Origin of the sequence: Kineococcus sp. NBC_00420 (assembly GCF_036021035.1) — a bacterium.
In the GTDB taxonomy this organism is placed as follows: Bacteria; Actinomycetota; Actinomycetes; order Actinomycetales; family Kineococcaceae; genus Kineococcus.
This window is the reverse complement of sequence record NZ_CP107930.1, coordinates 1,265,146-1,322,816: the sequence shown is the minus strand read 5'-3', so window position 1 is coordinate 1,322,816 and position 57,671 is coordinate 1,265,146. Positions and strand designations below refer to the sequence as shown.

Here is a 57,671-nt window from a genome sequence, read left to right as displayed (position 1 = left end):
GACGCCGAGATCCGCCTCGTGCTGGCGACCCCCGACACCTCCGCCGCGCTCTGCCGCCCCCTGCGCACCGGCGGCACGCTCTCCTGCCGCAGCGGTGACGCGGCGATCCTCACGTGGTACCGCTGGGTGGAGGCGATCCCCGACTACGGCGAGGACCGCACCGGCTACCGGCAGTACGTCGTCAACCACGAGGTGGGCCACGCCCTCGGTCACGGCCACGCGCCGAACCCCGGGGCCGGGAAGCTCGCGCCGGTGATGATGCAGCAGACGAAGGGGCTGGACGGCGCGCTGCCGAACCCCTGGCCCAACCCCTGAGGCAGGGGCCCGGCACAGGGGGCCAGCGCGTGTCGCGGCACCCGGGTGGGAGGCTGCGCCCGTGCCGAGCGAGCTTCCCGACCGCGCCGAGGAGGTCCTCGAGGTCGTGCACGCCATCCCCGCCGGGCGGGTCCTGACCTACGGCGACGTGGGCGAGCTCGTCGGTGACCGCGGACCGCGGTTCGTCGGGAACGTGCTGCGCCGCTTCGGGTCCGACGCCCCCTGGTGGCGCGTCCTGCGGGCCGACGGGAGCGCCGCCCCGCCGCTCGCGGACCGGGCCCTGCAGCACTGGCGGGCGGAGGGTGTCCCGTTGCGGCGCCTCGCCCACGACGCCGCCGACGTCCGGGTCGACCTCGGGCAGGCCCGCTGGGACGCGAGCGACTGGGTCGCCCCGTGGGCCCCGCGGTGAGCCTCCCCGAGGACCTGGCCTGCGCGCAGCGGCGCTTCTCGGTGGAGTTCTCGCCCGCCCACGACGAGGCCTCGGCCACCCGGCAGTGGGCGAGCGTCGAACGGCTCGCCCGGCTCCGGCCGGTCTTCGCCTCGGTCACCTACGGCGCCGGCGGCGGCAGCCGGGAGGGGACGGTCGAGCTCGCCTCCCGCCTCGCCGCCGAGACGTCCCTGCGCCCGCTCGCCCACCTCACCGCCGTCGGGGAGTCCGCGGACCGGCTGCGCGGTGTCGTCGGCGCGCTGCTGGCGGGCGGGGTGCGCGACGTCCTCGCCCTGCGGGGGGACCCGGACGGCGACCCGCACGCACCCTGGAGCCCGCACCCGCAGGGTCTGCAGCACGCCGACGAGCTGGTGCGGCTGGCCCTGACCGAGGGCGCGTCCTCGGTGGGGGTGGCGGCCTTCCCGCTCGGCCACCCCGACTCTCCCGACCCCGACACCGACCTGCGGCACCTGCTGGGGAAGGTCCGCGCCGGAGCCGCGTTCGCGATCGCCCAGCTGACCTTCGACGTCGAGGACTTCCTCCGACTGCGGGACCGCCTCGCCGCCGCCGGCTGCCAGGTGCCGCTGGTCCCGGGTCTGCTGCCCGTGACCAGCCCGCGGGTCCTCGAGGTGACCCGACGGCTCACCGACGGCCACGAACCCTCCTGGCTGCACCGTCGCCTCGACCCCTTCCTCGACGACCGGGGCGCCTTCCGCGAGGAGGGTCTGCGGGTCGCGGTCGAGGACGGCCGCCGGCTGCTGGCCGAGGGCGTGCCCCTGCTGCACCTCTACTCCCTGAACCAGGCCGCCAACGTCGAGGCGCTGGTGGCCGAGCTGGGACTGGCCGGCTGACAGCGGTGGGGGTCGTGTCGGAGGTCTGTGGTGCCATGACGAGGTGCTCGGGGAGAACGTGGACGACGGTGGTGCGGGCCGTGCGCCCGGTGGGGGCGGCGACGGTGCCCGCCAACGGCCCCGACGGCCGCGACCGCCGCGGTTGCGGCGGGCCGCACCGGTCGAACCCCCTGCCGCACAGCCGGACCCGAGCCAGCAGCGGGTGCTCGACACCCGGCCCGGCAGCGGCCCGCTGGTCGTCCTGGGTGCCCCGGGGACCGGTCGTACCCGCACCCTGCGCGAACTCGTCGCGACCCGGGTGGAACGCGACGGCCTGGAACCGGACCGGGTCCTCGTCCTGGCCCCGACCCGTCGTTCCGCCGACCTGCTGCGCGACGACCTCTCGCAACGGTTGCGACGCACGACGGGCCAGCCCGCGGCCCGCACGCCCCAGTCCTACGCCTTCGGCGTGCTGCGCCTCGTCCACGTCCGCGAGGGGACCCCGCCGCCACGTCTGATCTCCGGCGCCGAGCAGGACTCGATCCTGGCCGACCTGCTCCGCGGTCACCTCGCCGTCACCGCCGAGGAGGGCCCGGCCGTGACCGAGCTCTTCGACCTCGACGCCACCGGCGCGCTCACCGCCACGGGTGCCCTGCGGGTCCCGAGCTGGCCCAGCGACGTCCCCCGCGCGTCCTGGGTGCTGCGCAGCTTCCGCAACGAACTGCGCGACCTGCTGATGCGCGTCGTCGAACGCGGGCTGCGCTCCGCCGACCTGCTCGACCTCGCCCGCACCCAGGCCCGGCCCGAGTGGCGGGCCGCGGCCGCCCTCCTCGAGGAGTACCTCGACGTCAACGCCCTCAGCCGCTCCGAGGCCTACGACCCGGCCGCCGTGGTCGACGAGGCCGTCGTCGCCCTGCAGGCCCAGCCCGACCTGCTCACCGCCGAACGCGCCCGCTGGGACCTCGTCGCCGTCGACGACGCCCACGACCTCTCCGACGCCGGTCTGCGCCTGCTCGAGGTCGTCGCCGGTGGGCGCGACCTCGTGCTGACCACCGACCCCGACAGCGTCACCCAGGGCTTCCGCGGTGCCGACGCGCGCACCGCCGCCGGGCTGGCCCAGCGGTTCGGGCCGCGACCGGGCGTCGACGCGCCGACGTTCGTGCTCGGCACCGGCTGGCGCCAGCGGCCCGTCCTGCACGACGTGACCCGGGCGGTCTCGACCCGCATCGGCGCTCTCGGCGGCGCCGGGCAACGCGCGGCCCGCGCGGGTCGCGGCGGCGGTGGGCACGTCGAGGTCGCCGTCCTCGGCTCACCCACCCAGGAGGCCGCCTGGATCGCCCAGCGGTTGCGCCGCCGCCACCTGCTGGACGGGATGCCCTGGTCGCGGATGGCCGTCGTCGTCCGCTCCGCCGGGCACACCGCCGCGCTGCGCCGGGGGCTCGCGCACGCCGGGGTCCCGCTCGCGGTGCCGCTCGCGGAGGTCCCCGTGCGCGACGAGCCGTCCGTCCGCCCGCTGCTGACGGCGCTCGCCGTCGTCCTCGACCCGGAGGCCCTCGACGACGCCACGGCCAGGGACCTCGTGACCTCGCCCGTCGGCGGAGCCGACGTGGTCGCCCTGCGGCGCCTGCGGCAGTCGTTGCGCCGCAGCGAGGTCGCCGCCGGTGGCGGTCGCAGCAGCGACGCCGTGCTCACCGGGGCGCTGGCCGGGGCGCTCGCCGCGCCGGAGGTCGGTGACCTCGCCGCGGCGGACGGTGACCTGGCGATGCTCGGCGTCGAGGACCCGGCGTTGCGCCCGGCCGTGCGGGTGGCGGTCGTCCTGCAGGCCGGTCGACGAGCGGCCGCGGCACCCGACGCGAGCGCCGAGACGGTCCTCTGGGGGATCTGGGAGGCCAGTGGTCTGGCGGAGCGCTGGCAGCGGGCCGCCCTGGCCGGGGCCGTCGTCGAGGGGGCCGACGCCGGGCGCGCCGACCGCGACCTGGACGCCGTGCTCGCGCTCTTCGAGGCCGCGGGTCGCTTCGTGGACCGCTTCCCCGGGTCCGGCAGCGCGCAACGCTTCCTCGACCAGCTGATGGCGGCCGAGGTGCCTTCCGACACCCTCGCCGACCGCGCCCCCGACGCGGGGGCCGTCACGCTGACCACCCCGCAGGGCGCGGTGGGACGCGAGTGGGACCTCGTCGTCGTCGCCGGGGTGCAGGAAGGGGTCTGGCCCGACCTGCGGTTGCGCGGTTCCCTCCTCGGCGCGCAGGCGCTCGTGGACGTCCTCGAGGGCCGCGACTCCGACGGCCCCGGCGCGCGCCGCGCCGTGCTGGAGGACGAGCTGCGGCTCTTCCACGTCGCGGTCTCCCGGGCGCGCGAGGAGCTGGCGGTGACCGCCGTGCGGGCCGAGGAGGAACGCCCGTCGGCCTTCGTCGACGTCGTCGCCGACGCGGCCGGGCTGCAGGAGGGCGCGCAGGACGAGGAGCGCGAACTGGCGACCGTGCCGCGGGCGGTGTCGTTGCCGGCGCTGGTGGCCCGGCTGCGCCAGGTCGTCTGCGCGCCGGACACGCTCGAGTCCCCGCAGCGCAAGGCTGCCGCGGCGTCCCGGCTGGCGGAGCTGGCCCGCGCCGGGGTCGGTGGCGCGGACCCGGCGCAGTGGTACGGCGTCGACGACCTCACCGACGACGGCCCGTTGCGGGCTCCGCACGAGGAGGTCGCCGTCTCGCCGTCGCGGGTCGAGAGCTTCGAGCGCTGCGGGCTGCGCTGGCTGCTGGAGAGCTCCGGCGCCCGCGCGGGCGACTCGACGAGCCAGTCGATCGGCAACCTCGTGCACCGCATCGCCTCCGAGGCTCCCGAGGCCGACGCGTTCGAGCTGCGTCGTCGCCTGGGAGTGCTCTGGCCGACCCTCGGACTGCCGGACGGGTGGGTCGCGGACACCGCGCGCGCCCGGGCCGAGCGGATGGTCGACAAGCTCGCGGAGTACTCCCGCGAGGCGCGCCGGGAGGGTCGCACGCTGGCGGGCGTCGAGCTCGACGTCGACGTCCTTGTCGGTCGCGCCCGCATCCGCGGCCGGGTGGACCGCCTCGAGGTCGACGGCGAGGGCCGGGCCGTGATCGTCGACCTCAAGACGGGCAGGACCCAGCCGTCGAAGGCCGACCTCGAGCGGCTGCCGCAGCTCGGCGTCTACCAGCTCGCCGCCCAGGAGGGCGCGTTCCCCACGGTGCCCGGCGGCACGGGGGGCGCCGCTCTCGTCCAGCTCGGCGGCAACCAGAAGAAGGCCCCGCAGCAGCGCCAACGCGCTTTGGACGAGGACCCCGAGCCCGGCTGGGCGTCCGACCTCGTCGCCCGCGCGGCCGAGGGGATGGCCGCCGACCGCTTCGAGGCGGTCGTCGGTCCGCACTGCGGGTACTGCCCGGTGTACAGCAGCTGCCCGGCCCAGGACGCCGGCCGCAGCGTCGTCGAGGAGGGTTCCCGGTGAGCGAGCTGCTGGGAGCCGTGGAGATCGCGCACCGGCTCGGACGGCCGACCCCGACCCCCGAACAGGTGGCCGTGATCGAGGCCCCCGTGGAGCCGATGCTCGTCGTCGCGGGGGCCGGCTCGGGCAAGACGGAGACGATGTCCTCGCGCGTCGTGTGGCTCGTCGCCAACGGCCTGGTGGCTCCCGAGGACGTCCTCGGCCTGACCTTCACCCGCAAGGCCGCCGGAGAGCTCGCCGAACGCGTCCGTCGCCGGCTGCGGGGGCTGCGGGCCGTCGGCCTGGGCGGGGACGCCGCCGACGACGCGTTGGGCGAGGGGGAACCGGTCGTCTCGACGTACCACGCCTACGCCGCCTCGCTCGTGATCGACCACGGGCTGCGGATGGGCATCGAACCGCAGTCCACCGTCCTGTCCGACGCGGGCGCGTGGCAGCTGGCCTCCGACGTCGTGGAGACCTGGCGCGGCGACCTGCCCGGCGTCGAGGCCGCACCGAGCACCCTGGCCGCGGCGCTGCTCCAGCTGGCGGGGGAGTGCGCCGAGCACCTCGTCGACCCCGCCGACGTGCTGTCCTTCGTCGACGGGATCGACGCCCACGTCAAGACGCTGCCCAAGGACGACAGGAGCATCGCGAAGCTCGGCGCGCACGTCCCGGGGGAGCCCTACGCCAAGGTCCGCGACCTCCTGGCCGTCCAGCAGGCCCGCAAGGTCGTCGTCCCGCTGCTCGCCGAGTACGAGCGCCGCAAGCGCGACGCGGAGCAGCTCGACTTCGGCGACCAGGTGCTGCTCGCCGCCCGCCTGGCCCGCGAGGTCCCGGCCGTCGCCGCGGCGGAGAGGGCGAAGCACCGGATCGTGCTGCTGGACGAGTACCAGGACACCTCCTACGCCCAGCTCGCCCTGCTGCGTTCGCTGTTCGGGGACGGGCACCCGGTGACGGCCGTGGGCGACCCGCACCAGTCCATCTACGGCTGGCGCGGCGCCAGCGCGGGGAACCTCGTGAGCTTCCCCGCCCACTTCCGCCGCCTCGACGACACCCCCGCCGCCCAGCTGCCGCTCGCGACGAGCTGGCGCAACGACGAGGGCGTCCTCGCCGCCGCCAACGTCGTCGCCGAGCCGTTGAACGCGGCGCTCACGGCGGGGACGGTCGCGGTGCTGCGCCCGCGTCCGGGCGCCGGGACCGGCCGGGTGCGGGCGACGTTCGCCGCGACGGTCGAGGAGGAGGCCGCCGAGGTCGCCGCCCGCCTCGCCGAGGTGTGGCGCGCCGACTCCGAGCGGCTCGCCGTCCAGCGCCGGGTGGAGGGGGCCGATCCCAGACCCCGTCGCACCGCGGCGGTGCTGTGCCGCAAGCGGAGCCAGTTCGTGGTGCTGCAGCGCGCGTTGCGCGACGCCGGGCTGCCCGTCGAGGTCGTCGGGCTCGGGGGACTGCTCTCGACCCCGGAGGTCGTCGACGTGGTCGCGACCCTGCACGTCCTGCACGACCCGGGTCGTGGCGACCACCTCGCGCGGTTGCTGACCGGTGCCCGCTGGCGCCTCGGCGCCCGCGACCTCGCGGCGCTGGGGGTGTGGGCCCGTCAGCTCCAGCGGCAGCGCAACGCGCTGCCGCTGGACCCGCACGAACCGGGCGAGGACGTCGTCGTCCTGCCCGACGAGGTCGAGTCGGTGAGTCTCGTGGAGGCCCTGGACGACCTCCCGGGCGCCGGCTGGACCGGCCCGGACGGTCGTGGGTTGTCCGCCCGGGCGCACGCTCGGCTGTCCCGGCTCGCCGCCGCCCTGCGCCGGTTGCGCAGCCGGACCCACCTGCCCGTCGCCGACCTGGTCGGCGAGGTCGAACGTGCCCTGCTGCTCGACGTCGAGGTGGCGGCCCGGCCGGGCAGTTCCCCGGCCTTCGCCCGCAGCAACCTCGACGCCCTCGCCGACGCGGCCGCGTCGTTCTCGGCGGGGTCGCAGCGGCCGGGGCTGGGGGGTTTCCTGTCCTGGCTGGACGCGGCCGAGGTCCGCGAGCGCGGACTGGAACCCGGAGCCTCCGACGTGGCGACCGACGCCGTCCAGCTGCTCACCGTGCACGCCAGCAAGGGGCTGGAGTGGGACGTCGTCGCCGTGCCCGGGCTCGTCGAGAAGTCGTTCCCCGCCACGGGGGAGACCGCACCGGGGTGGCTGGGCGGCATGGGTTCGCTGGGCGTCCTGCCCTACCCGCTGCGCGGGGACCGCTCCAGCCTGCCGCACTTCGACATCGAGGGTGCCGACACCCAGAAGGAGCTCGACACCGCCCGCGAGCAGTTCCTCGCCGCCTGCGGTGAGCACCAGCTCGCCGAGGAACGCCGTCTCGCCTACGTCGCGTTCACCCGGGCCAAGGAGGAACTCCTGCTGTCCGGGGCCTACTGGGACGATGCGACGAGGCCCCGGGAGCCCTCCCGGTTCCTGCGCGAGGTCCTCGAGGCCCCGCCCGGCGCCGTTCCCGGGCTCGTGGTGCTGCCGCCGGCGGCCCCGCCGGAGCCCGACGCGCCGAACCCGCGGACGGCGAACCCGCAGCGCGTCGTCTGGCCGGTCGATCCGCTCGCCTCCCGACGCGGCGACGTGGACGCGGGGGCCGCCCTCGTCCGCGCCGCGATGGCCGCGACGACCACCCTGGACGAGGTCGAGGAGGTGGACGAGGTCGACGAGGAGACGTTGTCCTGGGGCGAGCAGAGCCGGTTGCTGCTGGCCGAGCGCGCCCGGGCCCACGACGCCCCCGGGGTGCTCCTGCCCAAGCACCTCTCCGCGTCGCGGCTGGTGGCGCTGGCCCAGGACGCCGACGCGTTGGCCCTGCAACTGCGACGGCCCGTCCCGCTGGAACCCCGTCCGGCGACCCGTCGGGGGACGGCGTTCCACGCCTGGCTGGAGCAGCGCTTCACCGCGAGTTCGCTGCTCGACCTGGTCGACCTCCCCGGTGCGGCCGACGAGGACGCCGCCGACGACGCGGAGCTCGTGGCGCTGCAGCGTCGCTTCCTCGCCTCGGAGTGGGCCTCGCGGGACCCGGTCGCCGTCGAGGTGTCGGTGGAGACCCCCGTCGCCGACCTCGTGGTGCGGGGCCGGATCGACGCGGTCTTCTCGACGGTCTCGGCCGGGAGGACCCGGTGGGACGTCGTGGACTGGAAGACGGGCCGACCGCCGGAGGGGGACGGGGCGCGTGCCCGCGACGTCCAGCTCGCGGTCTACCGCCTGGCCTGGTCGCGGTGGCAGGGAGTTCCGCTGGAGGACGTCAGCGCGGCGTTCTTCTACGCCTCGACGGGTGCGACGGTCCGGCCCGTCGACCTGCTGGGCGCGGACGACCTGGAACGACTGGTCCGTTCCGTCCCGGTCGGGTAGTCGCCCAGGGTCGCGAGGAACTGCCGGAACGCGCGGTCGGTGCGGTCCCGGTCGCCGGTGGCGTGCAGGTCGGTGATCAGTCCGCGGATCACGGCCAGGACGAGGGTCGCGAGGTCCGGGCGCTCGAGGGTCCGCAGTCCGTCCTCGAGGGGTTCGAGCCAGTCGGTCGTCGCGGCCCGGCGTAGTTCCGGCCACAACGGCTCGACGGTGCTCTCGCGCAGTTCCCCGAACATCCGCAGGTAGGGCTGCCCGTCCGCTCCGGTGATCGCCGTCCACGCCCGGGTGAGGGTGTCGCGGTACGGCTCGTCGGGTCGTGGCCGGAGCAGGTCGCGGAACCCGTCGAGCTGTCGCTGTCGGGCCCGGCCGAGGACCGCGCGCAGCAGGGCGTCGCGGGTGCCGAAGTGGTAGATCAGCATCCGCGCCGAGGTCCCGGTGGCGGTGACGAACGGCCCGAGCCGGTCGGGGAGGCCGTGGGCGAGGGCGTGGTCGGCGCAGGCGTCGAGCAGTTCCTCCTTCCGTTGTGGCTGCGGTCGACGGCCCATCCCCGGATCTTTTCGCGTAACGATCGCTACGTCTAGCGTTGGTCGCCGGACGAGCGTGGAGGTCGGGATGAGGGTCGTGTTCGTGCACGGGGCGTGTGTGAAGGACGGGTCGTGGTGGTGGCACCGGACCGCGGACCTGTTGCAGGAGCGCGGTGTCCGCAGCGTCTCGCCGCTGCTGCCCAGTTGCGGCGAGGGTGGCTCGGGTGGTTTCGCCGAGGACGTCGCCGCGGTGCGGGGGGTGCTGCAGGACAGCGACGAACCGACGGTGGTCGTCGCCCACAGCTACGGCGGGATCGTCACCGCGCAGGCTGCTGCGGGGATCACCTCGGTGCGCCACCTGCTGCTGGTCTCCAGCTACCTGCCCGAGGTCGGCCAGGGCCTCGCCGACTTCGGTGAGGGGCCCTCGCCCTTCCTCGACGTGGACGTCGACGCCGGCACGTTCGGGGTGCGCCCGGAACTCCTCGTCGACACGTTCCTGCACGACTGCGACCCCGAGGTCCGGGCCGAGGGGGAGCGCCACCTCGCCCGGCAGAACGTCGAGGTGACCTCGGCAACCGTCACCACCGCCGCGTGGCAGGCCCTGCCCACCACCTACCTCGTCTGCACCCAGGACCGCGGGACCCCGCCGCGGCGGCAACGCGAGCACGCCGCCCGCGCGGATGCCGTCGTCGAGATCGACGCCGGCCACCACCCGTTCCTGTCCCGGCCGGCCGAGGTGCGTGACCTCGTCCTCCGCCTCGCGCCGCGGTCCTGATCCGTGCTCACGGGAGGAGGCGGAACCCGTCGCCGTCGGGGTCGGCCAGCTCCACACCCTCCCCGGTCCGCCCGAGGCGGCCCCCGGTGGGACACCCATCGGTGTCACCACGTGGAGTGAGGTGTGGGTGCGACGAACCGGGCGCCCTGGCGACGAGATCGTCACCTCCACGCCTCACTCGACGCCGTACCAGGTGCCGGGATCCCGCCCTCGTGTGACCCGTGTCTCACGGGAGGTGGTGACATCGGTGGGTGCGACGGGTCAGGCGGGAGCGGCCTCGCTGTCCTCGTCGTCGGGGACGCGGCACCAGCGGTGGACGAGGAGACCGGCACTCTGCTGCTCCGGACGAACCGGGGACCCGGCTGGGTGGCCGAGCCGGGGAGGAGGGCGTCCGGCGTGGCAGGCCGGTCCAGCAAGCCGCCCCAGGACGCGGCGAGGCACGTCGGGTCGTGCGTGTCCCGGGTGAGAGCGACGACTCGAGGTGGCTCCGCGCCCGGGACCGTGCGGCGGGACATCAGTCGAAGGTCAGGTCCACGATCACACCCCGGTGATCGCTCCCACCCACCTGCTCGATGCGCGCCGTGACCCGCACGGAGTCCGGCAGCCCGTCGGCGAGGGCGTGGTCGAGCTGCACCTTCGGTGCGGGGGCGGGGAACGTCGGGCCGGTGACGAGGGGCCGCCAGGGCAGGACCCGGTGGACGACGCCCGGCGGCAGGTTCAGGTCCCCGAGCAGGACGAGGGGGCGCGGCAGCGACTCGGCGAAGCGCCGGACGGCCCGCAACTGCGCGACCGAGCGGAGCGGCGAGAACGAGAGGTGGGTCCCGAGGACGCTCACCGGTCCGATCGCCGTCCCCACGACGGCCGCGACGACGGCTCGCGGCTCGTCCGGGATCCAGCGCAAGCCGGCGCCCGGGACGGGCAGCGGCAGCCTCGCGCGACCGGGAGCCATCCGTTCCTCGCGCCACTCCAGGACCGGCAACCGCGACAGCAGGGCGATGCCGTAGGACGGTTCCCCGGCCACGGTCGCGTCGGCCGGGTAGAAGCCCTGCGGCGTACCGGGAGTGCCGTGGACGGTGGCGACGAACCGCCCGGTGGACCCGGTGGCCTGCGCGAGCAGCGCCGTCTGGTCCGCCCGTGCGCTGCGGGGGAGCAGGTGGTCGACCTCCTGCACCGCGACGACGTCGGCGTCCAGCGCCGCGACCGCCGTGGTCAGGACGAAGGAGTCGACGGCGCCGGAGGCGAGGTCGCGACCGGAGGCCGCGTTGACCGAGGCGATGCGCAGGTGCACGGGGTCAGGAACCCAACGGGTTGGCGTCCGCGTGCGCGTCGAGGTCGTCCAGCATCCGCCGGGCGTCCTCGACGATCTCGGCGTCCTCGATCCGCAACCCCAGCAGCAACCAGCGGGCGAGGGCGAGCTCGCCGGCGAGGCGGGCCCGCAGCAGCAGGTCGGGGTCCGGCGGTTCGTGGCGCGCGTGGGCGTAGGCCTCCAGGACCGACTCGAGCGCGTCGGGGTCGGCCCCGACGGCCAGCCAGGCGAAGTCGTCGGCGGGGTCGGCGATCTTCGCGTCGACCCAGCCGGTGATGCCGGTGAGCCGGGAGCCGTCCGTGCGCACGTGCTCACCGACGAGGTCGCCGTGGATCGGGGTGGCCGCGAACCGCCAGTGCGAGACGTCCTCCATGAGGACCTCCCAGCGGGTCAGCAACCGCGGCGGGACGTGACCGGTCGAGGCGGCGCGGTCGAGTTCGGACAGCCGCCGCTTGCGGTACTCCTCGGCGTCGTACACGGGCACCCCGGCGTCGCTGAAGACCCCGGTGTCGATCTGGTGCAGCGCAGCGAGCCCGATGCCGATCGAGGCGGCGAGTCCCGGGCCCGGCCGCAGGTCCCCCGGGTCGAGCGGGGATCCCGGGAGCTCGCGGTGCACGACGCACCGCCCACCCTCGGGCAGGGCGAGGGTCCCGGCGGGTTCGGGGACGGCGAACGGCAACGGCTCGACGAGGCCGGCGAGCAGTTCCACCTCGGCGTCCAGCGCGGCGGCCGCCGCGGGCCGGCGCGGAGTGCGCACGACGAACCTGCGGCCCTCGCCGTCCACCACGACGGCGACGTCGAAGTCCGCGCCGTCGGCATCCGTGGGACCGGTCGCGACCACGTCCAGACCCCGCACGGCAGCGGTGGCGAGGGCGGCGAGGACACGGGGCGAGCGGACGGGCACACCCCCACGGTATTGCGCGAGGGCCTGCATAAGGTGCAGGTGTGACCCCCGTGCCCCTCCCGAGTCCCCCCCTGCGCAACCTGGCGCTGTCCCGACAGCACGTCGACCGGGCCGGAGTGAACCGGGTCCCGGCCTCGCACCTGCAGGAGCTCTGGGCCTCGCCGGACACCCGCGTCCTGCAGGTCCACGCCGGACGCGCCCCCGTCGTGAGCACTCCGGAGGGGTTGAAGCTGGTGCTCCGGGCCCCGGCCCAGGTCCCCACCCCCGGCCCCGACGACCTGCAGCTCTACCTCGGCGTCGACGAGGGCGTCCACCACGTCGCGGTCGTCTCGGCCGACGCCGAACCCGAGGCCACCGACGGCGCCGGCGGCGGCGAGGAGTGGCGGGGACTGCGCGAGGTCGGCGAGGAACTCTCCGCCCGCGACGCCGGATTGTTCACCGAGGCCCTCTCGATGGGCAACTGGCACGCCGTGACGCGGTTCTCCCCGCGCAGCGGTCAGCCGTTGACCGCCGCGTCGTCGGGATGGGTGAAGGTCGAACCCGACGGCAAGGAGCACTTCCCGCGCACCGACGCCGCGGTGATCATGGCCATCATCTCGCCCGAGGACGAACTCCTGCTGGGCCACCAGCCGGTCTGGCCGGAGAACCGCTACTCCGTCCTCGCCGGTTTCGTCGAACCGGGGGAGTGCTTCGAGGACACCGTGCGCCGCGAGGCGTTCGAGGAGGCCGGCATCGTCATCGGCCCCGGCCTCGAGGACGTCGTCTACCTCGGTAGCCAGCCGTGGCCGTTCCCGGCGAGCCTCATGGTGGGTTTCGCCGCCCGCGCCACGACCCGGGAGATCAAGGTCGACGGCGACGAGATCGCCCTCGCCCGCTGGTTCACCCGCGAGGAACTCGCCGAAGAACTCGCTGCCGGACGGGTCCTGCCGCCGCCGGGGGTCTCCATCGCCCGGCGTCTCATCGAGGCCTGGTACGGCGGGCCGATCCCCGTTCCCGACGACAAGCCCTGGGCCTGATCCGCTACTCCCGCACCAGTTCCGCCGGGTGCCGGGGGTCCTCGCACCGCAGCACCGCGGTCGCGAGGTCGACGGGCTCGCTGGAGTCCAGGTAGCGCTTCCACCCGCCGAGGACCCTGTCGGCGTCGTCGGCCGGGACCCGGCGACGGATCGCGTTGTCCGAGGTCGACAGGTGCAGCACGGCGTCGAAACCCCAGCGGGTGTCCTCGCGCAGCAGGAACGGGCCGGTGAACACCAGGACGGCGTCGTCGGGGACGTCGCGACGGGCCGCGCGGGAGGACCGGTCGGTGGCGGGGTCGTACAGCGACGGGACCCACCACCGGTCGTGCTCCGCGCCGAGGGGTTCCAGGACCTCCCGGTAGAGCCCCGGCACGTCCAGCCAGGTGTCGTGGAACGCGTCGGGGTCGTCGCGACCGAACTCGTAGCGCAGCGACCGGGGACGCCAGAAACCCGACCAGTCCGCCTGCAGGACCGGACGGGCACGGTCTCGCAGCGCTGCCACCAGGTGCTCCGCGAACCAGGCGCGGTCGGCGTCGACGGCGCCGTCGACGCCGACGCAGGCGCCCGCGGGCAGCGAAACGGCCCACCGGTCCGCGAACTCGCGGGGACCGGTGGGCCGGAAGCTCGGGGTCAGGAGAGCTTGGCCTTGACCTCGGCGAGGGAGGGGTTCGTCGCGGCGGTCCCGTCCGGGAAGAGCAGCGTCGGCACGGTCTGGTTGCCGCCGTTGACCTGCATCACGTACTCGGCCGCGTTCGGGACCTCCTCGATGTTGATCTCGGAGTAGCTGATGCCTTCACGGTCCATCTGCGACTTCAGGCGACGGCAGTAGCCGCACCACGTCGTCGTGAACATCGTGACGCTGCCGGCCGCGGGGGCCTCCATCGTGGACACGGTCCTGCTCCTCGCTCCAGGTCACCACCGGGCTGTGGATCGTCTGCACCCCGTGCAACCACGGGATCCACAGCCATCTTCCCGCAGGCGGCTCACGGCGTGTCGTCCACAACGCGCCGCCCCTCCTGCCACCGACCACCCGTCCGGTGGGAGAAGATGCCGGGGCCATGACGACGAGCACAGACCTCCGCCCCAGCGCCGACTCGGTCCTCGACGGGCTCGACCCCGAGCAGCGCGAGGTCGCGACCACGCTCGACGGCCCCGTCTGCGTCCTCGCCGGCGCCGGCACCGGCAAGACCCGCGCCATCACCCACCGCATCGCCTACGGCGTGCACTCCGGCGCCTACGTGCCCAACCGGGTGCTGGCCGTGACGTTCACGGCGCGCGCCGCGGGGGAGATGCGGACCCGTCTGCGCGACCTCGGGGTCGCCGGCGTCCAGGCCCGCACCTTCCACGCCGCCGCCCTGCGTCAGCTGCAGTTCTTCTGGCCGCAGTCGATCGGCGGGTCGCTGCCGAACCTGGTCGAGCACAAGGCTCCGCTCATCGCCGACGCCTGCAACCGGCTGCGCATCCAGGCCGACCGCACCCGGGTGCGCGACCTCTCCGCCGAGGTCGAGTGGACCAAGGTCATGCTCGTCGACCCCGACGACTACGTGCGCCTCGCCGCCGCCGCGGGCCGCGGCGAGCCGGGCGGGCTCGACCTCGCCACCGTCGCGCGCCTCGTGCGCACCTACGAGGACGTCAAGACCGACCGGGCCGTCATCGACTTCGAGGACGTCCTGCTGCTGACCGCCGGCATCCTCGACGAGCGCCCCGACGTGGCCGCGACCGTCCGTGAGCAGTACCGGCACTTCGTCGTCGACGAGTACCAGGACGTCTCCCCGCTGCAGCAGCGCCTCCTCGACCTCTGGCTCGGTGGCCGCCAGGACCTCTGCGTCGTCGGCGACGCCAGCCAGACGATCTACTCCTTCGCCGGGGCCACCCCCGAGCACCTGCTCGACTTCCCCCGGCGCCACCCCGACACCAAGGTCGTCCGGCTCGTGCGGGACTACCGCTCCACCCCCGAGGTCGTCGGCCTCGCCAACTCCGTCCTCTCGATGGCCAGCGGCACGCACGCCCAGGCCCGCCTCGAGCTCATCGCCCAACGGCCCTCCGGCCCGCCGCCCACGTTCACCGCCTACGACGACGACGTCGCCGAGGCCGCCGGCGTCGCCGCGCGCATCGCCGCCGAGGTCCGCGGTGGTCGCAGCGCCAAGGACATCGCGGTCCTCTTCCGCACCAACGGCCAGTCGCAGGCCCTGGAGTCGGCGCTCGCCGACGCCGGTGTCGGCTACGTCGTCCGCGGCGGGGAACGGTTCTTCTCCCGCAAGGAGGTCCGCGACGCGATCGTGCTGCTGCGCGGTGGCGCCCGGTCCGCGGTGCCCGGCCACGACCTCGGGGCCGAGACCCGTGCGGTGCTGTCCTCGGCCGGCTGGGGCGAGAAGGCCCCGACGGCCGGTGGTGCGACGCGCGAGAAGTGGGAGTCGTTGCAGGCGTTGGTGGTCCTCGCCGACGAGCTCGCCGAGAAGCGCCCCGGTGCGCAACTCAGCGACCTCGTCGAGGAACTCCTGGAACGCAGCCAGGCCCAGCACGCCCCGACGGTCGACGGCGTGACGCTGGCCTCCTTCCACGCGGCCAAGGGACTGGAGTGGGACGTGGTGTTCCTGGTGGGGGTGAGCGAGGGGTTGCTGCCGATCTCGTTCGCCGAGACCCCCGACGACATCGAGGAGGAACGCCGCCTCCTCTACGTCGGGATGACCCGGGCCCGCGAGGGGATCCACCTGTCCTGGGCCAACTCCCGCACCCCGGGAGGCCGGGCCTCCCGCAAACCCTCGCGCTTCCTCGACGCCGTCCGTCCCCAGGGCGCACCCACGGCCCGTCGCGGCGGTGCGGTCACGCCGGCGGGCGCGAAGACCAAGCGCACCAGCGGGCCCATGCTCTGCCGCGTCTGCGGCGCGTCGCTCACCGCCGGGGTGGACCGCAAGCTCGGGCGCTGCAGCGACTGCCCGTCCAGCTACGACGAGGCGGTCTTCGAGAGGCTGCGCGAGTGGCGCAGCGCGACGTGCAAGGCCGCCGAGGTGCCCGCCTACGTGGTGTTCACCGACGCCACGCTCGTCGCGATCTGCGAGGCGATGCCCACGGACACCGCCTCGTTGGCGAAGATCTCCGGGGTCGGGCCGTCGAAGCTGGAGAAGTACGCCGACGAGGTGCTGGCCGTCCTCGCCACCGACTGACCTCGATGGGATCCACTGATCCGTTGCACGGCAACGGATCGGGCGGTGGTTGAGGATTGCACCGGAACTCGTCCGGAACCCGGCGGAAAAAGACGTTGTCGTCCCGGTGCGGGTGCCCCTACAGTCAGATGCACGACAGCACGGGGCAACGGTCCCGCGCGAACGCACCGTAGAGGAGGGCAGGACGATGGAAAGCATCGTGAACGCGGTCACCGCGCAGAACGGCGTCATCGCCGATGCCTTCGCCGTGCGCCCGCGCCAGACCTCCCCGATCGCTGCCCAGTGCGGTTCGTGGGAGCGCAGCCACGCCTCCACCGGCGGCATGACCACGGGTGGAGTGCGTCTGCTCCCGGCCACGAAGTCCCCGGCCGGGCGTCTGGTCGCCCCCGCCTACGGCAGCACCTCCTTCCCGTTCTCGGGACCCTCGACTCTGAGTCCACCGGTCTAGCCACAGACCGGCGACCTCTCAGGCCGCGGATCCCGATCACCTCGGGTCCGCGGCCATTTTGCGTTCGTGGGCTCTTCGACGCCGAATCACTCGCCGGAGAACGCAGAGAGATGACCGTGCACCAGTCCCCGCAGACCCGACCGGGTCGAGGCAACCGACAGAACATCCGCACCACCGGTGACGCCGGATCCGTCACCGTGACCCAGGAGGAGGTGAGCGGCGTGACCCGCCGCCACACGCCGGACCCGCTGCCCTGCCGCCGCTTCGACTCCGAACTCTGGTTCGCCGAGAAGCCCGAGGACGTCGAACTCGCCAAGTCGCTCTGTGCGGACTGCCCGCTCGCGAACGCCTGCCTCGCAGGCGCTCTCGAGCGCTCGGAACCGTGGGGCGTCTGGGGCGGCCAGCTCGTCCTGTCCGGGGTCGTCGTCCCGCGGAAACGTCCGCGCGGCCGTCCCCGCAAGCACCCCGTCGCCGCGTGAACCGGCTCGTCCGGTCCGACGCAGCGACCCCCACCGTGAACGGAACTGGAGTCACCATGTCCTACGTCGAGGAGAACCTCGTCCGAGAACGTCTGCTCAGCCTGCACCGCGAAGCCGCCCGCACCCGGACGGTTCGCGCCCTGCGTGCCCGTCGCCAGGCCGAGGTCGCCGCCCGGCGTGCCCTCGTCCTCGCGGTGCGGGCCGACCGCGCCGAGGCCGCCGCCTCGACCGCCGGGGACCGCGACCTCGCCGCCGTCTGACCCTCCGAGCGCGACCCCGCCGGGAACCCCGGCGAGGTCGTGGTCAGAGGGGGTGGTCAGAGGGGGAGGTCGACGCAGCCGCAGCCGGGGTGCGGGGCCCAGCCGCGGGCCCGCACCCGTCCCTCCGGCAACAGCAGTTCCAGCCAGACCCCCACCGTCGTCGCGGGAACGCCGTCGAGGTGCGAGAGCACCTGCAGCGCAGCGAGTCCGGCGACGGCGTGGGCGGTCGCCGCGTCCACCGGGCGGCGGGGCCCGCGGCTCAGTCCGTCCCGCGTGGCCGGCCAGCACGGGTCGGCGTCGGTGCGCCAGCGGTCGACGCAGCGCAGGCACGCCGAACGGCCCGGCAGCACCAGCGGCCCGATGAGCGCATCGGTGTCGCGCACCACGACCGACAGGTGCACCACACCGTCGGCCAGCAACCCGTCGGCGGCGACGGGCCGTGCGGTGTGCTCTTCCAGCAGGACGACCACGTCGGCCGGCCCGGAGTCCGCGGGGTTCCCCGTCCTGCGCACCCGCGCGGGGACGGCCTCGGGGCGGTCGCACACCAGCCGGCCGACCCCGGCCGCGGCCAGCACCTCGAGCAGCGCGTCCGCCGTCCGGGCGGACCCCACGACGGCGACGCTCGTGCGGCCGCGCCCGGTCAGCCGGTCGGGGGAGCCGGTGCGGTCGTAGGCCGCCCAGGCGTCGGCCTCGTCGGAGGGGGGTCCCGCCTCGAGGGGCGGCGCCGGGGGCGAGGACTGCACGACCGCGCTGCGCGGTGTCGACCCCACGAGGAACCGACCGTCGGGCCGGGCGAGGACGGGCACCCCGCGGGGGAGGGCCCGCGTCGTGGTGGGGGAGAGCATGCGGTCACTGTGCCGCAGGTGTTCCGGAGGTGGACCGCGTCGTCCACAGGCGCACCCTGCCGGTGGTGACCCCGGCACGCGGGGTCACCGACCGGTGGTCGGGAGGCTCAGTCCCGGATCAGGACGCCTTGCCGAGGATGCGGTTGAGGTTGGTGTCGCAGACGGGGCACTTGCCCTTCGCCATCCGACGGCCGTTGGTCTCGACGACGTTGCCCGTCGCCTCGCGCTTCTCCTTGCACTTGACGCAGTAGAACTCGCCGCTCCAGGTCTCGTCGGCCATGGTGCCTCCTCGTGTCTCGTTCGCGGGCGGGTGCCCCGTCGCGGGACCCCCGGTGACCACCCTCACCCGTCGCTGGGCTCCGGTGGTCCTGTCCGGCATCGTGCCCTGCGCAGCCGTGCGAGGCGCGTCGGCACGCCAGAACGGCCAGGTTCGGCCAGGTTCGGCACTGCGCGTACCGTGTCGATCACCGCACGACGGACTTCCGGGCCCGGACGGGTAGCCTGCCGGAGGTGACGGCTCACCAGGAGGGTGCAGCGGCGCTCGATGCTGCCCACGGGGCGCTCGAGCCCCACGACGAATCGCCGGACCGCCCCGGCGACGCACGACCCCGCCCCGCCGTCGACGTGCGACGCAGCCGCCGCCGGACCCGGACGGTCTCGGCCTACCGCGACGGCGACCGCACCGTGGTGCTCATCCCCGCCCGCTTCAGCCCGGCCGAGGAACGCGAGTGGGTCGAGCGGATGGTCACCCGGCTCGAGGCCGCCGACCGGCGCCGCAACCCGCTCGAGGGCGACCTGCTGGAACGCGCCCGCGAACTCTCCCGTCGTCACCTCGACGGCCTCGCCCGGCCGACGTCGGTGGCCTGGGTCGAGAACCAGCACCACCGCTGGGGGTCCTGCACCCCCGCCGACGGGAGCATCCGCCTGTCCAGCCGTCTGCAGGGCATGCCGAGCTGGGTCCTGGACTACGTGCTGCTGCACGAGCTCGCCCACCTGCTCGTCCCGACCCACTCGCGGGCCTTCTGGGGACTGCTGAACTCCTACCCCAGGACCGAACGGGCGCGCGGTTTCCTCGCGGGCATCGACCACGCGACGGGCCACGAGGGTCCGAACCACCACGACAAGGACGACGAGGACGAGGACGTGGAGGACGACGACGACGTCGACGTCGCGACCCCTTCCGACGACCGTCCCGCCGTCGCCGCGGACGAGCAGCCGCCCGCCGTCGAGGTCATCGTCAGCACGAGCTGACCCCTTCCGCCGAAGGGGTGCTGCGGGTCACAACTCGGTCACGAACACCCACGTCCGCGCGGTCCCGGGTATATGTTGCGGCTCACAACTTACTCCCGGCGAGCTGACCGCCGGGAGAGCCAGATGCGAAGGAGCATCCATGCGCGTTCGATCCTCAGTCCTGCTCGCGACCACCGTCGCCGGCGTCCTCCTCGTGTCGGCCTGCGGCAGCAGCGACACGGGATCCTCGTCCCCCAGCGGCGGTTCCTCCGCCGCCGAGGTCGGCGTGATCCTCCCGGACACGAAGTCCTCCGCCCGCTGGGAGTCGTTCGACCGTCCGCTGCTCCAGAAGGCCTTCGACGCCGCCGGCGTCAAGGCCGACATCCAGAACGCCCAGGGCGACGCGTCCAACATGCAGACCATCGCGGACCAGATGCTCACCGAGGGGGTCAAGGTCCTGGCCATCGTCAACCTCGACTCCGACTCCGGGGCCGCGATCGAGGCCAAGGCCAAGAAGCAGGGCGTCCAGACCATCGACTACGACCGGCTGACCCTCGGCGGTTCGGCCGACTACTACGTCTCCTTCGACAACACCAAGGTCGGGCAGGAGCAGGGGCAGGGCCTGGCCCAGTGCCTGGGCGGCGGGGACAAGAACATCGTCTACCTCAACGGTTCCCCGACCGACAACAACGCCGGGATGTTCTCGGCCGGCGCGCACAGCGTGCTGGACCCGATGACGAACTACAAGGCCGTCGCCGAGCAGTCCGTCCCCGACTGGGACAACCAGCAGGCCGCGACGATCTTCGAGCAGATGCTGACCCAGCAGGGCGGCAAGATCGACGGTGTCCTGGCCGCCAACGACGGCCTCGGCAACGCCGCGATCTCGATCCTGGCCAAGAACGGGCTCGCCGGGAAGGTTCCGGTGACGGGGCAGGACGCCACCACCCAGGGTCTGCAGAACATCCTCGCCAAGACCCAGTGCATGACGGTCTACAAGCCCGTCGACCAGGAGGCGAAGTCGTTGTCCGACATCGCCATCGCCCTCATCAAGGGTGAAACCCCCAAGACCACGGGGACGACCAAGGACACCACCGGCAAGCGCGACGTGAAGTCCATCCTGCTCGACCCGCAGCTGATCACCCGCGACAAGGTGAAGTCCGTCGTGGACGCGGGTTTCGTCAAGGCCTCCGAGCTGTGCACCGGTGACTTCGCCGCGGACTGCACCGAACTCGGCATCTCCTGACCGACCGACACCCGACCGGCCGGAACCCCGCTGCGGCGGGGTTCCGGCCGGCCGTCACCACGTCCCCCCGAGGAGGGGTGCATGAGTTCCACCACCACTGACGCGACGACCGACGCGACGACGCTGCTCTCGCTGCGCGGCATCGACAAGAGCTTCGGTGCCGTCCAGGTCCTGCACGGCGTCGACCTCGACGTCCGCCCCGGAGAGGTCACCGCACTCGTCGGGGACAACGGCGCCGGCAAGTCGACCCTCGTGAAGTGCATCGCGGGGATCTACACGATCGACGCCGGGGACTACCTCTTCGAGGGCCGCCCCGTCTCGATCAGCACGCCCCGCGACACCGCCGACCTCGGCATCGAGGTCGTCTACCAGGACCTCGCGCTCTGCGACAACCTCGACATCGTCCAGAACATGTTCCTCGGCCGGGAGAAGCGCCGCGGGATCCTGCTGGACGAGCCGACGATGGAGGAGCTGGCCCGCCAGACGCTGGCCAGCCTCTCGGTGCGCACCGTCCGCTCGGTGCGCCAGCTCGTCTCCAGCCTCTCCGGCGGTCAGCGCCAGACCGTGGCCATCGCCAAGGCGGTGCTCTGGAACTCCCGCGTCGTGCTGCTCGACGAACCGACCGCGGCCCTCGGTGTCGCCCAGACGCGGCAGGTCCTGGACCTGGTGCGTCGCCTCGCCGACAACGGCCTCGGCGTCGTGCTCATCTCCCACAACCTCAGCGACGTGTTCGAGGTCGCGGACCACATCACCGCCCTCTACCTCGGCCGGGTGGCCGCGACGGTGCGGACCCGCGACGTCACGAGCAGCCAGGTCGTCGAACTCATCACGACGGGGCGATCCGGTGACCTCGGTCTCGCTCCCGCCACCGCTTCCGCCCCGGTCTGAGGAGATCGCCATGTCGACCACCGGACAGGAGTCCGAACCCGCGGCCGCCAAGGCCGCGGACACCGCCCCGCTCACCGAGCAGGAGCGCATCGTCCAGCTGGCCCGCGCCACGGCCGGCGGCGGGAGCACCCTGGCCCAGCCCGCTCCCGAACCGACCTTCCGCGAGGGGGTCAGCGCCTACGTCGCGCGGCTGCGCGGCGGTGACATCGGGTCGCTGCCGGCCATCGCGGGACTCGTCGTCCTCTTCGTGCTGTTCTCCGCGCTGCGTCCCGACACCTTCCCCACGCCCGGCAACATCGCCAACCTGCTGGTGCAGGCCTCCTCGATCATCGTGCTCGCGATGGGGCTGACGTTCGTCCTGCTGCTGGGCGACATCGACCTCTCCGCCGGTGTCGCCGGGGGCGCCTCCGCCGCCGTGATGGCCCTCGTGCTGCGCGAGACCGGCGTGAACTGGGTCGTCGGCCTGCTGGCGGCCCTGGTCACCGGCCTGGTGCTGGGCACCCTCATCGGTCTGCTCGTCTCCCGGGTCGGGATACCCTCCTTCGTCGTGACCCTCGCGTTCTTCCTGGGCGTGCAGGGCATCACCCTGCGCCTCATCGGTGAGGGCGGCACGATCGCGGTGCGCGACGACGTCATCGTCGCCATCGCCAACTCCAACGTCCCGGTGTGGCTCGGGTGGGTCCTGGCCGTCGCGGCCGCCGCCGGCTACGCGGCCGTCAGCCTGCTCCGGTGGAGCGGGCAGCGCCGTCGTGGGCTCTCCCGCGACAACCTCGGCGTCGTGGTCCTCCGCGTCGTCGTCGTCGCGGCCGTCCTGCTCCTCGTGACCGCGGTGCTCAGCCAGAACCGGGCCCGGGTCGCCAGCATCCACCTCGCCGGCATCCCGTACTCCGTCCCGCTCATCGCCGTGCTGCTCGTCGTCCTCACCCTGGTGCTGGGGCGCACCCGCTACGGCCGTCACGTCTACGCCGTCGGCGGCAACCCCGAGGCGGCCCGCCGGGCGGGCATCTCGGTGCGCGGGATCCGCATGTCCGTCTTCATGATCGGCTCGACGCTGGCCGCGCTGGCCGGGGTCATCGACGCCTCCCGCCTGAACTCCGTGGCCCCCGGATCGGGCGGTGCGAACACGCTGCTCCTCGGGGTGGGCGCGGCGGTCATCGGCGGGACCAGCCTCTTCGGCGGCAAGGGCCGCGTCTCCAACGCGGTCATCGGTGGTCTGGTCATCGCGGCGATCGCCAACGGCCTCGGGCTGCTGGGCCAGGCCCAGTACGTCAACTACCTCGTGACCGGCGTGGTCCTGCTGCTCGCCGCGACGGTCGACGCCGTGTCGCGTCGACGCCGAGCGTCCTCCGCGGTCTGAGCACGTCGTGGACGCGTCGGGGGCCGGAGGACCGCGGGGACAGGGCACCGAGGACGTCCGCCGGCACAACCTCTCGACGCTGCTGGGCCTCGTGCACAGCCGGGGCGGGGTGACGCGGGCCGAGGTCACCCGCGACCTGGGCCTGAACCGCTCGACGGTCGGCGCCCTCGTCGGGGCGCTGGTCGAGGCGGGGTTGCTCGTGGAGGAACCCCCCGCCGACCAGAGCCCCGGCCGCGTGGGCCGCCCCTCCTTGCAGGTGCGACCGCGCGCCGGGGGTGCCGAGGTGCTCGCGGGCTACGTCGACGTGCACGCCGTGCAGGTCGTGCGGGTCGGCCTGGGCGGCACCGTCCACGGCCGGCGCACCATCCCGACCTCCACCCCACCCACCCCGGAGGCGGCTGCGGACCTCGTGGCCGGGGCTGCGGTGGAACTGCTCGAGGACTCCCCGCACGTCCCCGTCGTGGGGGTGGGGCTGGCCGTCCCGGGAACGGTGCGCACCGGCGACGGCACGATCGGCCTGGCCCCGAACCTGGCCTGGCGCGACGTGCCCTTCGGCGCGTTGGCCGCGGCGGCGCTGGCCGAGCGGACAGGACGCGCGCTGCGGGTCGACGTCGCCAACGACGCCGACCTCGGACTCATCGCGGAGGTCCGTCGTGGCGCCGCGGTCGGGCTCTCCGACGTCGTCTACCTCTGCGGGACCTACGGACTCGGCGGGGGTGTGCTCACCGGGGGACACCCGCTGACCGGGCACCGGGGCTACGGCGGCGAGGTCGGGCACATGAGCGTCGACCCCGACGGCCGTGCGTGCCGCTGCGGCAGCCGGGGGTGCTGGGAGTCGGAGACCCTCGCCGAGGCGTGGGCGGAACCCTTCGACCTGGACCCGGCCGCACCCGACATCGCCGACCTGGTGCTGGCCCGGCTCGCCTCCGGCGGGGTCGTCAGCCGACGCACCCGGGACCGGCTGTCCCGGGCCTTCGCCCGCGGGCTGGCCAACGTGTGGCACCTCTTCGACCCGCAGACGGTGATCCTGGGCGACGGTCTGTGGCGCCGGTTGTGGCCGGAGGTCAGCGACGACGTCCTGCCCTGGGTCGACCGCCTGGTCATGCCGACCATGCGGGCCGACGTCACCGTGAGCCTCTCCGCCCTCGGGTCGCGCTCCACCGTGCTGGGCGCCGCGGAACTGGCCTGGAGCCCGCTGCTCGCCGACCCCGTGGGGTTGCTGGCCGCGCAGGACGGGCGGGAGGCGCCGGTGCGGGTCTGAGCGACCCGCACCACCGGCCTCACTGCGGGCGGGGACCCTCCTGGTCGGGACCCTCGGTCCCGTCCCCGGACCCGCCGTCGAGCAGGTCGCGCAGGGCGGCGTCCATCGCGTCCCCCTCGGGTGCGGTGGTGTCGTCGGCCCCCAGACGGCGCTCGACGAAGGCCGCCGCGTCGTCGAGGTCCTCCGCCGTGGGCAGCAGGTCCGGGTGGTCCCAGACCGCGTCGCGGGCGCTGCGCCCGCCGCGGGCCAGGAGGAGCTCCCACAGCGCCGCGGCCTCCCGGGCCCGGCGCGGTCGCAGTTCCAGCCCGACGAGCACCGCGAAGGCGTGCTCCGCGGGGCCACCCGTCGCCCGGCGGCGGCGCATCGTCTCGCGCAACGCCGCGGCGTGCGGGAGGACGTGGCCCGCGGCCTCGTCGGTGACGTGGTCGACCCAGCCCTCGACGAGCGCGAGCGCCGTCTCCAACCGCGCGAGCGCGGCCTGCTGGGCGGGGGTGGACTCGGGTTCGAAGATCCCCGAGGACAGTGCCTCCTGCAGCGACTCCGGGTTGGTCGGGTCGATCTGCTGGGCCGCCTCGGCGATGCGGTCGTCGTCGACGGAGATGCCGCGGGCGAAGGACTCGACAGAGCCGAGCAGGTGGCTGCGCAGCCACGGCACGTGCGCGAAGAGTCGCTGGTGGGCGGCCTCGCGCAGTGCGAGGTAGCGGCGGACCTCGTCGAGGGGGACCTCGAGGCCCTGCGCGAAGCTGCGGACGTTCTCCGGCAGCAGCGCGGACTTCCCGGAGGGCGCCAGCGGCAGCCCGACGTCGGTGGTGGAGAGGACCTCACCGGCGAGCTGGCCGATGGCCTGCCCGACCTGCATCCCGAACACCCCACCGCCGACCTGGCGTAGCATGGCACCGGCCGAGCCGAGCATGGCGGCCATCTCCGGCGGGGCCTGCGCGGCCATCGCGTCACCCATGGCCGCGGCCACGTTCGTCGCGACGGGTTCGACCAGCTGACGCCACACCGGCATGGTCTTCTCGACCCACTCGGCGCGGCTCCAGGCCTCCAGGGTGCCCGCGGCGGCCTCGAGGTCGGTCTGGCCGTCGAGCCAGAGGTCGGCCACGCGCAGCGCGTCCTCGACCTCGCGGCGGTCGACGGCGTTGGGCGTGGGGTCGCCGTCCTGCGCGGCGGCCTGGCGGGCGAGGTCGTGGGCGACGTCCCAGTTGACGGGGGCGTCGGAGCCGCTGGAGAGGAACTTCTGCAGCTGGCCGAGGACCTGGCCCATCACGGCCGGGTCGAAGCCGGCCTCGCCGAAGCCGGGGATGCCCTGCATGCCCGCGGGGAAGCCCGGGATCTGCCCACCGGGGAACTGCCCACCGGGGAACTGGCCGCCGAAGAGGGGACCGAGCAGGTCCTCGAGCGGGTTGCCGCTGGACGGCCCGGGTCCGGGATCCTTCTTGCCCGGTGCGCCGGAAGGCCGGAACCCGGGCTGGCCGCCGCGCTCCTCGGGGAGCTGCTCGCCGCGGGTCTCCTCGGCGTCGCCCTCGCCCTCGGGACGTTCCCGTCCCTCGTCGTCTCGCTGGTCCACCGTGTCCTCCGCATCGTCGACCGGCCCGCGTCGTGTCGGCGCGGTCCGGCTCGGTCCTCCTGCAGGTCGTCTCCCATGATGACGCCCCGCACCCGGAGCGACGACCGGCGGGCGGTGTGCGTTCCGCCTCCCGCGTCTTCTTCACCCTCGGCGAACGTAGGCTGAGGTGGTGTCGAGCGCGTCCCCCGGTGAGTCGATCGCTTCGCCCGAGCCCGGGGGGTCCTCCGCGGCGCTGCCCCGGGGGCGCTCCACCGCGCTGAGCCCGCGGGGCACGCTGCTGGCCGTCTCCGCCTTCACCGCGGTGCTGATCGCCGCGCTGCTGAGCGTCGTGCACGTCCCGTACGTGGCCTTGAGCCCCGGACCCGTCACGGACGTCATCGCCGGCGCGACGAAGGACACGAAGGGTCTGATCAGCATCTCGGGGCGCGAGACCTACCCCACGACGGGGCAGCTGGACCTGACGACGGTCTCGCTGCGCGGGGGTCCCGGTCTGGAGATGACGCTGGGGGAGCTGCTCGCCGACTGGGTCGACCCGGCCGTGAACGTCGTCCCGCGCGCGCTGTACTTCCCGCCGACCCAGACCCAGCAGGAGGCCGACGCGGCCAGCGCGGCCGAGATGACCGGTTCGCAGACCAACGCGAAGGTCGCGGCCCTCACCGAGCTCGGGATCGAGGTCCCCGCGACGACGACCACCCAGGTGGACTCGGTGGCCTCCGACGCCCCGGCCGGCGCGGTCCTCCGCGCCGGCGACGTCATCACGACCCTCGACGGGACCGCCATCGCGGACTTCCCGGCGCTGCAGAGCGCGATCCGCGCCCTCCCCGGTGACGCCGAGGTGAGCATCGGGCTGACCCGCGGCGGGAAGCCGCTGACCGTCGCGACGAGGACGGTCAGCGCGAACGGGACGACGCTGCTGGGGATCACCCCCTACGTCGACTACCGCTTCCCGTTCACCATCGACATCGCCATCGACGACGTGGGCGGCCCGAGCGCGGGCACGATGTTCGCGCTCGGCATCGTCGACGAGCTGACCCCGGGCGCGATGACCGGGGGGCAGCACATCGCCGGCACCGGAGCCATCGACGCCGACGGCACGGTCGAGCAGATCGGCGGCCTGCGCCAGAAGGTGCTGGGGGCGCAGGCCGACGGAGCCACGTGGTTCCTGGCCCCGCGCGCGGAGTGCGCCCAGGTCGCGGGCGCCACCCCCGACGGCATCACGGTCGTCCCGATCTCGACCCTGCACGAGGCCCGCACCGCCGTCGAGGCGATCGGCGCGGGCAAAGGCTCCACCCTCACCACCTGCGACGACGCCTCGTCGTGATCAGTCGGAGAGGGTGGCCTGCAGGGCGCTGACGAGGCCGGGGACGAGGTCGGCACCCGTCCGGACCTCGCCGTCGGAGTCCTTGGAGCGCGAGCGCACGGCGCACTCGTGGCGACTGTCGCGCAGCACGCCGACGGCGATCCGGACGTCCTCGGCCAGCGGGTGCGCGGCGAGGGCCTTCGCGCGACCCTCCTCGTCGTCGGCGGAGGTCGCGGCCCGGACCTCGGCCTCGGCGTCCGGCGGGACGAGGATCTTCTCCACGACCAGCGCGGCCCCGTCGACGCCGTCGGGCCAGGCGAGCTGCGCGAGCAGGTCGTCGAGGTCGGCGACGTCGGGAACGCCCTCCTGCTCGACGGAGGTGAGGTGGTCGGCGTCCGCACGGGCCTCGTCGACGACGTTGGACGGCAGGCGCCACTCCAGGCCGGGATCGCGCTGGAGCGCGTCCGCGGTGCGCACGAGGGCGAACAACCGCAGCGGCGCTCCCCAGCCGTCGGAGGCGACGTAGCGCTCGATCTCGGCGACGGTCCGCCACAGGCCCGAGGGGCCGGAGGAGGGGGGCGGGGAGGTCAACGCGTCGGAACTCACGGCCCGCATGGTGGCACGAACGACCGGCCGGCCGCCTCCACGTCGCCGCTCGCGGCCCGGGAAGGCCCCGTCAGGTCACCGGATCTGCACCGGGCGTGCACGTTCACCGCCCAGCGACCCGGTCGTGACAGGAGGGTGACAACGAAGTGGTCACGATGCGTGGAACCGGGACGACTCGGGGCACCCGGACGGGGGCTTGTAAGTTGCAGAACTGTGAGCTTCCCCCCGCGCCGCCCCTCTCGGCCTGTGCTCCGGCGTCGTCGCCGTGGCGCAGCCCTGCCGACCATCCTGATCCTGGTGGGGGTGGTCATCGCCGTGATGGTCGGCGCCCGCATCACGGCCGACGTGTGGTGGTTCGACGAGCTGGGCTTCCTGTCCACCTTCACGACGAAGCTGTGGCTGCAGATCGTCCTCTTCGTCGTCGGGGGCGGGCTGCTCGCGGCGGCCGTCGCGGTGTCGCTGACGATCGGGTACCGCTCCCGTCCCGTCTACGCGCCCGTCTCCACCGAGCAGGCCGGTCTCGACCGCTACCGCGAGTCGCTGGAACCGCTGCGCCGCGTCGTGGTGATCGTGCTGTCGGTGGCCGCGGGGCTCTTCGGCGGGTCGGTGGCGATGAGCCGCTGGCAGACCCTGCTGCTGTGGTGGAACCGCGTCGACTTCGGCACGAAGGACGAGCAGTTCCAGATGGACCAGGGCTTCTACGTCTTCTCGTTGCCGTGGTTCACGTTCCTCGTGAGCTTCCTCACCGCGGCCGTCGTGCTCGCCGGCATCGGCGGGCTGGCCGCCCACTACCTCTACGGCGGGCTGCGCCTCTCCGGCGGCGGTGACCGCACCACCCGCGCGGCCCGGATCCACCTGGCCTCCCTCGCGGCCGCCTTCCTGCTGCTGCGCGCCGTCGGGTACTGGCTGGACCGCTACGAGGTGATGACGAGCAGCTCCGGCTACGTCACCGGGGTCGTCGGTCCGACCTACACCGACGCCAACGCGGTGCTCCCGGCGAAGGCGATCCTGGCGCTCATCGCCATCGTCGTCGCCCTGCTCTTCGTCGCTGCCGCCGTCGGCTCGTCGTGGCGGCTGCCCGCGATCGGGACGGGCCTGCTCGTGGTGAGCGCCATCGCGATCGGCGGCATCTACCCGTGGGCCGTGCAGAAGTTCCAGGTGACCCCGAACCGGCAGAGCCTCGAGTCGGACTTCGTGAAGAAGAACATCGACGCGACCCGGGACGCCTACGACCTCTCCGACGTCGAGGTCTCCGACTACGCCGCGAACACCACGGCCACCCAGGGGCAGTTGTCGGCCGACGCGCAGACGATCCCCAGCGTCCGCCTGCTCGACCCCGCGGTCGTCGGCGAGGCGTTCCAGCAGACCCAGGGACAGCGCGGGTACTACAAGTTCGGCGACACCCTCGACGTCGACCGCTACGCCACCGAGAGCGGGACCCAGGACGCGGTCGTCGCCGCCCGCGAGCTGAACCTCGCGGGGCTGGCCCCCAACCAGCGGACCTGGGTCAACGAGCACACCATCTACACCCACGGCTACGGCGTCGTCGTCGCCCAGGGGAACTCCCGCGCCCCCGACGGCAGCCCCAGCTACCTCGAGGCCAACGTCCCGACCACGGGTGACCTCGGCCTGGACCAGCCCCGGATCTACTTCGGGGAGGGCACGACGGACTACTCCGTCGTCGGCGGCAAGGACAACGAGATCGACTACCCCGACGGTTCGGCGACGGGGTTCGCCACGACCCAGTACGACGGGTCCGGCGGCGTCGCCGTCGGGAACCTGCTCCAGAAGCTGGTGTACGGGCTGAAGTTCGGGGACCAGAACCTCCTGCTGTCCAGCTCGGTGACCGCGGACTCGAAGATCCTCTACGACCGCACCCCGCGCGAGCGGGTCGAGAAGGTTGCGCCCTGGCTGACCATGGACGGTGACGCCTACCCCTCGATCGTCGACGGCCGGGTCGTCTGGATCCTCGACGGGTACACGACCTCGAGTTCCTTCCCCTACGCAGCGGCGACCGAACTCGGCGACGCCACCACGGACGCGCTGACCCAGTCCCAGGGCAGCAGCGTGCAGGCGTTGCAGGACCGCACGGTCAACTACGTGCGGAACTCGGTGAAGGCCACCGTCGACGCCTACACGGGCAAGGTGTCCCTCTACGAGTGGGACGACACCGACCCGGTGCTCAAGGCCTGGATGAAGGCGTTCCCCGACGCGGTGAAACCCCTCGCCGACGTCGACGAGTCGCTCATGCAGCACCTGCGCTACCCGCAGGACATGTTCAAGGTCCAGCGCGAGGTCCTGGAGAAGTACCACGTGACCGACCCGTCCTCCTTCCTCACCGGTCAGGACTTCTGGAACGTCCCCGCAGACCCGACCGTGGAGGTGCCGACCGGTGCCACCCGGCCCAAGCAGCCGCCGTACTACCTGACGCTGGCGATGCCGGACCAGCAGGAGCCGACGTTCAGCCTGACCACGACGTACGTGCCGGCCTCGAACGCGAACACCTCGGGCACCCAGGTGCTGCGTGGTTTCGTCGCGGTCGACTCCAACGCCGGAGCCGAGACGGGGGTCAAGAACGCCGGGTACGGCAAGATCCGGCTGCTGGAACTCCCGCAGTCGACGACGATCAACGGCCCCGTGCAGATCCAGAACAACATCAACTCCGACACCGCGGTGGCCGACCAGGTCCGGCTGCTGACCCTCGGCGGCGGGTCGACGGTCAAGTACGGGAACCTGCTGACGCTGCCCGTGGGTGGCGGTCTGCTCTACGTCGAACCGATCTACGCGCAGAGCACCGGCGACAACTCCTTCCCGCGCCTCAGCCGCGTCGTGGCGGTGTTCGGCGACACCATCGCCATCGACACCACCCTGGACGGGGCGCTGAAGAAGGTGTTCGGTGGCAACGCCGGGGCGACCGCGGGTGACGCGGGGACGGCCCCCTCCACCGGGGCCACCCCGACGGGCACCCCGACGGCCGGCGCGACCGGGACACCCACCGGGAGTCCCACGGGGAGCCCCACGACCGGTGACCCCGCGACCGAGCTGCAGCAGGCGCTGAACACGGCCAAGCAGGCCATCCAGGACTCCTCGGCCGCCCTCGCCGCGGGCGACTTCACCAAGTACGGCGAGGCGCAGCAACGCCTCACCGCCGCCGTCAACGACGCGAGCGCGGCCCAGAACCGCCTCGAGGGCGGTGACGGCAGCAGCCCGTCGGCCAGTCCGTCCTCCTCGGCCGCGCCGCCGGACCCCACAGGCACCCCCACCCCCTGACCCCAGGGGGAGGATTTGGCCCCGCGGCCGTCGTGGCGTAACGTGGTGTTCACGACGCGGGGTGGAGCAGCTCGGTAGCTCGCTGGGCTCATAACCCAGAGGTCGCAGGTTCAAATCCTGTCCCCGCTACCAGTAGGACGAAGGCCCGGACCAGACGGTCCGGGCCTTCGTCGTTCCCCCGGCGATTTGGGCTCACCCCGTTCGTGGCGTACCGTGAGGACCACGACGCGGGGTGGAGCAGCTCGGTAGCTCGCTGGGCTCATAACCCAGAGGTCGCAGGTTCAAATCCTGTCCCCGCTACCAGTAGGACGAAGGCCCGGACCAGACGGTCCGGGCCTTCGTCGTTCGCGGTACTGCTCTCCCGCAACGGATTTTGCCGTGCGGCCGAGGTGGCGTACCGTTGTCATCACGACGCGGGGTGGAGCAGCTCGGTAGCTCGCTGGGCTCATAACCCAGAGGTCGCAGGTTCAAATCCTGTCCCCGCTACCAGTAGGACGAAGGCCCGGACCACACGGTCCGGGCCTTCGTCTTTTCCCGTGCGCCGGAGCCGCCATCCGTGATCAGCTGGACCGGTGATCCTGACCCTCACCGCACAGCGACCGGCGCCCGACGTGCCCGCGGGCGACCTCGGGTTCCTGCTGCACAAGCACCCCGACCGTGTCCTCACCACCGAGCAGGGCGCGGTGACCACGCACGTGTTCTACCCGGAGAACACCCCGGAGCAGACCACGCTCGCGGTGCTGCTGGAGGTCGACCCGGTCGGGCTGGTCCGCTCGGCCCGCGGGGACACGCAGAGCGTGCTGGGGCAGTACGTCAACGACCGCCCCTACGCGGCGTCCAGCATGCTCGCCGTCGCCCTCGGCCGGACCTTCTCCACCGCCCTCGCCGCGCGCTGCACCTCGCGTCCGGAGCTCGTGGACCTGCGCTGGCCGTTGCAGGTCCGCTTCCCCGCCGTCCCCGCCCGACACGGCGGCGCCGACCTGGTGCGCCGGCTCTTCGAGCCGCTGGGCTGGAGCGTCACCACCCGCGACCTGCCGCTGGACGAGACGGTGCCGACGTGGGGGACCTCGCGCTACGTCGACCTCGAACTCGTCGGCCGCGCGCGGATCGCCGACGTCCTGGCGCAGCTCTACGTCCTGCTGCCCGTCCTGGACGACGCCAAGCACTACTGGGTGGGAGAGGAGGAGATCGACAAGCTCGTGCGTCGCGGCGGCGACTGGCTCGCGGCCCACCCCGAGCGGGACCTCATCACCGCCCGCTACCTCGCCCACCGCCGCCACCTCGTGGTGGACGCCCTCGACCGGCTCGTCGACGTCGACGGCACCGCGGGCCCCGTCGAGGAACCCGAGGACGCCGAGGTGCGGGTTCCGCTCAAGGAGCACCGTCGCGCCGCGATCCTCGCCGTCCTGCGCGAGTCCGGCGCCGCCCGGGTCGCCGACCTCGGCTGCGGACAGGGGCAGCTCGTGGCCGCCCTGGCCGCCGACGCGCAGTACACCTCGATCCTCGGCACGGACGTGTCCGTGCGGGCGCTGCAGCAGGCCGCGCGCCGCCTCCACCTGGACCGGATGCCGGACCCCGACCGCGTGCGGCTGTTCCAGTCCGCCCTCACCTACCGCGACGAACGGCTGAACGGCCTCGACGCGGCCGTCCTCTCCGAGGTCGTCGAGCACGTCGACCCGCCCCGGCTGCCCGCCCTGGAACGGGTCGTCTTCGGTGAGGCCGCCCCCACGACGGTGATCGTCACGACCCCCAACGCGGAGTACAACGTGAACTACCCCGACCTGTTCGAGAACGGGTTCCGCCACGCCGACCACCGCTTCGAGTGGACCCGCGCCGAGTTCGCGCAGTGGGCCGGCGGCGTCTGCGCCCGGTTCGGCTACTCCGTCGCCACGCTCGGGGTCGGTGACGAGGACCCCGCCGTGGGGACCCCGACGCAGCTGGCCGTGTTCAGCAAGGGGGTCGCCGCGTGAGCCGCGAACTGACCGTCCCCGCGATGAGTCTCGTCGTCCTCATCGGGACCACCGGGTCGGGGAAGTCCACCTTCGCCCGCCGCCACTTCAAGGCCACCGAGGTCGTCTCCAGCGACTGGGCCCGCGGTGTCGTCGCCGACGACGAGAACGACCAGTCCGCCACCAAGGACGCGTTCGAGGTCCTCGACTTCATCGTCGGCAAGCGCCTCGCCGCGGGCCGCCTCACCGTGGTCGACGCGACGAACGTCCAGCAGTCCGCGCGGAAGTCGCTCGTCGCGCTGGCCCGCGCGCACGACGTGCTGCCCGTCGCGATCGTCCTCGACCTGCCCGAGGCGGTCAGCGCGGAACGCAACCGCCACCGCGCCGACCGCGACTTCGGTCCGCACGTCCTGCGCCGCCAGCAGGCCGACCTCAAGCGCAGCCTCAAGGGGTTGCCGCGCGAGGGGTTCCGCACCGTGCACGTGCTGCGCGACCCCGCCGAGGTCGACGACGTCACCGTCACCCGCACCCGCCTCTACACCGACCGCCGCGACGAGACCGGTCCCTTCGACGTCGTCGGCGACGTCCACGGCTGCCGCGAGGAACTCCTCGACCTGCTCGGGCGGCTGGGCTACGGTCTCGTCCACGACGAGGAGGGGCGGGCCGTCGACGCACTGCCCCCGGCGGGGCGGCGGGCGGTGTTCGTCGGCGACCTCGTCGACCGCGGGCCCGACACCCCCGGTGTCCTGCGCCTGGTGATGGGGATGGTCGCCCACGGCCACGCGCTCTGCGTCCCCGGCAACCACGAGCACAAGCTGCTGCGCGCCCTGCGAGGTCGTGACGTGCAGGTCACCCACGGGCTGGCGGAGTCCCTGGAGCAGCTCGCCGCGGAGACCGAGGAGTTCCGCGCGGGCGTGGTGGAGTTCCTGGACTCCCTGGTCTCGCACTACGTCCTCGACGAGGGCCGGCTGGCCGTCGCGCACGCCGGGGTCCTGGAGAGGTACCAGGGGCGCGCCTCGGGTCGCGTCCGCGACTTCTGCCTCTACGGCCAGACCACGGGGGAGACCGACGAGTTCGGGCTGCCCGTCCGCTACCCGTGGGCGAACGACTACCGCGGTCGCGCGACCGTCGTCTACGGCCACACCCCGGTCCCGGAACCGGAGTGGGTCAACGGGACGATCTGCGTCGACACCGGCTGCGTCTTCGGCGGCCACCTCACGGCGCTGCGCTGGCCGGAGAAGGAACTCGTCTCCGTCGCCGCCCGGGCGGTCCACCACGCACCGGCCCGCCCGTTCCCCGTGGCCGGGACGCTGTCACCGCAGAGCGCGGTGCTGCGCGACCCCGACGTCCTCGACATCGGCGACGTCCAGGGCCGCCGCGTCGTGGAGACCGCCGACCACGGTCGCATCAGCGTCCGGGAGGAGAACGCCGCCGCCGCGCTCGAGGTCGTGTCCCGCTTCGCTCTCGACCCGCGCTGGCTGATCCACCTGCCGCCCACCATGTCGCCCGTCGCGACGTCGAAGCGGGAAGGGTTCCTCGAGCACCCCGACGAGGCGTTCAGCGCGTTCGCCGCCGACGGCGTCGACACCGTGGTGTGCGAGGAGAAGCACATGGGATCGCGGGCGCTGGTCCTGCTCTGCCGGGACGAAGAAGCTGCCGTGCAACGCTTCGGCGCACCCGGTGGAGCGCTGGGGGCGATCTGGACCCGCACCGGGCGCAGCTTCTTCGACCCCGCGCTGACCGCGGCGCTCGTCGAGGAGCTGCGGACCGCCGCCGAGGCGGCCGGGTTGTTCGAGGAGTTCGACACCGGCTGGCTGCTGCTCGACGCCGAACTGCTGCCCTGGAGCGCGAAGGCGGGTCCGCTGCTGCGCGAGCAGTACGCCTCCGTCGGGGCGGCCGGTCGCTCGGCGCTGCCCTTCGCCGTGGGCGTCCTGGAGCAGGCCGCCGGGCGCGGGCTCGACCTCGGGGACCTGCTGTCGCGCACCGCGTCCCGCGCCACCAACGTCGCCGCCTTCACCGACGCCTACCGGCGCTACTGCTGGCCGACGGACGGGCTGGACGGGGTGCGGCTGGCCCCCTTCGCGCTGCTCGGCGCGGCCGGGCACACCTTCGCCGACCGCCCGCACGACTGGCACCTGGGGATCGCCGACCGCCTCGTCGCCGTGGCCCCGGACCGGATCGCGCCGACCCGGCGGATCGTGGTCGACACCGCCGACGCGGAGTCGAGCGCCTCCGGGGTCGCCTGGTGGAGCGAGCTCACCGACGCCGGGGGCGAGGGGATGGTCGTGAAACCCCTCGCCAACCGGGTCCGCACCCGGCGGGGACTCGTCCAGCCCGGCCTCAAGGTCCGGGGCCGGGAATACCTGCGCATCGTCTACGGCCCCGACTACACCGAACCCGCGAACCTCGAGCGGATCCGGCAGCGCAGTCTCGGCCGGAAGCGGTCGCTGGCCCTGCGCGAGTACGCCCTCGGCCTGGAGGGGCTGGAACGGGCCGCCCGGGCCGAGCCGCTGTGGCGCGTGCACGAGTGCACCTTCGCCGTCCTGGCGCTGGAGTCCGAACCCGTGGACCCCCGCCTCTGAGGACCACCCCCTACCTGGGTCGCACGTGCAGGCGGCTCCGGTGGGGGACGACGCCCGTGGGCCCGAACCGGTTGACTGGCGTCGTCGCTGCGGGAGTCGAGAGGTCGGGTGGTTCGGGTGGACGTGCTGGTGGGGACGCCGTACGCGGTGCTGGCGCCCGCGATGGTGCTGGAGGGGCCGGTGGCGACGTTCGCCGGCGGCACCCTGGTCGGGGCCGGTCACGCGGCGCTGCTCCTGGTGTGGTTGCTGGCCTTCGGGATCGACCTGCTCCTCGACAGCGGGCTCTACCTGCTCGGGCGGGCCGGTCGCCGGGCCGGGGGCCACCCGTGGGTCGCGCGCCTCAGCGCGAAGCTCGGCTTCACCCCGGACCGTCAGGACCTGCTGTGCCGCAAGGCTTCCGACCACCTCGGGACGGTCGTCGCCGGGGCGAAGCTCGTCGACGTGGGTGCCGTGCCGGCCTTCCTCGCCGCCGGCTACGCCGCCGTCGGCTACCGCCGGTTCCTCGGCTGGACGGCACTGCTGACCGCCGTGCGGGTCAGCGTCCTCGTCGGGCTCGGCATGCTGACGGGGGAGCACCTCGCGGCCCGCGTGGAGGGGATCCTCGACCGGCCCTGGCTCGCGGTGCTCGCCGGGCTGGCCGTCGCCGGTCTCCTGCTGGGGGTCAAGACCGTCGTCGGGGCCGCGCTGGCGAGGATCCGATCGGGAGGTGGGCTCCTTGCTGCGTCGTTCCAGCCGGCCTGAGCCGCCGGTCCGGGCGCCCCGGACCCGGCCGCGTCTGCCTCGTCCACCCCGGGTCCCCGAGGCGCTGCGGCCGCTCCTCTCCGGCCGGGTGGCCGTGGTGCTCCTGGCGGTGGCGCTGTACGCCGTCGGGGCTCCGGTGGACGCCGCGGTGCACGGGGTTCCGGCCGGGTGGGCGCTGGCCGCCGTCCTGATGCAGTGCGGCGGTCTCGTGCTCGTGCTCTTCCGGGCCGACCTCGGGGTCATCGCGGCGCTCACCGGGGTGCTGCTCGTCGCGGTGGGGGCCGACCCCCAGGCCGGGCCGTGGCCCTGGACGGTCCCCTCGCTGCTGACGTTCGCCGCGCTGCTGCTGGTCCTGGGGGTGCGGCGGTTGTGGCGGGTCGGGGTGACCGCGTGGGTGGGCAGCCTCGCGCTCACCGTCGCCGTGGCCGGGCTGTTCGGCGGGTTCTCCGACGACTCCGGCGCGAACCTCGTCGTCTACGGCTCGAACTCCCTGCTGGCGCTGGGGATCGGCAGCGCCGTCGGCGCACGTCGACGGGTGCGCGAGGAACTGGCCCGCTCGCGCCGCGACACCGAGCTCGAGCAGTCCCGGCGGGTCGTCGTCGAGGAGCGCAACCGCATCGCCCGCGAACTGCACGACGTCGTCGCGCACAGCATGTCCGTCATCGGCGTCCAGGCCACGACGGCGCAGTACCGCATCCCGGACCTCTCCCCGGCGGCCCGGGCCGAGTTCGACGACATCGCCGCCCAGTCGCGCACCGCGCTGGCCGAGATGCGGACGCTGCTCGGGGTGCTGCGCAGCCGCTCCGACGGGGTCGAACTCGCCCCGCGGTCCGGAATGGACGGGCTCGTGGAACTCGTCGAAGGCGCCCGCCGGGCGGGATCGGACGTCCGGGTGCGCGTCGACCCGTCGCTGCGGGACCCGTCGCTGCCGTCGGCCCTGGGGATCGCCGTGCACCGGATCGTGCAGGAGGGGCTCTCCAACGTCGTGCGGCACGCGACCGGGGCGGGCGTCGAGGTCAGCGTGCTGCGCACCGACCCCGGGGTCGTCGTCGAGGTCCGCAACGGCGTCGCTCCCGAAGGTTTCCCGCCCGCCCCCGATTCCGGCGGGCATGGGCTGGTCGGCGTGCGGGAACGGGCGTCGCTGCTGGGCGGCTCGGTGAGCGCGGAGCCCACCCCCGACGGTGGGTTCCTCCTGCGGGTGTCCCTGCCGTGGGAACCTGGGGTGTGAGCTCCTCGGGAACGGTACGGGCCGTGGTCGTCGACGACCAGGCGATGATCCGGGCGGGGTTCTCCGCCCTGCTGGACGCCCAGCCCGGGATCGAGGTCGTCGGGCAGGCCGCCGACGGTGAACAGGCCGTGGAGGTCGTGACCGCGGTGCACCCCGACGTGGTGCTGATGGACGTCCGGATGCCCGTCCTCGACGGGCTCGGCGCGACCCGCGCGATCCTCGCCGCGGGGCTCGACCCGGCGCCGAAGGTGCTGGTGCTGACGACCTTCGACATCGACGACTACGTGTTCTCGGCCCTGCAGGCCGGCGCCAGCGGGTTCCTGCTCAAGGACGCCACGCCCGAGGTCCTCGTCGACGCCGTGCGGGCCGTCGCGGTGGGCGACTCGCTGCTCTCACCGGGGATCACGAAACGCCTCATCGAGCACTTCGTCGCCACCCGCACCCGCGGCGTGAACGTCCCCGCGGCCGTCGCCGACCTCACCCCGCGCGAACGCGAGGTGCTCGTCTGCATCGCCCGCGGGTTGTCCAACCAGGAGATCGCCGCGGAACTGTTCATCGCCGAGCAGACGACCAAGACCCACGTCAGCCGCATCCTCACCAAGCTCGGGCTGCGTGACCGCGTCCAGGCCGTCGTGCTCGGCTACGAGATCGGGTTGGTCAGCCCCGGCCACCCCTGACCAACTCCTGGGAGACTTTCCACCCTTCCGGGGTCGGTGAAGGGTGGAACGTTCCCCAGAAGTTGCCGAGGCAGGGGTCATCCCGGTGTGCACAGGCTGAGTGCGGACGGCGCTCTGTGGACGAACCGGTGAGCGTCGCGTCGACCTCTCGCACCATCGACGGATGCCGCGTCGTCCCCGGGTACCCAGTGCCCTCGCCCGCCACCCGTTCACGGTGGCTCAGGCCCTCGACGCGGGTCTGTCCCGACGCCAGCTCGAGTCCGCGGTGTGGCGTCGGTTGCACACCGGGGTGTACGTGCACCGCGACGTCGCCGTCGACGACGCGGTGCGGGTGCACGCCCTGCGGTTGGCGGCCCCGGGCGGGGTGGTCTTCGCCGGTCTGACCGCGGCGTGGATCCACGGGGTGTGGACCCCGCCGCCGGGAGTCGACGTTCCGCTCGTCACCATCCGGGGGCCGGCCGGGGCCGGGATCGAGCGGGCGGTGCACCGGTCCCGTCGGCAGGTGCTGCGCGCGGAGGACGACGACACGGTGGTCGTCGGTGGAGTTCTCGTCACCAGCCGGATCCGGACGGTGTTCGACCTCCTCCGCGACGTCCCGCTGGTCGAGCGGGTGTCCGTCCTCGACACGTTCGCCGCCGCCGGGCTGGACCTGGCCCTGTTCGCCGAGTACCTGGAGAGGCACCGTCGATGGCCCGGCGTGGACTACGCCCGGACCGCGTTGTCCCTCTGCCACGGTGCGTCCCGCTCCGTGGGGGAGAGCCGGTTGCGGATGTGTGTCGTCCTGGCCGGGTTGCCCGAGCCCTGGGTGAACCCGTCCCTCCTCCTCACCACCCCGGACGGGTCGCTCCTGCGGTTCCCCGACCTCCTGGTCCGGGGGCGACGTCGCGTGTTCGCCCTCGAGTTCGACGGCGGGTACCACGACGACCTCCGGCAGCGCGACGCCGACGCCACCCGCGAGAGGCTGCTCGTGGTGCAGGCCGACCTTCCCGTGCTGCGGTACCGCTGGGCGAACCTGTGGCCGGCGCAGCGGGTCATGCTCGAGATCGCTCGCGCCATCGAGTGGCCGCCGATGAACGACCTGCGACCGGCCGACTTCGCCCGTCCCCGGCACCGGCTCCCGTGGTGAGCACTCCTGGGGAGTTTCCCACCCTTCCACCCTGTGGGAAGGGTGGAAAACTTCCCAGGAGTTGGTCAGGGGGAGGTGAGCAGGGGTTCGACCAGGGAACGCAGGACGTCCGGGCCGCCGAGGGTCAGGACGGACTCGGGGTGGAACTGGATCCCGGCGAAACCCTCCCCGCGCACGGCGACGACCTCGTCGGCGGGACCGGTCGCGACGTGGATGCCCTCACCCGCGAGGCGTGCGATGGACGCCTCGTCGACCCGTGCGGTGAAGCTGTTGTAGAACCCGACGGTCGCCGCCGTGCCGAACAGGTCGACGTCGAGCTGGGTGCCCTGGTGGGGAGCGTTCTTGCGGCGCAACGGGAGACCCAGAGTTCCGGACAGCAGCTGGTGCCCCAGGCACACCCCGAGCAACGGGTTCCCGCCGGAGCGCGCGGCGGCCGACAACCGCGCGGCGAGTTCCTGCAACCGCGCGATCCGCGGGTCGCCGGAGTCCTCCGGGTCACCCGGGCCGGGACCGAGCAGCACCAGACCGTCGTGCGCGGCGAGCTCCGCGTCCAGCGTCGGGTCGTCGTAGCGCAGCACCCGGGCCTGCAACCCGGCCGAGGCCAGCAGGTGCACGAGCATCGAGGTGAACGTGTCTTCGGCGTCGATGACCAGGGCCCGACCCAGGGGCGAACCGCTCGGCTGCTTCTGCGGTTCGAGCCAGAACGACGCGAGCCGGTCGCGGCGGGAGGCCAGCAACGTCGCGACCCGCGGGTCGGCGATGAGCGGGACCCGGCGGACGGGCGCCCCGTCGGCTCCGGTGCGGGGCGGCAGCGGGGGCAGCGCCCCGAGCGCGCGCAGCACCCCGGCGGACTTCGCGTGCGTCTCCGCGACCTCGCCCTCGGGGGTGGAACCCCGCACCAGGGTGGCGCCGACCGAGACCCGGACGGTGGCGGTGGAACCCTGCGCGCGGACGTCGGCCGTGCGGATGAGGATGGGGGAGTCGAGGGTCTGGGTGCCCTCGGCGTCGGTGCCCAGCAGCGCCAGCGCGCCGGCGTAGTACCCGCGTCCCGAGGGTTCGAACCGACGGATGACCCGGCACGCGCTCTGCAACGGGCTGCCCGTCACGGTGGCGGCGAACATGGTCTGGCGCAGCACCTCCCGGGCGTCGAGGGTGGTCTGACCGCGCAGTTCGAACTCGGTGTGGGCGAGGTTCGCCATCTCGCGCAGGTACGGACCGTGCACGACGCCGCCGAGGTCACCGACCGAGCACATCATCTTGAGTTCCTCGTCGACCACCATGAAGAGTTCCTCGACCTCCTTGGGGTCGGTGAGGAACTCCACGAGACCGTCGGCGTCGGGGCCGGTCGCGGGGTAGCGGTAGGTGCCGGAGATCGGGTTCATCACGACCTCGCCGCGGGCCATCCGGACGTGGACCTCGGGACTCGCCCCGACCAACGTCCGCGACGTGCTGCGATCTGCTCCGGTGTCCCCGGGGACGTGGACCACGAACGTCCAGTAGGCACCCTGCTCGGCGACGAGCAGGCGGCGGAAGAGGCTCAGCGCGGTCGTCGCGCTGAACCCGTCGATGACGCCGTCCACGTCGCGGCGGATGACGAAGTTCGCGCCCGAGCCCTGCGCGATCTCCTCGTCGATGATGCGGCGCACGACGGCGGCGTAGTCCTCGTCGGAGAGGTCGGGCGCGACGTCGCGCACCGCGACCTCGGCGTCGGGCAGCGCCCGCAGCGCGTCCTCGAGCGCGAGGTCCTCGGTGGAGTCGATGCGCAGGACCTGCAGGGGGGTGCCGTCGTCGTGGACGTCGAACCCGCGTTCGCGGATCTGGCGGAACGGCACGAGGGCCAGGGCGTCGCGGGAGGTGCGCTCACGCAACGGGATGTCGGCCAGGTGTTCGACGACCTCGACAGGTCCGCGCAGGACCTCGACGGGTCCGGGCCGGCCGCTGCGCGGGTCCAGGCGGCGCAGCAGTGCGAAGGGACCGGCGCCGGGCGCCAGCAGTTCCGCGATCAGTTCGTCAGCGGGTGTCATCAGGGGTTCTCTCCTCGAGGGGCTGGGGGAGCCGACCGTCGAGGGGACCGTCACGGGAAGGCCTCCTCGACGAGGCGGCCACCGGGACGGGCTAGCGTCAGGCGACCGCCGACACCCACCACCACGCACCGCTGCACAGCGCGTGGGCGCTGTCGGCGGAGGCTCCCCGGAGGGACGCAGTGGTGGTCATGGGACCACCTTAGCCCCCGGTGCGCGACCCGGGACAAGTACCGTTCGCACGTGACCACCGCACCGCAGACAGCGCAGTCCAGCACCGACCGGCCCACGATCTTCGTCATGTACGGGGCGTCGGGCGACCTCTCCCGCCGGCTCGTGTCCCCGGCGTTCTTCGAGCTGGCCCGCCTCGGCCGGCTCCCGCAGCAGTGGCGACTCGTCGGCAGCGGACGCCGCGACCTGTCCCACGACGAGTTCCGCGAGTTCATCCGCGAAGCGCTCGAGGAGTTCGGGCCGCAGCCCGCCGACGGCCCCTGGGACGACTTCGCGCAGCACCTGCTCTTCGCCGGTGGCGGGTTCAGCGAGGAGGACCCGGGCGCGCTGCTCGACGTGCTCGCCCAGGCCCGCGAGGACCTGGACGGCGACGCGCAGGTCGTGCACTACCTCGCCGTCCCGCCGGACGCGTTCCTGCCCACCACCAAGGCCTTCGCGGCGCACGGCCTCGTCGAAGGTGCCCGCGTCGTCTACGAGAAGCCCTACGGCACCTCGCTGGAGACCTTCGAGGAGCTCGACACCGAGGTGCAGCGCGTCTTCGATGAGTCGCAGGTGTTCCGGATCGACCACTTCCTCGCCTTCGAGGCCCAGCAGGACGTCATCCACGCGCGGTTCGCGAACCCGTGGCTGTCCTCGATCTGGAACAACACCCACGTCGCCCAGGTGCAGGTCGACATCGCCGAGACCCTCGACGTCGCGCAGCGCGCGAGCTTCTACGACGCGACCGGCGCGTTCCTCGACATGATCGTCACCCACCTGTTCCAGATGGCCGCGACCGTCGCGATGGAACCCCCGGCCGACCTCGGCCCGGGGGCGTTGCAGGCCGCGCGTGACGCTGCGCTGCAGGACTTCCGCGAACTCGACCCGGCCGAGGTCGTCCTCGGGCAGTTCGAGGGCTACACCGCGATCGATGGCGTCCCGGAGGACTCGCAGACCGACACCCTGGCCGCGTGCCGGGTGTGGATCGACAACGACCGCTGGCGCGGGGTGCCGTTCCTGCTGCGCTCGGGCAAGAAGATGACCGCCGACGAGCAGCGCGTCACCCTCGTGCTGAAGGCCCCGGCCGACGGCCCCTACGCGGGGGCCGACGTCCAGCCCGCCACGGTCAGCTTCTCGCTGCTCGACGGCGGCGCGATCGACGTCTCGATGACCGTGCGCACCCCCGGTGTGGCCGGCGGCACCGTCGACGGCACCGCGACGCTGCCGCTGCCGGGTCTCGACGGTCAGCAGCCCGCGCTGCCCTACGTCCACCTCATCGAGCACGTCCTCACCGGCGACCGATCGCTGTTCACCGGGGTCGAGGGGCTGCGGGCCGCGTGGACCGCCATCGACCGGTTCTCCGCGAACCGTCCGGCGGTCGAGTCCTACGCGCCGGGCACCTGGGGCCCGGCGTCGGTCGAGGCACTGGCGGAGCCGGGGCAGTGGATCCTGCGGTAGTCCTGCGGCGCGCGGTGGACGGTGACGCAGGGGAACTGCTCACCGTCCAGCGCGCGGCCTTCGTCAGCGAGGCCCAGCGCTACGGAGACCCCTCCATGCCCCCGTTGCGCGAGGACCTCGACGCGGTCCGCGCGGCGATCGGGGAACAGGTCGTGCTCGTCGCCCTGCGCGGCACCCGCCTCGTCGGGGCCGTCCGCGGACGGGTCGAGGGGAGCACCGCCCACGTGGGGCGTCTCGCCGTCGCCCCCGACCAGCAACGGCAGGGGCTGGGATCCGCCCTGCTCGGTGCCCTCGAAGAGGCGCTGCCGCAGGGGATCACCGAGCTGCGGTTGTTCACCGGCGGGGATTCCGCGGCGACCATCGCCCGCTACGAACGAGCCGGCTACGTCCGGGCCGGCGAGTCCGTCGACGACCACGGCACCACCCTGGTCCACCTGGTGAAGGCGGTCACGCCGCCAGCGTGAGGGTGGCCCGACGGGCCAGGACCAGCGGGCGGACGAGGAGGCGGCCCGGGACGCCGAAGCGGCCCTCGTGCAGGGCGCGCGCGACCGCCAGGGGCGGGCAGCGCCGCGAGAGGACCACCCCGGCCAGCACGGCGGAGACGACGGAGCAGACCACGACGGAGGGCTGCTGCGTCCCGAGGCCGTAGACCGCCCACAGCGTCGCCGACAGCTGGGTCAGGACGAACGACGCGGGCGCGAGGCCGTGCAGCGGTTCGCGGCGCAGGACGGTGCGGACCTGGGGCAGCATCTTCACCAGCGAGACCGCGGTGGCGACCACGCCGACGAGGGCCGGACCCCCGAGGAGGAACGCCACCGCGACGAGCGGGACCCAGGCCGCCACGCACACCAGGGCCGGGGTCAGGGCGACGCCGAGACGACGGGCGGCGAGGACGACGGTCACGACCGCGCAGGCGAGCCCGGGGACGTTCGCGACGAGCTGGGCCGGGTCGAGCAGCAGGAACCCGTAGGTCAGCCAACTGCCGGAACTCAGCACGCCCAGGACCGCGGAGGAGAAGGACAGGCCACTGGCGTCGGGGCTGCGCAGCAGGCGGAGCACCTGCGGCACCCCCGTGAGGATGCCGATGGCGGCGGCGACGAGACCGAGGGAAGGGATCAACAGGGCGAAGGGCACGTGCCTGTGTGTCGACGCGCCCCCCGGCACCCCTTGAGCGGGTCACCGCTCCGGCCGCGTTGAGAGCTGCGTCACACCGTCCGTGAGGTGCGGTGACCCTCCTGCTGCGGGATGTGGACGGCCCGCGGGGTGTCCATCCGGACCTTGGGCAGGGCGCCCGGGTGCTCGCGGCGCAGGAGGGCGACGAGTTCCTCGCGCACCGCGCAGCGCAGGTCGAAGAGTTCCCCGCCCGAGTTCGCGCTGACCAGCACCCGGAAGGAGACGAACGAGTTCCGCGCGTCGGTCACCTGCAGCGCGTAGGTCTGGCCGTTCCAGAGCGGGTGGGCCGTCACGAAGGCCTCGGCGTGGGCACGGACCTCGTCGAAGGGGACGGTCCAGTCGACGTCGAAGTCGACGCTGCCGATGATGTCGGAGGAGTTCCGCGTCCAGTTCGCGAACGGCGTCGTCGTGAAGTACGTGGAGGGCAGGATGAGGCGCCGCTGGTCCCACAGCTTCACCACGACGTAGGTGAGGGTGATGTCCTCGATGTTGCCCCACTCCTCCTCGACGACGACGACGTCGTCGACGCGGATCCCGTCGGTGAAGGCGATCTGCAACCCGGCGAAGATGTTCGCCAGCGAGGTCTGCGCGGCCAGGCCGGCGACCACCGAGAGCAAGCCGGCGGAGGCGAGCACGCTGGCGCCCGCGCCGCGCGCACCGGGGATGGTCAGCAGCATCGAGGCGACGGCGACGACGATGATGAGGGCGACCGCGACGCGCTTGACCAGCTGCACCTGGGTGCGGCGCTGGCGCTGGCGGCGGTTGTCCTTGACGTCGATCCGGTAGCGCAGCAGCAGGACGTCCTGGACGACGTTCGCGGCGACCACCGCCAGCCAGGCCCCGAAGGCGACGGTCAGCAGGGTCAGGACGAAGAACGTCGGACCCTGCCAGTCGGCGGTCTGGGAGGAGATCTTCAGCGCCCACTGCGCGGCCAGGGTGGCCATGAACCCCGCGAGGGGTCGCCGTCCCCGCTGGGCGAGGGTGGCGAGGATCTCGTGGTTGCGGCCGAGGCGGCGGACACCGAGGGCGACGAGCTCGCCGACGACGGCGGCCACGACGGCGGCCACGACGGCGACGGCCAGGGTCAGCCAGACGGAGGTGCTGATGTTCACGTGGTGCGGCTCCTCAGGGATCGAGTACGGACGTCGATGTCCTGCGGACCCACCACGGTAGGTGAGCCGGGCACGTCGGAGCGGCCGAAAGCGTGTCCGTGCTGTGAAGTTCGCCGATCGCTACCCTGGTCGCGTGCAGCACCGTCCCGCGCCGGCCGACCCGCGCAGCCACGGGTGACCGTCCTCGTCGCCTACCTGCCCGAGAAGGGCGGCCGCGCCACCCTGAACCTCGGTGGGCAACTGGCACGTGCGCTCGGCGTCCCGCTGGCCGTCGCGACGGTCCTGCCCAAGCCCTGGGACACCCCCTCGACGGCGAAGGCCGACGCGCAGTTCGTCGAGTGGTCCGGATCCCTCGCGGCGCAGGCGGAGAGGTCGGCCCGGACCTACCTCGACCAGATCGCCCCCGGGGCCACCGTGCAGTTCCACGTCCGCGCGGGACGGTCCGTCTCCGCGAGCCTCATCGACCTCGCGGCCGACATCGGCGCGGCCGTCCTGGTGCTCGGCTCCTCGCCCGACGGTCACCTCGGGCAGGTGACGGTGGGGTCCACCGCGGGCCGGCTGCTGCACTCCTCACCGCTCTCGGTGGCCCTCGCCCCGCGCGGCTACCGCGGCGGGTCGCTCGCGCTGCAGCGGGTCACCTGCGCCGCGGCGGGGGAGGACGAACTCGTCGTGGCCCGCGCCCAGCAGTTCGCCGAACGGGTCGGGACGGGGCTGCGGGTGCTGACCCTCGCGGTGCGCAGCCGGACGGGGTGGAGCTCGGGGTTCGGCGTCGACGGCGACGACGAGGTCTTCGACGCCTGGCTCGAACAGGCCCACCGCAGCGTCGAGGCGCTGCGCCGCAAGGGAGCCCTGCCGCCCGACGTCACCGCCGTCGTGGGGGCCGGGCGAGGGTGGCGGGAGGCCGTCGACGCCGTCGACTGGGAACCCGGGGAACTCCTCGTGGTGGGCTCGCGGCCCAAGGGTCCGGTGGCCCGGGTGTTCCTGGGCTCGCGGGCCACGAAGATCCTGCGGCACTCGCCGGTGCCGGTCCTCGTCCTGCCCGGGTGAGGCTCAGCCGGGCAGCCAGCTGACCTTCCCGACCAGCGCCGCGTACCCGACGAACGCGACGACGTCGATGGCGGTGTGCGCGACGACGAGCGGCGTCGTCCGCCCCCACTTCTGGTAGACCCAGCCGAACACCAGCCCCATCGCGACGTTGCCGACGAACCCGCCCACCCCCTGGTAGAGGTGGTAGGAACCGCGCAGCAGCGCGCTCACGAGCAGCGCGGGCAGCCAGCGGAAACCCAGCTGCGAGAGCCGGTGCAGCAGGTACCCGGCGACGAGGACCTCCTCGAGGACGCCGTTCTCCGCGGCGGCCAGCACCGAGATCGGGATGGCCCACCAGGTGTCGGGCAGCGTCGACGCCGCGACGTTGGTGTTGAGGCCCGCACCCCGAGCCCCCAGGTACAGCACCAGCCCGCAGCCGCCGATGACGGCGGCCAGACCCAGACCCGCGAGGACGTTGCGCCCGAAGCGGGCACCGTCGAAACCCAGGGTCCGCAGGGACTCCCCGCCCCGGGCCATCAGGTAGCCCACGAGGAACACCGGGGCGAGTCCCGCCGCGATCGCGACGAGCTGCAGGGCCAGGTCCAGCCACGGCCGGTCGGGGGCGTAGCTGCCGAGCACCGTGGAGGTCTGGGCGTTGATGGCCTCGGGGGCGGTGAGGATGCCGACGAACCGGACCAGGGCGCGGACCCCGCTCATGCCGAGCGAGACCCCGAAGACGGCGACGACCTCCCAGACCAGCAGGCGCCGGGCCCGCGGATCGTCCACGACGGGGTTCACAGCAGGGTTCACGGCTGGGCGGGGGTCCCGAGGAAGCGCAGCGCGTCCGCGTGCAGCAGCCCGTTGGTGACGACGGCGTCACCGCCGAAGGGGCCGTCGACGCCGGCGCGGGAGGTGAACCGGCCCCCGGCCTCGGTGACGATCGGGACGAGGGCGGCCATGTCGTGCAGCGCGAGTTCCGGTTCGGCGGCGATGTCGACCGCGCCCTCGGCCAGCAGCATGTAGGACCAGAAGTCGCCGAACCCGCGGGTCCGCCACACCGAGCGGGTCAGGCCCAGGAACCCGTCGAGGGCACCGCGGCTCTCCCACCCCTCGAGCGAGGAGTAAGCGAAGGAGGCGTCCGAGAGGTTCGACACCGAGCTCACGTGCATCCGCGTCGCCGCGGAGAGGCTGCGCCCGGTCCAGGCCCCCGAGCCGGTCGCCGCCCACCAGCGCCGCCCCAGCGCGGGTGCGGAGACCAGCCCGACGACGGGGACGCCGTCGTCGACGAGGGCGATGAGCGTCGCCCACACCGGCACGCCGCGGACGAAGTTCTTCGTCCCGTCGATGGGGTCCACGACCCACTGCCGGGCCCCGTGCCCGACCAGCCCGAACTCCTCGCCGAGCACCGCGTCCCGCGGCCGGGTCCGGCGCAGCTGGGAACGGATGAGCTCCTCCGCGCCGCGGTCCGCGTCGCTCACCGGCGTCAGGTCCGGCTTCGTCTCGACCTTCAGGTCCAGCGCCTTGAAGCGGTCGGTGGTCACCCCGTCGACCTGGTCGGCGATGACGTGCGCGAGCCGCAGGTCGTCGTCGTAGCGCGGACGCTGGTGCGCGGCGGGGGACTGCGTGGGGGCGGACACGCCCGCGAACCTACCGCCCGGGGCCCGTGGGACCGTGGACGTGGGAGGTTCGACCCGGTGACCACGGCGGGGCCGCGACGTTCAGGTGACGTCCAGCGCTGTCGAGGATGCTGGGACAGGGTGGGCAACAGGGTGGGCACTGCCCCGGAAGGCGCGAGGTGAGGACGCAGATGGCCGACACGACGCACCAGGTCGACGACGAGACCTTCGACGGGTTCGACGACGACGACGTTGACCACACGCACCACGACGCCGCCCCCGAGGGGCACCTGTCGGCGTTGCCGGTCTCCCCGCGCGCCCGCGGTCTGCTGCTGACCGTCGGCGGGATCCTCGGCTTCGTCGCGGCCTTCACGCTGACGATCGAGCGGTTCAAGCTCGCCGAGGACCCGAACTACGCCCCCAGCTGCAACATCAGCCCGATCCTGTCCTGCGGCAGCGTCATGGCCACCGACCAGGCGGCGGCCTTCGGCTTCCCCAACCCGCTCATCGGGATCGCCGCCTTCTCCCTCTCGCTCCTGATCGGCCTGCTCGTCCTGTCGCGGACGGCGCTGCCGCGGTGGGTGGAACGCGGCTACCTCGTCGGGATCACCCTCGGCACGGTCTTCGTCGGCTGGCTGATCGCCCAGAGCCTCTACTCCATCCACGCCCTCTGCCCCTACTGCATGGTCGTGTGGAGCGTGGTCGTGCCGACCTTCTGGGTCCACGTCGCCGACGGCCTCGACCGCGGTCTCGTCCCCGTCCCGCGGGCCCTGCACGGCCTGGCCCGCACGGTCGTCGACTTCCGCGGACTGCTCATCGTGCTGAGCTACGCCGCCGTGATCGTGATGATCGCGGTCAAGTTCTGGTCCTACTGGTCCAGCCTGGTCTGACCCCCCACCAGCGGTCAGGGGTCAGAGGGCTTCGACGACAGCGTCGCGGCCGGCTGCCTTGGCGCGGTAGAGGGCGCTGTCGGCGCGGGCCAGGACGTCGGAGAGCTGCTCGCCCTCGCGCAGCAGCGCCACCCCCACGCTGACCGTGACCTGCAGCTGCTCGCCCCGCACCAGCACGGGGCTGCGGCGCACCGCCAGGCGCAGCCGCTCGGCGACCTCGCGGGCCTCCAGCGGACCGGACCCCTCCTCGGGGGCGGGACTGGTGACGACGAGGGCGAACTCCTCCCCGCCGTAGCGACCGAGGACGTCGCTCTCCCGGGCCTCGTGCTGCAGCCGCCGCGCGACGGCCGTGAGGACCTCGTCGCCCGCGGCGTGGCCGAAGGTGTCGTTGACGGACTTGAAGTGGTCGACGTCGACCATCAGGACCGCCACGGCCCGGCCCGGGGTGGCCCGCCGCACGCGCTGCTCACCCAGGCGCAGCAGGTGACCACGCGTGGCCAGACCCGTGAGGGAGTCGGTGCGGGCCAGGTGCTCGACCTGGGCGAAGAGCCGCGCGTTCTCCAGGCCGATGGCCGCGGGGGCGGCGAGCGCCTCCGCGACGTGCAGCCGGGCGGCGGGCCCCTCGGGACCCCCGACGAGCACCAGCGCCTCGGCCACCAGGCCGGTCCGGTCCTTCAGGGGGACGACCAGCCACCGCTCCTCCCCGGTCCCGCCGTCACCCCCGAGGTCCAGCAGACCCCGCAGCCGGGCGGGCAGCGGGTCGCCGCCGTGGGCGGCGAGCGGGCGTTCCAGCAGTGGCGCGGACTCGCGGTCGCCCTGCCGGTCCCGGCTCCACGGGACCTCCCGCACGGCCGTACCGCCCGCGGCCGTCACCAGCGCGGGCGGGTCCACGTCGACGGTGGAGCGGACCGCGACGGGCACCAGGGCCGCCCGGCCCGCCCGCAGCTCCGTCAGCGCGGAGCGCAGCAGCCGACGGCGCACGGTGGGCAGGTCGAGGCTGCCCGAGACCTCCTCGGTGAGCCGGCGCACGGCCTCGGCGAGGTCGCGCTCGCGTTGCGCGCCGTGCACCTCGATCTCCAGGCGGGCCGCCCGGGCCGTCTCCAGCGAAGCCGCGACCTGTCCCGCGATGAGCTGCAGCAGTTCGACGTCCCCCCGGCCGAAGGCGCCCTGGGCGACGGTGCTGACCGCCGCCAGCACCCCCGTCCGGCGACCGCGGACGAGCAGCGGGACGGCCACGACGCTGCGGGCGACGTCCTCGGGGGTGTGCGCGCTGCGCTGTTCCTGCGCGTCCAGCACCCCGCGGACCACGGGCCGCCCGGTCCGCGCGGCCCGGACCGCGGCCGGGTCCAGGGGGGTGCCCAGCGCCAGGTCGGTGCCGGAACGGGTGCGCCCGGCGAAGACGACGAGCTCGTCCTCGCCGTCGAGGACGGCGAGGACCGCGCGGTCGGCGCCGAGCACCCCGCAGGCCTGGTCCAGGGCGAGGCGCACGACGTCCTGCGGGTCCAGGACCTGGGCCGCGTCGCCGACGTCGCGCATCGCGCTGAGCAGCCGCCGGCGACGACCGGCCGCCGGCCCCCAGGTCCCGCTCCCCGCGGGCTGGGTCGCGTTCAGGTCGGCGCGCCCGCGCTGCACCAGGGTCGCCCAGCCGTGCCGGTCGGCCAGGGCCGTGGCCAGCCAGTGCAGCCGCTCGGCGTCCTCGAAGGCGCCGCTCGCCTCGAGGTCCTCGGCCCGCAGCAGCATCAGGTGGTGCTGCACGAGCGGGGCGTCCAACCGGGCCGCGCAACGTTCCGCCCTGCGCCGCAACACCTTCGCGCGGTGGCTACGGCCCAGGCGGTGCCACGCGGCGGCGCGGACGACGTCGAACTGGGCCTCCTGCACCGCCCCGCCGGCGCGGTGGGCGGGGTGACCCAGCGCTTCCCGCAGTTCCTGTTCCCGCTCGCGCACCCGGACGGTGTCCCCGGCGTCGGTCGCCGCGGCGAGCTGGGCCAGCCGCCCGCGGACCACGAGGTCGGCGGTCCAGCGGGCCTCCACTGAACGCCGCAGCGGGGAGCGGTGCAGGAGCGCGGTGGAACGCCGGGCGACCTCGTCGAAGCGTTCGGACAGGTCGAGCTGCTGCACCAGCCACGTCACCGTCGCGAGGTGCACCGCGAGCTGGTGCTCGGGGGACGACGTCGCCGACAGCCCGCCCCGCACCCTCGTCAACAGCTCCCCGGCCTCCCCGGGCCGACCGCAGGCCCCCAGCAGCGCGACCCGGAGCAGGTCGAGGTCGACGGGGACCGGGGCCCCCTCCGGCACCCGGCGCAGGGCCCGGTCGTGCCAGCTGCGGGCGGCGGCGAGGTGCCCCGCGGCGAGGCGCTCGAGGACGACGGCCCGGGTCCCGGCCACGTACTCGGGCAGGTCGAGCCACTGCCCGTCGTCCTCGAGGACCTGGGCGACCTCGCGCCACGTCCCACCGGAACGCAACCGGTCCAGCCCCTCGGCCAGGCGGATCCCGGCCTGCACCGAGGGTTCTGTCTCGCCGCGGCGGGGGGAGGGGGGAGTCAGGGGACGTCCGACGAGGGAGGAGGTCCCGGGGAGGCGGACCGGCAGCAACGTCGCCCGCCCCGTCAGGAGCCGGCGCAGCGCCGCGGCCAGGGTGCGTCGCCCGTCCCGGGCGAGGTCGGCGCGCCGGCCCCGCAGGGCGTGCGCGATCGAGGCCAGCGCGGTGGGCAGGGCGGTCAGCGGGTACCCGCGGTCCAGGTCGGTGGCCGCGGCCTCGCGCAGCAGCACGGCGTGGGCGGCCTCGGCGGTGTTCTCCTCGACCTCGCGGGGGGAGTCCAGGCGGTGCCGGCTGGCCCGTCGACGGCGCGGGTCGAGCAGGGTCGCCACGAACCCGGCCACGGTGACGACGGTGAAGACCCACCAGGCGGCCCGGGTGCCGGGCCGGGAGGAACCGAGCTGGGCCAGACCCTCCCGGGCCGCGTCCAGGGCCCGCGCGGGTCCTCCGGGCGCCCGTTCGTGCCGGTGCAGGGTGGCGATCTCCCCGAGGCCGACGGCCTTCCCGAGGGGGTCGGTCGTGGTGCGCAGGAGGTGGTCGAGGTGGTCGTGGGCCCACGCGTGGCGACCGGTGCGGGCCAGGCAGCTCGCGAGCAGTCGGCGCAGCCGGGGGTCGAGCGGCAGACCCGCCCCGTCCGCGGTCTCGACGGCCTGCTGCAGCAACCCGACGGCGGCCTCGGGTGCGAAGTGGCGGGCGGCGCTGACCCCGGCCACCGCGCACGCCGCGACGACGTCGGCCGGGGCGACGGCGTCCCCGGCGCGCAGGTGCTGGTGGGCGCACGCGAAGACGGCCTCGCGGTCGGTGCACTCCGTCCCGGCCCGGGTGTCGACGCGCAGGACGCGGGCCAGGCGCGCGTGCAGCCCACGACGCTCGACCTCGTCGAGCCCGTCCAGGACGGCGTCGACCACCTGCTGGTGCAGGAACTCGTGGCGACCGTGCGGCCGCGGGCGCAGCAGCCGGACCGCGACGCCGGCGGCGAGGCCGGCGCGGACCGCCTCGGCCGGGAGCTGGGGCGAGGCGGCTCGCAGCACGAGGTGGTCGTCGACGGAACGCCCGCACGCGGCGGCCAGCCGCAGCACGTTGCGGTGCCCGGCGGGGAGTTCCTCGACGCGGCGCAGCAGGGCCGCCAGCAGCCCGGGGGCCACCGGGACCGCCTCCAGCGCAGCTTGTTCCAGCCGCCAGTGGCCCCAGTCGGGCAACAGACCGCCGTCGTCGAGGAGGGCGGTGAGGAGCGCGAGCAGGGCCCCGGGGTTCCCTGCGGCCCGGGAGACGAGCGCCGAGGCGACGGAGTCGGTGAGCACCGCCCCGGGCAGCCGACGGCGCACGACGGCGCGGGCGGCGGCGTCGGAGAGGGCCGGGACGTCGATCACGAGGGTCCGGGAGGAGTCCAGCGCCGGGTCCAGCCCACCGGACTCCCGGGGCCGGTCGACGAGGACCAGCAGCAGCGGGAGGTCGGCGCACTCGCCGGCCACCCAGCGCAGCACGGCCAGCGTCGAGGCGTCGGCGTGCTCGGTGTCGTCCAGGACGACCAGCAGCGGCCCCGTCCGGGCGGCGTGCTGGAGGAGCTCCTCGGCCAGCGCCTGCGGCCGTTGCTCGTCGCCGTCGCCGGAGACCGCCCCGTCCCGAGGTGGCGTCGAGAGGCCACCCGCGGTCATGGCCCGGCGCAACGCGCTCAACGGGGAGGCGGGCGAGGTCGTGGAGTCCAGCACCACCGCCGCCGCGCCCTGTCCGCCCGCCCGCCGGTGCAGGTGCTCGACGAGGGAACTGCGACCCGACCCCGCCGCGCCGCGGACGACCACGACCCCGCCGGAGCCGGCGCGCGCGGTGTCCCAGGCCGCGTCCAGCACCGCGGTCTGCTGACCGCGCTCCAGCAACGGCCCGTCGGCGGGGCTCACCCAGCTGCGTCGCCCGAGGGCGACGTCGGGAGCGGTGCCGGCCGCGATCCGGCTGAGCTCGTCGGCGACGGCGGCGGCGCTCGCGGGCCGGTCCTCCGGGTCCAGGGCGAGCAGCCGGCGCAGCAGCACCCCGAGGGCGCGCGGGACGTCGGGGCCGAGGACCGCGGGGTCGAGCGGGCGCAGCCGGCCCAGCCGGCGACGGACCTGCGTCGGATCGCTGCCCTCCACCGGGGTGCGGCCGGTGAGGCACTCCAGCAGCAGCGCGCCCACGGAGTAGAGGTCGGAGCGGTGGTCCACGGGGCTGCGGACGACCCCGGCCTGCTCGGGGGAGCGGTAGTGCAGCGCACCGACCTCGGTCTCGGAGGCCGCGTCGGCGCCCCCGCGGTCCTCCTCGCGACGGCGTTCGGGACCGTCGGCCCGTTCGCCGGGGGGGTGCACCCCGGGACGGACGGGCGCGGAGTTCTCGAGGTGCGCCACGCCCAGGTCGACGAGGACCGCGCGCCCGGCCCGGGTGACGAGGACGTTCGCGGGTTTCACGTCCCGGTGCACGAGTCCGTTGCGGTGCAGGGCGTGCAGCGCGTCGCAGACGTCGACGGCCAGACGCAGCGACGTGGTCAGCGACAGCGGCGCGGTGCTCGCGGGGACGGCGTCACCGCCGCGTCCGGGGCGGCCGGGGGTGGGCGGGGTGTGCAGCAGGTCGGCCAGCGACGTCCCGTCGTGGGCGTCCATGACGAGGGCGAGGCGACCCTCGACCTGCTCGACGGCGTGCACGCGGGTGAGCCCGGGGTGGTGCACGCTGGCCAGCAGGGCGGCCTCGCGGCGCAGCGTCCGGTCGGCCTCGACCTGGTCGAGCGGGGGCAGGGTGACGTGCCGCTGGCGTTTGATCGCGTACTCGCGCCCGCCGGGTTCGCGGACGTCGGCCCGCGCCGCCAGGTGCACCACCGAGCCCGCGCCGCGTCCCAGTTCCCGCAGGACGGTCCAGGTCCGGAGGGGATCCGGGGGGATGGTGGGGCCGGGAGCCGGTGCCGGGCCGGGGACGTGGGGGGCGGGTCCGGTGGCCTCGAGACCCGCGGGCCGGATCGAGCTGGTGTCTCCCATGAGCAGCCGTCACCTCATCTCCGACCGGGAACGACCGTCACACTAGGGCATCACGTGTGAACTGGCAGTGGTCACCATCCCGGTCGACCGCACCCGTCACCCGTCGTCGGCCTCGCGGGGCTGGTCGGCTCCGATCGCGTCCTCACGGGCCGGTCGACGGGCCACGAGCAACCTCCGGAACGAGGCCAGCCGGGCCGGCCCGGCCGCCCCGGCCCGGCCCGACGCCACCCACGCGTCGAGGGCGCACCCCGGCTCGTCGTGGGAGCAGCCACGGGGACAGTCTTCCTCGCCGGGCAGCAGGTCCGGGAACGCGCGCAGCACCGCCTCCGGGTCCACGTGGGCCAGGCCGAACCCTCGGATGCCCGGGGTGTCGATGACCCAGCCCCCGGCGGGCAGCGTGAGCGCCGCCATCGACGTCGAGGTGTGCCGGCCGCGACCGGTGACCACGTTGACGTGCCCCGTCGCGCGGTCGGCGTCGGGGACCAGCGCGTTGACCAGCGTCGACTTGCCGACCCCGGAGTGGCCGACGAGGACGCTGATCCGCCCGTCGAGGCGCTCACGGACCGCGTCGAGACCGAGCAGGCCGTCCGGCCCGCGGGAGGTGACCACGGCGTCGAGACCCAGCGGGGCCCACGTCTCCAGGACCTCCTGGGCCGGGCGGAGGTCCCCCTTGGTCAGGCACAGCAGCGGCTGCATCCCCGAGACGTAGGCCGCCACGAGGCAGCGGTCGACCAGGCGCGAGCGCGGCTCCGGGTTCGCCACGGCCGTCACGACGACCAGCTGGTCGGCGTTGGCGACGACGACCCGCTCGATGGGGTCGGTGTCGTCGGCGGAACGGCGCAGGGCGGTGCGCCGCTCGTCGATGCGCACGATCCGGGCGAGGGTGTCGGAGGTCCCGGAGACGTCACCGACGAGGCCGACGCGGTCGCCGACGACGACGCCCTGACGACCGAGCTCGCGGGCCCGCATCGCCGTGACGAGACGTTCCTGCCCGGTCCCCTCACCGACGAGGACGTGCGAGCGGCCGCGGTCGACCACGACGACGAACCCGTCGACGGCGTCGGCGTGCGCCGGACGGTCCTTGGTGCGGGGCCGGGTGCCCTTCCGGTTGGGCCTGACCCGGACGTCGTCCTCGTCGTAGCGCGACAGCGGACCCCGCTGGCGGGGGCTCAGGCTGGGGCTCCCGCGAGCATCGACGCCCACATGCCCGGGAAGTCCGGCAGCGTCTTGCGCGTGGTGGCGATGTCCTCGACGAGGACACCGGGGACGGCCAGGCCCAGGACGGCGCCGGCGGTGGCCATCCGGTGGTCGGCGTAGGAGCGGAACACCCCGCCGTGCAGCGCACGCGGGCGCACCAGTAGCCCGTCGAGGGTCTCCTCGGCCTGCCCGCCCAGGGCGTTCACCTCGGTGACCAGGGCCTTCAACCGGTCCGTCTCGTGCCCGCGCAGGTGCGCGATCCCGCGCAGCCGGGTGGGGGAGGAGGCCAGCGCGGCCAGCGCCGTGATCACGGGGGCGAGCTCACCGGCCTCGTGCAGGTCCAGGTCGATCCCGTACAGCTCGCCCGTGCCCTCCACGACCAGGCCCTCGCGGTCGAGGTTGACCTCGGCGCCCATCTGGTCGAGCACGTCGCGCAGCACGTCACCCGCCTGCGTCGTGGACTGCGGCCACCCCGGGACCCGCACCCGGCCGCCCACGGCGGCCGCGGCGGCGAGGAAGGGCCCCGCGTTGGAGAGGTCCGGCTCGACCTGCACGTCGAGGGCGTTGATCTCCCCCGCCTCGACGAACCAGCGGCCCGGCGTGGCGTCGTCGATGACCACCCCGACGTCGCGCAGCACCTCGACGGTCATCCGGACGTGCGGCTGGCTGGGGATCGGCGGGCCCTCGTGGACGACCTCGAGACCCTCCCGGGTCCGGGCGCCCATGAGCAGCAGCGCCGAGACGAACTGGCTGGAGGCGGAGGCGTCGATGCGGACCGTGCCACCGCGCAGACCGCCCGCGGGGCCCTGGACGCTGAAGGGCATCAGTCCGTTCCCGCCGTCCTGCACGACCGCCCCGAGCTGACGCAGCGCGTCGAGGACGGCGCCCATGGGACGCTCCCGCGCGCGCTCGTCCCCGTCGAAGTGCACAGGGGTGGAGGCCAGCGCGGCGACGGGGGGCAGGAAGCGCATGACGGTCCCGGCGAGGCCGCAATCGATGCGCGCCCCGCCCGTGACGGGGCCGGGCCGGACCACCCAGTCGCGGGGGTCCACCCCCTCGACGTCGTGACCGCCCTCGACCACGTCGGTCCCGAGCAGGCGCAGCGCGTCGGCCATCAGCAGGGTGTCGCGGGAGGCCAGGGGGTCGCGCAGCAGGGACGGGCGTTCGGCCAGGGCCGCCACCACGAGGTAGCGGTTGGTGAGGGACTTCGATCCGGGCACGCTCACCACGGCGTCCAACGGGCCGGCGGCGGTGGGCGCTGCCCACAGCTCGTCCTCGGGTGGGTTGCTCGGGTCGTCCTGGGTCACGGGGAGCATCCTCGCAGCCCCCGACGACCCTCGGCCACGACCTCGCGGGCGGGGTCGTGGCCGAGGGGCGGGCGGGTTCGTCGTCAGCCGAGCTTCGCGGCCGCGAGCTGGACGTCGAGCTTGCCGACCTCGACCGCGTGCACGGCCTCGCGGGCGGCGAGCTTGGCCAGGCGCTGGGCGTCGCGACCGGCGCGCTTGCCCCGCCACAGCGCCCCGGGCTTGCCGGCGGTGTCGACGGCCGCGAGCAGGGCCGCACCGAGCAGCCCGACGTCGGTGAGGAAGTCGTCGAGGACCTCCGCCCGGACCGCCTTGTCCTTCTCGGACCAGAACGGGTGGTTCACGTACGCGCTCGGGGCCGCCGTGAGGGCCAGCACCGTCGAGGCGAGGCGCGGGGCCCGCCCGAGCGCGAACAGCACACCGGCACCGGCCATGGCCGCGCCGTTGAGGCGGACCAGCAGGACCGGGTCGTCGGGCAGGCGCAGCGGACCCGCCACGCGGTGCACCAACGGCTCGGCCGAGGGGGCGAGGTCCTGGGCGTGCCGGACCTGGTCGATCCCGTTCTTGATGAAGATCGCCGCCAGCATCGGACGGGCTACTCGTCGCACCACAGTCATGGGAGTTGCCTACCGCACTGCGGTGATCACCGCGACCGCGGGGCCGGTGTCGGAGCCGCGTGCCAGGGTGTCTCCCATGTGCGGTCGATACGCCCTGCGGAGAGACCCCGGACAGCTCGACGACCTCGTGACGGAGTTCGAGGTCGACGACGACACGGTGTCCGGCTCCGAGCAGGTGGTCACCCTGTCCACCAACATCGCCCCCACCACCACGCCCCCGGTGGTCCTCGAGCGCTTCCGCAAGGACGAGGAGGACGCGCCGCCGACGCGGTCGTTGCGGGCGCTGAGGTGGGGGCTGGTGCCGAGCTGGTCCAAGGACGCCACGGGTGGGGCCCGGATGGTCAACGCCCGCGTCGAGTCCCTCCTCGCCAAGCCCGCGTTCGTCAAGGCGGCGGCCGCCCGGCG

47 protein-coding genes and 3 tRNA genes (2 of these 50 only partly in view) are annotated in these 57,671 nt (G+C 74.0%); 32 read left to right on the top strand and 18 right to left on the bottom strand.

Features of this window, described 5'->3' with window-relative positions:
* The 5 genes from OG218_RS06425 to OG218_RS06405 all read left to right on the top strand — a co-directional run.
* A protein-coding gene (locus tag OG218_RS06425) for a DUF3152 domain-containing protein (protein WP_328292373.1) crosses the window boundary here: on the top strand, positions 1 to 315 show its 3' portion. It extends 495 nt beyond the left edge of the window; the window shows 315 of its 810 coding nt (coding positions 496-810); its start codon lies beyond the left edge, outside the window; its stop codon occupies positions 313 to 315.
* A 61-nt stretch (positions 316 to 376) separates the two neighbouring features.
* Positions 377 to 724, top strand: coding sequence for an MGMT family protein (locus tag OG218_RS06420; RefSeq protein WP_328292372.1), 348 nt, complete (start codon positions 377 to 379; stop codon positions 722 to 724).
* Positions 721 to 1,593 carry a methylenetetrahydrofolate reductase gene (locus OG218_RS06415; protein ID WP_328292371.1) on the top strand — a complete coding sequence of 291 codons (873 nt, stop codon included), beginning with the start codon at positions 721 to 723 and terminating at the stop codon, positions 1,591 to 1,593. The genes OG218_RS06420 and OG218_RS06415 overlap by 4 nt, the downstream gene beginning before the upstream one ends.
* A gap of 43 nt (positions 1,594 to 1,636) precedes the next feature.
* Positions 1,637 to 5,026, top strand: coding sequence for an ATP-dependent helicase (locus OG218_RS06410; RefSeq protein WP_328292370.1), 3,390 nt, complete (start codon positions 1,637 to 1,639; stop codon positions 5,024 to 5,026).
* Positions 5,023 to 8,367: an ATP-dependent DNA helicase gene (locus tag OG218_RS06405; protein WP_328292369.1), complete on the top strand. Its 3,345-nt coding sequence runs from the start codon at positions 5,023 to 5,025 to the stop codon at positions 8,365 to 8,367. The genes OG218_RS06410 and OG218_RS06405 overlap by 4 nt, the downstream gene beginning before the upstream one ends.
* Here the strand turns inward: OG218_RS06405 and OG218_RS06400 are convergent.
* The gene (locus tag OG218_RS06400; RefSeq protein ID WP_328292368.1) at positions 8,277 to 8,909 is read right to left on the bottom strand and encodes a hypothetical protein; all 633 of its coding nucleotides are present in this window, start codon (positions 8,907 to 8,909) and stop codon (positions 8,277 to 8,279) included. The genes OG218_RS06405 and OG218_RS06400 overlap by 91 nt on opposite strands.
* A gap of 67 nt (positions 8,910 to 8,976) precedes the next feature.
* On the opposite strand from OG218_RS06400, the gene OG218_RS06395 reads away from it, so the two are divergent.
* The gene (locus tag OG218_RS06395; protein ID WP_328292367.1) at positions 8,977 to 9,663 is read left to right on the top strand and encodes an alpha/beta hydrolase; all 687 of its coding nucleotides are present in this window, start codon (positions 8,977 to 8,979) and stop codon (positions 9,661 to 9,663) included.
* 514 nt (positions 9,664 to 10,177) lie between these two features.
* On the opposite strand, the gene OG218_RS06390 is transcribed toward OG218_RS06395, so the two are convergent.
* Complete coding sequence (locus tag OG218_RS06390) at positions 10,178 to 10,951, bottom strand: endonuclease/exonuclease/phosphatase family protein (RefSeq protein ID WP_328292366.1); 774 nt, start codon at positions 10,949 to 10,951, stop codon at positions 10,178 to 10,180.
* 4 nt (positions 10,952 to 10,955) lie between these two features.
* Positions 10,956 to 11,873, bottom strand: coding sequence for a macrolide 2'-phosphotransferase (locus OG218_RS06385; RefSeq protein WP_328292365.1), 918 nt, complete (start codon positions 11,871 to 11,873; stop codon positions 10,956 to 10,958).
* Positions 11,874 to 11,914: 41 nt separating this feature from the next.
* On the opposite strand from OG218_RS06385, the gene nudC reads away from it, so the two are divergent.
* Positions 11,915 to 12,889: an NAD(+) diphosphatase gene (nudC, locus tag OG218_RS06380; RefSeq protein ID WP_328292364.1), complete on the top strand. Its 975-nt coding sequence runs from the start codon at positions 11,915 to 11,917 to the stop codon at positions 12,887 to 12,889.
* 4 nt (positions 12,890 to 12,893) lie between these two features.
* Here nudC and OG218_RS06375 read toward each other — a convergent pair whose 3' ends face one another.
* Together OG218_RS06375 and OG218_RS06370 are read right to left on the bottom strand one after the other, a co-directional pair.
* Complete coding sequence (locus tag OG218_RS06375) at positions 12,894 to 13,391, bottom strand: hypothetical protein (protein WP_328292363.1); 498 nt, start codon at positions 13,389 to 13,391, stop codon at positions 12,894 to 12,896.
* Positions 13,392 to 13,519: 128 nt separating this feature from the next.
* On the bottom strand, positions 13,520 to 13,771 hold the full coding sequence (locus OG218_RS06370) for a mycoredoxin (protein WP_328296221.1): 252 nt from the start codon (positions 13,769 to 13,771) through the stop codon (positions 13,520 to 13,522).
* A 176-nt stretch (positions 13,772 to 13,947) separates the two neighbouring features.
* On the opposite strand from OG218_RS06370, the gene OG218_RS06365 reads away from it, so the two are divergent.
* The 4 genes from OG218_RS06365 to OG218_RS06350 all read left to right on the top strand — a co-directional run bounded on the left by OG218_RS06365 (position 13,948) and on the right by OG218_RS06350 (position 17,240).
* Positions 13,948 to 16,053, top strand: coding sequence for an ATP-dependent DNA helicase UvrD2 (locus tag OG218_RS06365; RefSeq protein WP_328292362.1), 2,106 nt, complete (start codon positions 13,948 to 13,950; stop codon positions 16,051 to 16,053).
* Positions 16,054 to 16,240: 187 nt separating this feature from the next.
* A complete protein-coding gene (locus OG218_RS06360; protein ID WP_328292361.1) occupies positions 16,241 to 16,501 on the top strand; it encodes a hypothetical protein in 261 nt (86 codons plus the stop codon).
* 110 nt (positions 16,502 to 16,611) lie between these two features.
* Positions 16,612 to 16,980, top strand: a complete 369-nt coding sequence (locus tag OG218_RS06355) for a WhiB family transcriptional regulator (RefSeq protein ID WP_328292360.1) — start codon at positions 16,612 to 16,614, stop codon at positions 16,978 to 16,980.
* A 35-nt stretch (positions 16,981 to 17,015) separates the two neighbouring features.
* Complete coding sequence (locus OG218_RS06350; protein ID WP_328292359.1) at positions 17,016 to 17,240, top strand: hypothetical protein; 225 nt, start codon at positions 17,016 to 17,018, stop codon at positions 17,238 to 17,240.
* A gap of 56 nt (positions 17,241 to 17,296) precedes the next feature.
* Here the strand turns inward: OG218_RS06350 and OG218_RS06345 are convergent, their stop codons facing one another.
* Positions 17,297 to 18,085, bottom strand: coding sequence for a hypothetical protein (locus OG218_RS06345; RefSeq protein WP_328292358.1), 789 nt, complete (start codon positions 18,083 to 18,085; stop codon positions 17,297 to 17,299).
* Between the two features lie 118 nt (positions 18,086 to 18,203).
* Positions 18,204 to 18,365 (bottom strand): DUF5679 domain-containing protein, encoded by a 162-nt coding sequence (locus tag OG218_RS06340; RefSeq protein ID WP_328292357.1) that lies wholly within the window; start codon positions 18,363 to 18,365, stop codon positions 18,204 to 18,206.
* A 344-nt stretch (positions 18,366 to 18,709) separates the two neighbouring features.
* On the opposite strand from OG218_RS06340, the gene OG218_RS06335 reads away from it, so the two are divergent.
* From OG218_RS06335 to OG218_RS06315, 5 genes are all read left to right on the top strand, one after another.
* Positions 18,710 to 19,336 carry a M48 metallopeptidase family protein gene (locus OG218_RS06335; RefSeq protein ID WP_380162443.1) on the top strand — a complete coding sequence of 209 codons (627 nt, stop codon included), beginning with the start codon at positions 18,710 to 18,712 and terminating at the stop codon, positions 19,334 to 19,336.
* Positions 19,337 to 19,475: 139 nt separating this feature from the next.
* Complete coding sequence (locus tag OG218_RS06330; RefSeq protein WP_328292355.1) at positions 19,476 to 20,558, top strand: sugar ABC transporter substrate-binding protein; 1,083 nt, start codon at positions 19,476 to 19,478, stop codon at positions 20,556 to 20,558.
* A gap of 81 nt (positions 20,559 to 20,639) precedes the next feature.
* The gene (locus OG218_RS06325; protein ID WP_328292354.1) at positions 20,640 to 21,446 is read left to right on the top strand and encodes an ATP-binding cassette domain-containing protein; all 807 of its coding nucleotides are present in this window, start codon (positions 20,640 to 20,642) and stop codon (positions 21,444 to 21,446) included.
* A 10-nt stretch (positions 21,447 to 21,456) separates the two neighbouring features.
* Positions 21,457 to 22,803: a sugar ABC transporter permease gene (locus OG218_RS06320; RefSeq protein ID WP_328292353.1), complete on the top strand. Its 1,347-nt coding sequence runs from the start codon at positions 21,457 to 21,459 to the stop codon at positions 22,801 to 22,803.
* 7 nt (positions 22,804 to 22,810) lie between these two features.
* Positions 22,811 to 24,064, top strand: a complete 1,254-nt coding sequence (locus tag OG218_RS06315; RefSeq protein WP_328292352.1) for an ROK family transcriptional regulator — start codon at positions 22,811 to 22,813, stop codon at positions 24,062 to 24,064.
* Positions 24,065 to 24,083: 19 nt separating this feature from the next.
* Here OG218_RS06315 and OG218_RS06310 read toward each other — a convergent pair whose 3' ends face one another.
* A complete protein-coding gene (locus tag OG218_RS06310; RefSeq protein WP_328292351.1) occupies positions 24,084 to 25,634 on the bottom strand; it encodes a zinc-dependent metalloprotease in 1,551 nt (516 codons plus the stop codon).
* A gap of 169 nt (positions 25,635 to 25,803) precedes the next feature.
* Between OG218_RS06310 and OG218_RS06305 the strand changes: the two genes are divergently transcribed.
* Positions 25,804 to 26,955, top strand: a complete 1,152-nt coding sequence (locus tag OG218_RS06305; protein WP_328292350.1) for a YlbL family protein — start codon at positions 25,804 to 25,806, stop codon at positions 26,953 to 26,955.
* Here the strand turns inward: OG218_RS06305 and OG218_RS06300 are convergent, their stop codons facing one another.
* Positions 26,956 to 27,549: a PPA1309 family protein gene (locus tag OG218_RS06300; protein WP_442906371.1), complete on the bottom strand. Its 594-nt coding sequence runs from the start codon at positions 27,547 to 27,549 to the stop codon at positions 26,956 to 26,958.
* A gap of 204 nt (positions 27,550 to 27,753) precedes the next feature.
* On the opposite strand from OG218_RS06300, the gene OG218_RS06295 reads away from it, so the two are divergent.
* The 10 genes from OG218_RS06295 (at position 27,754) to OG218_RS06250 (ending at position 39,113) form a co-directional block, all read left to right on the top strand.
* On the top strand, positions 27,754 to 30,810 hold the full coding sequence (locus OG218_RS06295) for a UPF0182 family membrane protein (RefSeq protein ID WP_442906370.1): 3,057 nt from the start codon (positions 27,754 to 27,756) through the stop codon (positions 30,808 to 30,810).
* Positions 30,811 to 30,865: 55 nt separating this feature from the next.
* Positions 30,866 to 30,942 (top strand) — tRNA-Met (locus OG218_RS06290).
* Positions 30,943 to 31,036: 94 nt separating this feature from the next.
* A tRNA-Met gene (locus OG218_RS06285) sits at positions 31,037 to 31,113 on the top strand.
* 109 nt (positions 31,114 to 31,222) lie between these two features.
* A tRNA-Met gene (locus OG218_RS06280) sits at positions 31,223 to 31,299 on the top strand.
* A gap of 83 nt (positions 31,300 to 31,382) precedes the next feature.
* The gene (locus OG218_RS06275) at positions 31,383 to 32,780 is read left to right on the top strand and encodes a 3' terminal RNA ribose 2'-O-methyltransferase Hen1 (protein WP_328292347.1); all 1,398 of its coding nucleotides are present in this window, start codon (positions 31,383 to 31,385) and stop codon (positions 32,778 to 32,780) included.
* Entirely contained in the window at positions 32,777 to 35,341 is a 2,565-nt protein-coding gene (locus tag OG218_RS06270; RefSeq protein ID WP_328292346.1) for a polynucleotide kinase-phosphatase, read from the top strand. Before OG218_RS06275 ends, OG218_RS06270 begins: the two co-directional genes overlap by 4 nt.
* Before the next feature lie 117 nt (positions 35,342 to 35,458).
* Entirely contained in the window at positions 35,459 to 36,082 is a 624-nt protein-coding gene (locus OG218_RS06265) for a hypothetical protein (protein WP_328292345.1), read from the top strand.
* 88 nt (positions 36,083 to 36,170) lie between these two features.
* Positions 36,171 to 37,310, top strand: a complete 1,140-nt coding sequence (locus OG218_RS06260; protein ID WP_328292344.1) for a sensor histidine kinase — start codon at positions 36,171 to 36,173, stop codon at positions 37,308 to 37,310.
* Positions 37,311 to 37,333: 23 nt separating this feature from the next.
* Positions 37,334 to 37,987, top strand: a complete 654-nt coding sequence (locus tag OG218_RS06255; RefSeq protein WP_328292343.1) for a response regulator transcription factor — start codon at positions 37,334 to 37,336, stop codon at positions 37,985 to 37,987.
* A 163-nt stretch (positions 37,988 to 38,150) separates the two neighbouring features.
* Positions 38,151 to 39,113 carry a hypothetical protein gene (locus tag OG218_RS06250; protein ID WP_328292342.1) on the top strand — a complete coding sequence of 321 codons (963 nt, stop codon included), beginning with the start codon at positions 38,151 to 38,153 and terminating at the stop codon, positions 39,111 to 39,113.
* 65 nt (positions 39,114 to 39,178) lie between these two features.
* Here OG218_RS06250 and OG218_RS06245 read toward each other — a convergent pair whose 3' ends face one another.
* Entirely contained in the window at positions 39,179 to 41,137 is a 1,959-nt protein-coding gene (locus OG218_RS06245; protein WP_328292341.1) for an anthranilate synthase family protein, read from the bottom strand.
* Between the two features lie 240 nt (positions 41,138 to 41,377).
* On the opposite strand from OG218_RS06245, the gene OG218_RS06240 reads away from it, so the two are divergent.
* Both OG218_RS06240 and OG218_RS06235 read left to right on the top strand, forming a co-directional pair.
* Positions 41,378 to 42,802 (top strand): glucose-6-phosphate dehydrogenase, encoded by a 1,425-nt coding sequence (locus tag OG218_RS06240; RefSeq protein WP_328292340.1) that lies wholly within the window; start codon positions 41,378 to 41,380, stop codon positions 42,800 to 42,802.
* Between the two features lie 14 nt (positions 42,803 to 42,816).
* On the top strand, positions 42,817 to 43,266 hold the full coding sequence (locus OG218_RS06235; RefSeq protein WP_328292339.1) for a GNAT family N-acetyltransferase: 450 nt from the start codon (positions 42,817 to 42,819) through the stop codon (positions 43,264 to 43,266).
* Here OG218_RS06235 and OG218_RS06230 read toward each other — a convergent pair.
* Both OG218_RS06230 and OG218_RS06225 read right to left on the bottom strand, forming a co-directional pair.
* Positions 43,250 to 43,936, bottom strand: a complete 687-nt coding sequence (locus tag OG218_RS06230; RefSeq protein ID WP_328292338.1) for a SemiSWEET family transporter — start codon at positions 43,934 to 43,936, stop codon at positions 43,250 to 43,252. The genes OG218_RS06235 and OG218_RS06230 overlap by 17 nt on opposite strands.
* A 71-nt stretch (positions 43,937 to 44,007) precedes the next feature.
* The gene (locus tag OG218_RS06225; protein ID WP_328292337.1) at positions 44,008 to 45,087 is read right to left on the bottom strand and encodes a mechanosensitive ion channel family protein; all 1,080 of its coding nucleotides are present in this window, start codon (positions 45,085 to 45,087) and stop codon (positions 44,008 to 44,010) included.
* A 174-nt stretch (positions 45,088 to 45,261) separates the two neighbouring features.
* Between OG218_RS06225 and OG218_RS06220 the strand changes: the two genes are divergently transcribed.
* Complete coding sequence (locus OG218_RS06220) at positions 45,262 to 46,134, top strand: universal stress protein (protein ID WP_328292336.1); 873 nt, start codon at positions 45,262 to 45,264, stop codon at positions 46,132 to 46,134.
* A 3-nt stretch (positions 46,135 to 46,137) separates the two neighbouring features.
* Here the strand turns inward: OG218_RS06220 and OG218_RS06215 are convergent, their stop codons facing one another.
* Together OG218_RS06215 and hisN are read right to left on the bottom strand one after the other, a co-directional pair.
* The gene (locus OG218_RS06215; protein WP_328292335.1) at positions 46,138 to 46,911 is read right to left on the bottom strand and encodes a CPBP family intramembrane glutamic endopeptidase; all 774 of its coding nucleotides are present in this window, start codon (positions 46,909 to 46,911) and stop codon (positions 46,138 to 46,140) included.
* Between the two features lie 8 nt (positions 46,912 to 46,919).
* Positions 46,920 to 47,750: a histidinol-phosphatase gene (gene hisN / locus OG218_RS06210; RefSeq protein WP_328292334.1), complete on the bottom strand. Its 831-nt coding sequence runs from the start codon at positions 47,748 to 47,750 to the stop codon at positions 46,920 to 46,922.
* 170 nt (positions 47,751 to 47,920) lie between these two features.
* Here hisN and OG218_RS06205 point away from each other — a divergent pair, with 170 nt between their 5' ends.
* Positions 47,921 to 48,619: a vitamin K epoxide reductase family protein gene (locus tag OG218_RS06205; protein WP_328292333.1), complete on the top strand. Its 699-nt coding sequence runs from the start codon at positions 47,921 to 47,923 to the stop codon at positions 48,617 to 48,619.
* Positions 48,620 to 48,640: 21 nt separating this feature from the next.
* Here OG218_RS06205 and OG218_RS06200 read toward each other — a convergent pair whose 3' ends face one another.
* The 4 genes from OG218_RS06200 to OG218_RS06185 form a co-directional block, all read right to left on the bottom strand.
* On the bottom strand, positions 48,641 to 54,148 hold the full coding sequence (locus OG218_RS06200) for a diguanylate cyclase (RefSeq protein ID WP_328292332.1): 5,508 nt from the start codon (positions 54,146 to 54,148) through the stop codon (positions 48,641 to 48,643).
* Between the two features lie 96 nt (positions 54,149 to 54,244).
* Positions 54,245 to 55,297, bottom strand: a complete 1,053-nt coding sequence (gene rsgA / locus OG218_RS06195) for a ribosome small subunit-dependent GTPase A (RefSeq protein ID WP_380162445.1) — start codon at positions 55,295 to 55,297, stop codon at positions 54,245 to 54,247.
* 20 nt (positions 55,298 to 55,317) lie between these two features.
* A complete protein-coding gene (gene aroA / locus OG218_RS06190; protein WP_328292330.1) occupies positions 55,318 to 56,661 on the bottom strand; it encodes a 3-phosphoshikimate 1-carboxyvinyltransferase in 1,344 nt (447 codons plus the stop codon).
* Positions 56,662 to 56,735: 74 nt separating this feature from the next.
* Positions 56,736 to 57,266: a DoxX family protein gene (locus tag OG218_RS06185; RefSeq protein ID WP_328292329.1), complete on the bottom strand. Its 531-nt coding sequence runs from the start codon at positions 57,264 to 57,266 to the stop codon at positions 56,736 to 56,738.
* 76 nt (positions 57,267 to 57,342) lie between these two features.
* On the opposite strand from OG218_RS06185, the gene OG218_RS06180 reads away from it, so the two are divergent.
* On the top strand, positions 57,343 to 57,671 hold the 5' end (the start) of the coding sequence (locus OG218_RS06180) for an SOS response-associated peptidase (protein WP_328292328.1). Its footprint extends 499 nt past the window's final position; only the first 329 of its 828 coding nucleotides appear in the window; the start codon lies at positions 57,343 to 57,345; its stop codon lies off the right edge, out of view.

Excerpts from the sequence above, each read along its gene's own strand:
- OG218_RS06400 (WP_328292368.1), bottom strand. The coding sequence starts at position 8,909 with ATGGGCCGTCGACCGCAGCCACAACGGAAGGAGGAACTGCTCGACGCC.
- OG218_RS06245 (WP_328292341.1), bottom strand. The coding sequence starts at position 41,137 with ATGACACCCGCTGACGAACTGATCGCGGAACTGCTGGCGCCCGGCGCC.
- OG218_RS06395 (WP_328292367.1), top strand. The coding sequence starts at position 8,977 with ATGAGGGTCGTGTTCGTGCACGGGGCGTGTGTGAAGGACGGGTCGTGG.
- OG218_RS06330 (WP_328292355.1), top strand. The coding sequence starts at position 19,476 with ATGCGCGTTCGATCCTCAGTCCTGCTCGCGACCACCGTCGCCGGCGTC.
- OG218_RS06320 (WP_328292353.1), top strand. The coding sequence starts at position 21,457 with ATGTCGACCACCGGACAGGAGTCCGAACCCGCGGCCGCCAAGGCCGCG.
- aroA (WP_328292330.1), bottom strand. The coding sequence starts at position 56,661 with ATGCTCCCCGTGACCCAGGACGACCCGAGCAACCCACCCGAGGACGAG.
- OG218_RS06355 (WP_328292360.1), top strand. The coding sequence starts at position 16,612 with ATGACCGTGCACCAGTCCCCGCAGACCCGACCGGGTCGAGGCAACCGA.
- OG218_RS06325 (WP_328292354.1), top strand. The coding sequence starts at position 20,640 with ATGAGTTCCACCACCACTGACGCGACGACCGACGCGACGACGCTGCTC.
- OG218_RS06365 (WP_328292362.1), top strand. The coding sequence starts at position 13,948 with ATGACGACGAGCACAGACCTCCGCCCCAGCGCCGACTCGGTCCTCGAC.
- OG218_RS06360 (WP_328292361.1), top strand. The coding sequence starts at position 16,241 with ATGGAAAGCATCGTGAACGCGGTCACCGCGCAGAACGGCGTCATCGCC.
- OG218_RS06340 (WP_328292357.1), bottom strand. The coding sequence starts at position 18,365 with ATGGCCGACGAGACCTGGAGCGGCGAGTTCTACTGCGTCAAGTGCAAG.
- OG218_RS06185 (WP_328292329.1), bottom strand. The coding sequence starts at position 57,266 with ATGACTGTGGTGCGACGAGTAGCCCGTCCGATGCTGGCGGCGATCTTC.
- OG218_RS06205 (WP_328292333.1), top strand. The coding sequence starts at position 47,921 with ATGGCCGACACGACGCACCAGGTCGACGACGAGACCTTCGACGGGTTC.
- OG218_RS06370 (WP_328296221.1), bottom strand. The coding sequence starts at position 13,771 with ATGGAGGCCCCCGCGGCCGGCAGCGTCACGATGTTCACGACGACGTGG.
- OG218_RS06200 (WP_328292332.1), bottom strand. The coding sequence starts at position 54,148 with ATGGGAGACACCAGCTCGATCCGGCCCGCGGGTCTCGAGGCCACCGGA.
- OG218_RS06345 (WP_328292358.1), bottom strand. The coding sequence starts at position 18,085 with ATGCTCTCCCCCACCACGACGCGGGCCCTCCCCCGCGGGGTGCCCGTC.
- OG218_RS06250 (WP_328292342.1), top strand. The coding sequence starts at position 38,151 with ATGCCGCGTCGTCCCCGGGTACCCAGTGCCCTCGCCCGCCACCCGTTC.
- OG218_RS06300 (WP_442906371.1), bottom strand. The coding sequence starts at position 27,549 with ATGCGGGCCGTGAGTTCCGACGCGTTGACCTCCCCGCCCCCCTCCTCC.